The 57671-nt window shown below is 67.8% G+C and carries 55 protein-coding genes (1 of these 55 running past the window's edge); 28 read left to right on the top strand and 27 right to left on the bottom strand.

All coding sequences use genetic code 11. The features are described 5' to 3' along the window. A protein-coding gene (locus AC1DK4_RS27290; protein ID WP_441618401.1) for a Re/Si-specific NAD(P)(+) transhydrogenase subunit alpha crosses the window boundary here: on the bottom strand, positions 1–353 show its start. It extends 769 nt beyond the left edge of the window; 353 of the gene's 1122 nt are visible here — the first part of the coding sequence; the start codon lies at positions 351–353; its stop codon lies off the left edge, out of view. A gap of 506 nt (positions 354–859) precedes the next feature. Between AC1DK4_RS27290 and AC1DK4_RS27285 the strand changes: the two genes are divergently transcribed. The 5 genes from AC1DK4_RS27285 to mnmA all read left to right on the top strand — a co-directional run bounded on the left by AC1DK4_RS27285 (position 860) and on the right by mnmA (position 4816). Then, complete coding sequence (locus tag AC1DK4_RS27285) at positions 860–1654, top strand: TorF family putative porin (RefSeq protein ID WP_441618403.1); 795 nt, start codon at positions 860–862, stop codon at positions 1652–1654. A 265-nt stretch (positions 1655–1919) separates the two neighbouring features. Continuing rightward, positions 1920–2210 carry a hypothetical protein gene (locus AC1DK4_RS27280; protein ID WP_477115825.1) on the top strand — a complete coding sequence of 97 codons (291 nt, stop codon included), beginning with the start codon at positions 1920–1922 and terminating at the stop codon, positions 2208–2210. Beyond that, a complete protein-coding gene (dapA, locus tag AC1DK4_RS27275) occupies positions 2197–3129 on the top strand; it encodes a 4-hydroxy-tetrahydrodipicolinate synthase (protein WP_441618407.1) in 933 nt (310 codons plus the stop codon). The genes AC1DK4_RS27280 and dapA overlap by 14 nt, the downstream gene beginning before the upstream one ends. An 89-nt stretch (positions 3130–3218) precedes the next feature. Next, complete coding sequence (locus AC1DK4_RS27270) at positions 3219–3740, top strand: NUDIX hydrolase (RefSeq protein ID WP_441618409.1); 522 nt, start codon at positions 3219–3221, stop codon at positions 3738–3740. Beyond that, complete coding sequence (gene mnmA / locus AC1DK4_RS27265) at positions 3737–4816, top strand: tRNA 2-thiouridine(34) synthase MnmA (RefSeq protein ID WP_477131895.1); 1080 nt, start codon at positions 3737–3739, stop codon at positions 4814–4816. The genes AC1DK4_RS27270 and mnmA overlap by 4 nt, the downstream gene beginning before the upstream one ends. 42 nt (positions 4817–4858) lie before the next feature. On the opposite strand, the gene AC1DK4_RS27260 is transcribed toward mnmA, so the two are convergent. After that, positions 4859–5473, bottom strand: coding sequence for a glutathione S-transferase family protein (locus tag AC1DK4_RS27260; protein WP_441618413.1), 615 nt, complete (start codon positions 5471–5473; stop codon positions 4859–4861). A gap of 399 nt (positions 5474–5872) precedes the next feature. Here AC1DK4_RS27260 and purB point away from each other — a divergent pair, with 399 nt between their 5' ends. The 8 genes from purB to AC1DK4_RS27220 all read left to right on the top strand — a co-directional run bounded on the left by purB (position 5873) and on the right by AC1DK4_RS27220 (position 14801). Next, positions 5873–7258 carry an adenylosuccinate lyase gene (gene purB / locus AC1DK4_RS27255; protein WP_441618415.1) on the top strand — a complete coding sequence of 462 codons (1386 nt, stop codon included), beginning with the start codon at positions 5873–5875 and terminating at the stop codon, positions 7256–7258. 318 nt (positions 7259–7576) lie between these two features. Then, positions 7577–8164: a cytochrome b gene (locus AC1DK4_RS27250; protein ID WP_477131894.1), complete on the top strand. Its 588-nt coding sequence runs from the start codon at positions 7577–7579 to the stop codon at positions 8162–8164. Positions 8165–8253: 89 nt separating this feature from the next. Next, complete coding sequence (locus tag AC1DK4_RS27245) at positions 8254–8826, top strand: YceI family protein (protein ID WP_441618419.1); 573 nt, start codon at positions 8254–8256, stop codon at positions 8824–8826. Between the two features lie 67 nt (positions 8827–8893). Next, on the top strand, positions 8894–9484 hold the full coding sequence (locus tag AC1DK4_RS27240; RefSeq protein ID WP_441618421.1) for a YceI family protein: 591 nt from the start codon (positions 8894–8896) through the stop codon (positions 9482–9484). 401 nt (positions 9485–9885) lie between these two features. Beyond that, positions 9886–11277, top strand: a complete 1392-nt coding sequence (locus tag AC1DK4_RS27235; protein ID WP_441618423.1) for a class I SAM-dependent methyltransferase — start codon at positions 9886–9888, stop codon at positions 11275–11277. Between the two features lie 35 nt (positions 11278–11312). Further along, complete coding sequence (locus AC1DK4_RS27230; protein WP_441618426.1) at positions 11313–12644, top strand: sensor histidine kinase; 1332 nt, start codon at positions 11313–11315, stop codon at positions 12642–12644. A gap of 7 nt (positions 12645–12651) precedes the next feature. Next, positions 12652–13785, top strand: coding sequence for a hybrid sensor histidine kinase/response regulator (locus tag AC1DK4_RS27225; protein WP_477131893.1), 1134 nt, complete (start codon positions 12652–12654; stop codon positions 13783–13785). Then, positions 13782–14801: a response regulator gene (locus AC1DK4_RS27220; RefSeq protein WP_441618430.1), complete on the top strand. Its 1020-nt coding sequence runs from the start codon at positions 13782–13784 to the stop codon at positions 14799–14801. Before AC1DK4_RS27225 ends, AC1DK4_RS27220 begins: the two co-directional genes overlap by 4 nt. Positions 14802–14894: 93 nt before the next feature. Here AC1DK4_RS27220 and secF read toward each other — a convergent pair whose 3' ends face one another. The 5 genes from secF to queA all read right to left on the bottom strand — a co-directional run bounded on the left by secF (position 14895) and on the right by queA (position 20826). Next, entirely contained in the window at positions 14895–15866 is a 972-nt protein-coding gene (gene secF, locus AC1DK4_RS27215) for a protein translocase subunit SecF (protein WP_477131892.1), read from the bottom strand. A gap of 95 nt (positions 15867–15961) precedes the next feature. Further along, positions 15962–17833: a protein translocase subunit SecD gene (gene secD / locus AC1DK4_RS27210; protein WP_441618434.1), complete on the bottom strand. Its 1872-nt coding sequence runs from the start codon at positions 17831–17833 to the stop codon at positions 15962–15964. 251 nt (positions 17834–18084) lie between these two features. Continuing rightward, complete coding sequence (gene yajC / locus AC1DK4_RS27205; protein WP_006157582.1) at positions 18085–18414, bottom strand: preprotein translocase subunit YajC; 330 nt, start codon at positions 18412–18414, stop codon at positions 18085–18087. Positions 18415–18607: 193 nt separating this feature from the next. Further along, a complete protein-coding gene (tgt, locus tag AC1DK4_RS27200) occupies positions 18608–19738 on the bottom strand; it encodes a tRNA guanosine(34) transglycosylase Tgt (RefSeq protein ID WP_441618437.1) in 1131 nt (376 codons plus the stop codon). A 41-nt stretch (positions 19739–19779) separates the two neighbouring features. Continuing rightward, positions 19780–20826, bottom strand: a complete 1047-nt coding sequence (gene queA / locus AC1DK4_RS27195) for a tRNA preQ1(34) S-adenosylmethionine ribosyltransferase-isomerase QueA (RefSeq protein WP_441618718.1) — start codon at positions 20824–20826, stop codon at positions 19780–19782. Between the two features lie 228 nt (positions 20827–21054). Between queA and recG the strand changes: the two genes are divergently transcribed. From recG to ubiA, 6 genes are all read left to right on the top strand, one after another. Further along, positions 21055–23259 (top strand): ATP-dependent DNA helicase RecG, encoded by a 2205-nt coding sequence (recG, locus tag AC1DK4_RS27190; RefSeq protein WP_477131891.1) that lies wholly within the window; start codon positions 21055–21057, stop codon positions 23257–23259. A 137-nt stretch (positions 23260–23396) separates the two neighbouring features. After that, a complete protein-coding gene (locus AC1DK4_RS27185; RefSeq protein ID WP_441618441.1) occupies positions 23397–24350 on the top strand; it encodes a LysR substrate-binding domain-containing protein in 954 nt (317 codons plus the stop codon). A 421-nt stretch (positions 24351–24771) separates the two neighbouring features. Then, complete coding sequence (locus tag AC1DK4_RS27180; protein WP_441618720.1) at positions 24772–26217, top strand: catalase; 1446 nt, start codon at positions 24772–24774, stop codon at positions 26215–26217. 68 nt (positions 26218–26285) lie between these two features. Beyond that, complete coding sequence (locus AC1DK4_RS27175) at positions 26286–26492, top strand: hypothetical protein (protein WP_441618443.1); 207 nt, start codon at positions 26286–26288, stop codon at positions 26490–26492. 77 nt (positions 26493–26569) lie between these two features. After that, positions 26570–27055: a Dps family protein gene (locus tag AC1DK4_RS27170; RefSeq protein WP_441618445.1), complete on the top strand. Its 486-nt coding sequence runs from the start codon at positions 26570–26572 to the stop codon at positions 27053–27055. A 160-nt stretch (positions 27056–27215) separates the two neighbouring features. Next, on the top strand, positions 27216–28073 hold the full coding sequence (gene ubiA / locus AC1DK4_RS27165) for a 4-hydroxybenzoate octaprenyltransferase (RefSeq protein ID WP_441618447.1): 858 nt from the start codon (positions 27216–27218) through the stop codon (positions 28071–28073). A gap of 183 nt (positions 28074–28256) precedes the next feature. Here ubiA and proC read toward each other — a convergent pair whose 3' ends face one another. After that, a complete protein-coding gene (gene proC / locus AC1DK4_RS27160) occupies positions 28257–29081 on the bottom strand; it encodes a pyrroline-5-carboxylate reductase (protein WP_441618449.1) in 825 nt (274 codons plus the stop codon). Between the two features lie 46 nt (positions 29082–29127). After that, the gene (locus AC1DK4_RS27155) at positions 29128–29865 is read right to left on the bottom strand and encodes a YggS family pyridoxal phosphate-dependent enzyme (protein ID WP_441618451.1); all 738 of its coding nucleotides are present in this window, start codon (positions 29863–29865) and stop codon (positions 29128–29130) included. A 63-nt stretch (positions 29866–29928) separates the two neighbouring features. Between AC1DK4_RS27155 and AC1DK4_RS27150 the strand changes: the two genes are divergently transcribed. The 3 genes from AC1DK4_RS27150 to AC1DK4_RS27140 are packed head-to-tail and all read left to right on the top strand — an operon-like array spanning position 29929 to position 32689. Further along, complete coding sequence (locus AC1DK4_RS27150) at positions 29929–30972, top strand: type IV pilus twitching motility protein PilT (protein WP_441618453.1); 1044 nt, start codon at positions 29929–29931, stop codon at positions 30970–30972. 44 nt (positions 30973–31016) lie between these two features. Next, positions 31017–32156, top strand: coding sequence for a PilT/PilU family type 4a pilus ATPase (locus AC1DK4_RS27145; RefSeq protein ID WP_441618455.1), 1140 nt, complete (start codon positions 31017–31019; stop codon positions 32154–32156). 41 nt (positions 32157–32197) lie between these two features. Further along, a complete protein-coding gene (locus AC1DK4_RS27140) occupies positions 32198–32689 on the top strand; it encodes a glutathione peroxidase (protein ID WP_441618457.1) in 492 nt (163 codons plus the stop codon). 99 nt (positions 32690–32788) lie between these two features. Here AC1DK4_RS27140 and AC1DK4_RS27135 read toward each other — a convergent pair whose 3' ends face one another. From AC1DK4_RS27135 to AC1DK4_RS27095, 9 genes are all read right to left on the bottom strand, one after another. Continuing rightward, positions 32789–33475 (bottom strand): helix-turn-helix transcriptional regulator, encoded by a 687-nt coding sequence (locus AC1DK4_RS27135; protein WP_441618459.1) that lies wholly within the window; start codon positions 33473–33475, stop codon positions 32789–32791. Between the two features lie 76 nt (positions 33476–33551). Beyond that, a complete protein-coding gene (locus tag AC1DK4_RS27130; protein WP_441618461.1) occupies positions 33552–33917 on the bottom strand; it encodes a VOC family protein in 366 nt (121 codons plus the stop codon). 84 nt (positions 33918–34001) lie between these two features. Next, positions 34002–34727, bottom strand: a complete 726-nt coding sequence (locus tag AC1DK4_RS27125) for an LrgB family protein (RefSeq protein ID WP_441618463.1) — start codon at positions 34725–34727, stop codon at positions 34002–34004. Next, the gene (locus AC1DK4_RS27120; protein WP_441618465.1) at positions 34724–35107 is read right to left on the bottom strand and encodes a CidA/LrgA family protein; all 384 of its coding nucleotides are present in this window, start codon (positions 35105–35107) and stop codon (positions 34724–34726) included. Before AC1DK4_RS27120 ends, AC1DK4_RS27125 begins: the two co-directional genes overlap by 4 nt. 171 nt (positions 35108–35278) lie before the next feature. Next, the gene (glcF, locus tag AC1DK4_RS27115) at positions 35279–36526 is read right to left on the bottom strand and encodes a glycolate oxidase subunit GlcF (protein ID WP_441618467.1); all 1248 of its coding nucleotides are present in this window, start codon (positions 36524–36526) and stop codon (positions 35279–35281) included. A 54-nt stretch (positions 36527–36580) separates the two neighbouring features. Beyond that, positions 36581–37681, bottom strand: a complete 1101-nt coding sequence (glcE, locus tag AC1DK4_RS27110; protein WP_477131890.1) for a glycolate oxidase subunit GlcE — start codon at positions 37679–37681, stop codon at positions 36581–36583. 159 nt (positions 37682–37840) lie between these two features. Further along, the gene (locus tag AC1DK4_RS27105; protein ID WP_441618471.1) at positions 37841–39334 is read right to left on the bottom strand and encodes an FAD-linked oxidase C-terminal domain-containing protein; all 1494 of its coding nucleotides are present in this window, start codon (positions 39332–39334) and stop codon (positions 37841–37843) included. A 259-nt stretch (positions 39335–39593) separates the two neighbouring features. Then, positions 39594–40484 carry a LysR substrate-binding domain-containing protein gene (locus AC1DK4_RS27100; protein ID WP_441618473.1) on the bottom strand — a complete coding sequence of 297 codons (891 nt, stop codon included), beginning with the start codon at positions 40482–40484 and terminating at the stop codon, positions 39594–39596. A gap of 9 nt (positions 40485–40493) precedes the next feature. Next, positions 40494–41912 (bottom strand): FAD-binding oxidoreductase, encoded by a 1419-nt coding sequence (locus AC1DK4_RS27095; protein WP_441618475.1) that lies wholly within the window; start codon positions 41910–41912, stop codon positions 40494–40496. Between the two features lie 253 nt (positions 41913–42165). On the opposite strand from AC1DK4_RS27095, the gene AC1DK4_RS27090 reads away from it, so the two are divergent. From AC1DK4_RS27090 to AC1DK4_RS27075, 4 genes are all read left to right on the top strand, one after another. After that, positions 42166–42711, top strand: coding sequence for a cob(I)yrinic acid a,c-diamide adenosyltransferase (locus tag AC1DK4_RS27090; RefSeq protein WP_441618477.1), 546 nt, complete (start codon positions 42166–42168; stop codon positions 42709–42711). 241 nt (positions 42712–42952) lie between these two features. Next, positions 42953–44911, top strand: coding sequence for a molecular chaperone DnaK (dnaK, locus tag AC1DK4_RS27085; RefSeq protein WP_477131889.1), 1959 nt, complete (start codon positions 42953–42955; stop codon positions 44909–44911). Positions 44912–45104: 193 nt separating this feature from the next. Continuing rightward, positions 45105–46250, top strand: a complete 1146-nt coding sequence (dnaJ, locus tag AC1DK4_RS27080; RefSeq protein WP_477131888.1) for a molecular chaperone DnaJ — start codon at positions 45105–45107, stop codon at positions 46248–46250. A gap of 143 nt (positions 46251–46393) precedes the next feature. Continuing rightward, the gene (locus AC1DK4_RS27075) at positions 46394–48316 is read left to right on the top strand and encodes a chorismate-binding protein (RefSeq protein WP_441618483.1); all 1923 of its coding nucleotides are present in this window, start codon (positions 46394–46396) and stop codon (positions 48314–48316) included. Between the two features lie 61 nt (positions 48317–48377). Here AC1DK4_RS27075 and panB read toward each other — a convergent pair whose 3' ends face one another. The 6 genes from panB to hda form a co-directional block, all read right to left on the bottom strand. Further along, entirely contained in the window at positions 48378–49199 is an 822-nt protein-coding gene (panB, locus tag AC1DK4_RS27070; RefSeq protein WP_441618485.1) for a 3-methyl-2-oxobutanoate hydroxymethyltransferase, read from the bottom strand. A gap of 140 nt (positions 49200–49339) precedes the next feature. Beyond that, a complete protein-coding gene (locus AC1DK4_RS27065; RefSeq protein WP_441618487.1) occupies positions 49340–49981 on the bottom strand; it encodes a deoxynucleoside kinase in 642 nt (213 codons plus the stop codon). 95 nt (positions 49982–50076) lie between these two features. Then, positions 50077–50595 carry a 2-amino-4-hydroxy-6-hydroxymethyldihydropteridine diphosphokinase gene (gene folK, locus AC1DK4_RS27060; RefSeq protein WP_441618489.1) on the bottom strand — a complete coding sequence of 173 codons (519 nt, stop codon included), beginning with the start codon at positions 50593–50595 and terminating at the stop codon, positions 50077–50079. Further along, a complete protein-coding gene (gene pcnB / locus AC1DK4_RS27055) occupies positions 50595–52211 on the bottom strand; it encodes a polynucleotide adenylyltransferase PcnB (protein ID WP_477131887.1) in 1617 nt (538 codons plus the stop codon). Before pcnB ends, folK begins: the two co-directional genes overlap by 1 nt. A gap of 1 nt (position 52212) precedes the next feature. After that, complete coding sequence (locus AC1DK4_RS27050) at positions 52213–52887, bottom strand: histidinol-phosphatase (protein ID WP_441618493.1); 675 nt, start codon at positions 52885–52887, stop codon at positions 52213–52215. 115 nt (positions 52888–53002) lie between these two features. Beyond that, positions 53003–53710, bottom strand: a complete 708-nt coding sequence (hda, locus tag AC1DK4_RS27045; protein ID WP_441618495.1) for a DnaA regulatory inactivator Hda — start codon at positions 53708–53710, stop codon at positions 53003–53005. A gap of 19 nt (positions 53711–53729) precedes the next feature. Here hda and AC1DK4_RS27040 point away from each other — a divergent pair, with 19 nt between their 5' ends. Both AC1DK4_RS27040 and purM read left to right on the top strand, forming a co-directional pair. Further along, positions 53730–53945, top strand: a complete 216-nt coding sequence (locus AC1DK4_RS27040) for a hypothetical protein (protein ID WP_441618497.1) — start codon at positions 53730–53732, stop codon at positions 53943–53945. Positions 53946–53988: 43 nt separating this feature from the next. Then, on the top strand, positions 53989–55041 hold the full coding sequence (gene purM, locus AC1DK4_RS27035) for a phosphoribosylformylglycinamidine cyclo-ligase (RefSeq protein ID WP_477131886.1): 1053 nt from the start codon (positions 53989–53991) through the stop codon (positions 55039–55041). Between the two features lie 72 nt (positions 55042–55113). Here the strand turns inward: purM and AC1DK4_RS27030 are convergent, their stop codons facing one another. From AC1DK4_RS27030 to AC1DK4_RS27020, 3 genes are all read right to left on the bottom strand, one after another. Further along, complete coding sequence (locus AC1DK4_RS27030; protein WP_441618501.1) at positions 55114–55626, bottom strand: GNAT family N-acetyltransferase; 513 nt, start codon at positions 55624–55626, stop codon at positions 55114–55116. 118 nt (positions 55627–55744) lie between these two features. Further along, on the bottom strand, positions 55745–56713 hold the full coding sequence (gene miaA, locus AC1DK4_RS27025; protein ID WP_441618503.1) for a tRNA (adenosine(37)-N6)-dimethylallyltransferase MiaA: 969 nt from the start codon (positions 56711–56713) through the stop codon (positions 55745–55747). Between the two features lie 34 nt (positions 56714–56747). Next, the coding region (locus tag AC1DK4_RS27020) for a DNA mismatch repair MutL family protein (protein ID WP_477131885.1) at positions 56748–57671 on the bottom strand (924 nt) is incomplete at its 5' end.

The following is a 57671-nucleotide window of genomic DNA, read 5'->3' as shown; positions in this document are numbered from 1 at the left end:
GGCGCGGCTTCGAGCGCGAAGGCGGTCAGCGTGGCGCGCGCCATGCGTGCGTTGTTGTCGGCATCGAAGGGGTTGAGCATGCCGACCAGCGCGGAGCCGGGCTTCATCAGCGCGAGCTCGGCGTCGTCCGGTGCGCGCACCTTCAGGACGAGCTGCGCGCCCAGCGCCTGGGCCGCGGTGCCGATGGTGGCGCCGACCGCCTCGTAGGCTGAGTCGGGCTGGCTGGCGCGCACGCCAGCTCCCGATTGCACGATAACCTGATGGCCCTGCGCGACGTATTTCTTGACCGTCTCGGGGGTTGCGGCGACACGAGTCTCACCTGCCCGCGTCTCCTGCGGGATGCCGATGTGCATCGTCAATTTCTCCTTTTGCTGGCGTCTTCGAGGCGCTGTCAAAATGATTCTGGCGATGGGGCGCGCGTGCCTTGCGTACGTACGACATGTACGGGATGTACGACATGTACATCCAGTCGGAGCGCCCGACCAGAACCGCTTCGTTTCATTCTGACAATGCCGCTGCTCTGCATTTACGGGCGGACGTCCTGAGCCCTTTGTGTTTTCCCGCGCGCACAGCCGAAGCTGGGCGCAGCGCACAATTTTTTCGCAGCTTACAGGAATCTGACGATCCGTGGTGACCGGCCGTTCGGCTTTTGCGCAACAAGTCCGCATGGCGCATGGCGGCTATCCGGGTGGTGCATGACTGGCCCCCGTCTTTATGTGATCGCTTGGCGTGCCCCCGTTTTCTTGACACCGATTTGAGATGCGCTCCCGTACTGTTCGGGTCGCTGCGCGGCCCGTGCCGCGCCACCGCGCCGATGGCGCTATTCCGATCGACCTCCCTGTTTCCTGCCAAGCAATCCATGACTGTCTTCCGCCTTGCTGCTCCGCGCGCCTGCGCCGTCTTCCTGTCCGGCGCCGCCCTTTTCTGCGGCGTGTCCGGTGCCCATGCCCAGAGCACACCCGACGCCGAAGCCTCGCCGCACACGTTCACGGCCAACGTGACCGTCGCCAGCGAATACCGCTACCGCGGCCTGATGCAGACCAACCGTCGCCCGGCCATCCAGGGCGGCTTCGACTACGCGCATTCGAGCGGCTTCTACCTCGGCAACTGGAACTCGAGCATCAGCTGGCTCAGCGACAGCAACCCGCAGGTCTCGGCACCGATCGAGATGGATTTCTACGGCGGCTTCAAGAACACCGTGACGCTGGCAGGGCTGGAGTGGAACTACGACCTGGGCGTGCTGCAGTACTACTATCCGGGCGACTACCCGAACGGCTTCACGCGCCCCTACACCACGGAGCTATATATCGGCGCTGGTTACGGCCCCGTGTTCCTGAAGTACTCGCAGGCGCTGACCAACCTGTTCGGCTTCGCCAACAGCAAGTACAGCTCCTATATCGACCTCAGCGCCAACGTGCCGCTCAATGTGTGGGACCTGACGCTGAACGCGCACGTGGGCTACCAGGACGTGCGCAATGTCACCGATGCCTCGTACACCGACTGGAGGCTCGGGCTGACCAAGGACCTGGGCAAGGGCTTCGCGCTGGCGCTCGCCTATATCGACACCAACGCCCACCACTCGGTCTACACCAACACGTCCGGGCGCTATATCGGGCGGGCCGCCGCGTTCGCTTCGCTCACCAAGACATTCTGAGCGCGGCCTTTTGATGACTTCTTGATGACGCCGGCGGCAATCATTGCATCAACTTGAGGCCCGCCTGCCTAGCATGGTTCCATCTACAACAGACGACCCGTTTCACACGGGTCCAGCCCATATGCGACAGTCGAGCCTTGCCGTGGCCTTCGTTTCCGTGCCGCGCCGTCCTTCCCGCACGCAGTCCGCCCGCGCCGCATCGGCGCGCACCGAAGCCACGCGCACCGGGCGCGGCGCCGCGCGTCCCGCGCAACCCGTATCCGGCATCGACAACGCCGCGGCGAACGCCGCCGACACCGCATGCGCATGGATCCGCCTGCGCCTGGCAGTGGCCTCGGGCCAGGTCTTCGCGCTGCGCCAGTCGCTGCACGCGGCGATCGGCAAGCTGGCGCGCATCTATGTGGTCGAGGTGGACCACCGCCACGGCGAGACCACCGTGCATGTGGAGGTCGAGCGCGGTGGCCGCGATGCCGCCATGCACGCCATCATGATGGCGCTGCCTGCCGCCGAGTTCGGCGTGACCACTGTGCTGGGGCAAGACCATGCCGCGCACTGAGCAGGAAGCGGGCCGCCTGCGCAAGCCGGGCGGCACCGGGCTGTGGCTGCCGATGGTGACGCCGCTGCAAGGCGGCGAGCTGGACCTGCCCTGCGCGCAGCGCCTGGCCGCGCACTATGTGGCCAGCGGGGTGGACGGTCTCGTCATCCTCGGCACCACGGGGGAGGGCGCACTGCTCTCGCCAGCGGAGCGGCTGATGTTCACCGCCGCGGTGCTCGAAGCAGTCAATGGCGCGCTGCCGGTGATGGCCGGCGTGGGCGGCGTGGATACCCGCGGCGTGTGCGAGCAGGTGCGCCAGCTCGACGCCTTCGACCTGGCCGGCTACCTGGTGCCGCCGCCGTACTACCTGCGCCCGGGCGACGATGGCATTGCCTGGCATTTCGAGCGCGTGGCCGACGCTACCTGGCGGCCGCTGATGCTCTACAACGTACCGCGCCGCACCGGCTGCAGCCTGTCGCCCGCGCTGGTGCGGCGCCTGGCCGCGCATCCGCGCATCGTGGCGGTCAAGGAGTGCGATGCGGCGGGGCTGCGCGCGCTTGCCGGCTGCGAAGCGCTCTCGGTGTTCTGCGGCGAGGACGAGGCCATCCTCGGCCATCTGCTGGGTGGCGGCGACGGCGTGGTGCCGGCCAGCGCGCATATCCGCACCGACCTGTTCGTGCGCCTGGTGCAACTGGCCGCGGACGGCCGGCACGAGGCGGCGCGCGCCCTGTTCGCGCGCCTGGCGCCGCTGATCGCGCTGTTGTTTTCCGAGCCCAATCCCGCGCCGGTCAAGGCCGCGCTCGCCTTGTGCGGACTGGCCGGCGCGGAGGTCAGGCGGCCGCTGATGCCGGCCAGCGCGGCGCTGCGCGAACGGCTCGAGCATGCGATCGACCTGCTGCCTTCCGCGCGAGAAGTGGAGTGCACTTTGCAGCCTGCGTGACGGGCCGGGCGCCGCGGCGAGGCGGACGGCCTGGATGCGCGAAAGTGCGGCAACCGGTAGAATGCCGGATTGCCTAAATTTTGTGCATCATGTCACACGACTGGAAAGCCAGCGTCACCGTCGCCGCGGTCATCGAACGCGGCGGCCGTTTCCTGCTGGTGGAAGAAGAAACCCCCGACGGCCTGCGGCTGAACCAGCCTGCCGGCCACCTCGATCCCGGCGAGAGCCTGGTGCATGCGGTCATCCGCGAGACGCTGGAGGAAACCGCGCACACCTTCGAGCCGCGCGCGCTGCTGGGCTGCTATATGGCGCATTCCGGGTCGGCGGGCAGCACGGCGCGGCCGGGCGGCGACATCACTTATGTGCGCTTTGCCTTCACCGGCGAGCTGGGCGCGCTCGATGCCGGGCGCCAGCTCGACGTCGGCATCGTGCGCACGGTGTGGATGAGCGCGGATGAGATCCGCGCCTGCCCCGAGCGCCATCGCACGCCCTTGGTGCTGGCCTGCATGGAAGACTACCTGGCCGGCAAGCGCTTCGCGCTCGACGCGCTTTTCACCCACCCCTCGGTGACCGCGGCGACGCACGCACCGGCCGGCGGAGCCGCGTCATGAGCGGCAAGCGCGTGGTGGTGGGCATGTCGGGTGGCGTCGACTCCTCGGTGACCGCGTGGCTGCTCAAGCAGCAGGGCTACGAGGTGATCGGCCTGTTCATGAAGAACTGGGAGGACGACGACGACAGCGAATATTGCTCGACCCGGCAGGACTGGCTCGATGTCGTCTCGGTGGCCGACCTGATCGGCGTGGACGTGGAAGCCGTCAACTTCGCCGCCGAGTACAAGGACCGCGTGTTCGCCGATTTCCTGCGCGAATACTCGGCCGGCCGCACGCCCAATCCCGACGTGCTGTGCAACGCTGAGATCAAGTTCAAGGCCTTCCTCGACCACGCCATGTCGCTGGGCGCGGACACCATCGCCACGGGCCACTATGCGCGCGTGCGCCAGGCCGCGAACGGCCGCTTCGAACTGCTCAAGGCCTTCGATCACACCAAGGACCAGAGCTATTTCCTGCACCGCCTGAACCAGGCGCAGCTCTCGCGCACGTTGTTCCCGCTGGGCGAGATGCCCAAGACGCGCGTGCGCGAGATTGCCGCCGAGATCGGCCTGCCCAACGCGAAGAAGAAGGATTCGACCGGCATCTGCTTTATCGGCGAGCGGCCTTTCCGCGATTTCCTCAACCGCTACCTGCCCACCAGCCCCGGCCCGATGAAGACGCCGGACGGCAAGGAAGTCGGCCAGCACATCGGCCTGGCCTTCTATACGCTGGGCCAGCGCAAGGGCATCGGCCTGGGCGGCAGCCGCGAAGGCAGCGGCGACGCCTGGTACGTGGCGCGCAAGGATATGGCGAGCAATACGCTGTATGTGGTGCAGGGCCACGATCATCCGTGGCTGCTGACGCCGGCGCTCGATGCCGCGGACCTGTCGTGGGTGGCCGGCGAGGGCCCGCAGGTGGGCACCGCGCTATCGGCCAAGACACGCTACCGGCAGAGCGATGCGCCGTGCTCGGTGTCGGCGCTGGAGGGAGACGCGCTGCGGCTGGGGTTTGYCGAGGCGCAGTGGGCGGTGACGCCGGGCCAGTCGGCAGTGCTGTACCAGGGCGATGTCTGCCTCGGTGGCGGCATCATCCGGTAGCTGGGCGCGCCGGTCGCCCGGCGCGCTGATGCGCCCGCGTGCCTACGCGCGCGGCGGCTCGGTATCGATGAACGACTGGCGCTTGCCCAGCTTGTCCTGATACACGGCCAGGCGCGGATGACGCTCGCGCCAGGCGATGTCCGGGAAGCGGAAGTCCAGGTACGAGAGCGCGCAGCCAACCGCCACGTCGGCCAGCGAGTAGTGGTTGTCGCAGCACCACGGGCGGTCGGCCAGGCCGTCGGCGATGGCCGCCACCGCCGAGTCGATCTTGCCGAGCTGGCGCTTGACCCAGCGCTCGCTGCGCTGCTCGGGTTCGCGCTGGGTATGCTCCAGGCGCGCCAGCAGGGCGGCGTCGAGCAGGCCGTCGGCCAGCGCTTCCCAGCAGCGTACTTCCACGCGTTCGCGGGCGCCTTGCGGGATCATCCGGCTGACCGGCGTCAGCGTATCGACGTATTCGACGATCACGCGCGAATCGAAGATCGCGCCGCCGTCTTCCATCACCAGGCAAGGCACCTTGCCGAGCGGGTTGAACTGGCCGATGGTGGTGTCGGGCGACCACACGTCCACCTCGACCATCTGGTAATCGATCTTCTTCTCTGCCATCACCACGCGCACCTTGCGCGCGTAGGGACTGGTTTGCGATGCGTACAGCTTCATGGACTCCCCTCGAGCTTGTTATGAAGTGCATCGGCGCCCTCTGGCACGACGGACCGCGCTGGAGGCGTCCGGCCGGCATGCCCGATGCACTTCATAACAGGCTAGCGGATCGGCGAGCGCGAGTATACCCGTGCCCGGTGCCATACATATGATGGCCGCGCACCATCTCCGTGCGGGTGTCGTGGTGCCGATACGCGCCACCGCGCCACCGCCATGCCGGCGGCCACAGAACGGCGGCCGCGATGGTAAAATGCCCGCTTTCCGCCGCGCCGCCGGTCGGCCGGCGCGCCTGATTGGTCTCTTTTGCGGCTTGTCGCGGGTCTTCGCGGCGCGTGCCGGCCATTTTTGCGCCGGTTTGCGCCAGACCACCGTCTTTTCCCTTCCTTCCGGTCTTCCAGCATGTCTTCCTCCTCGCTCTCCCCGCTCACCGCCCTGTCCCCCATCGACGGCCGCTATGCCTCCAAGGCCGATGCGCTGCGCGAGTGGCTTTCGGAAGCGGCCTTCATGCGCAACCGCGTCAAGGTGGAAGTGCACTGGCTGATCGCGCTGTCGCAGGCCGGCCTGCCCGACATGCCGAAGTTCTCGCCGGCATCCGAGGCCGCGCTGCTGGCCCTGGTGGACAACTTCTCCGAAGCGCACGCCGCGCGCATCAAGGAGATCGAGGCCGTCACCAACCACGACGTCAAGGCGGTCGAGTACTGGCTCAAGGAGCAGGTCAAGGGCAATGCCGAGCTGGAAGCCGCGAGCGAGTTCATCCATTTCGCCTGCACCTCGGAAGACATCAACAACACCTCGCACGGCATGATGCTCAAGGGCGCGCGCGATGGCGTGGTGGTGCCGGCGCTGCAGCGCGTGCACGCGCGCCTGGTCGAACTGGCACATGCCAACGCCCGCCAGCCGATGCTGTCGCGCACCCATGGCCAGCCGGCCAGCCCGACCACGCTGGGCAAGGAAATGGCCAATGTGGCCGCTCGCCTGGGCCGTGCCATCGAGCGCATCCAGCGCGTGGAGCTGCTGGGCAAGATGAACGGCGCGGTGGGCAACTACAACGCGCACCTGTCGGCCTATCCGTCGTTCGACTGGGAGGCGTTCTCGAAACAGGTGATCGAAGCGCGCCTGGGCCTGACCTTCAACCCGTACACCATCCAGATCGAGCCGCACGACTACATGGCCGAGCTGTTCGACGCCGTCGCCCGCGCCAACACCATCCTGATCGACCTGAACCGCGACGTCTGGGGCTATATCTCGCTGGGCTACTTCAAGCAGAGGACCAAGGCCGGCGAGATCGGCTCGTCGACCATGCCGCACAAGGTCAACCCGATCGATTTCGAGAACTCGGAAGGCAACCTGGGCCTGGGCAACGCGGTGCTGCGCCACCTGTCGGAAAAACTGCCGCTGTCGCGCTGGCAGCGCGACCTGACCGACTCCACCGTGCTGCGCAACATGGGCGTGGCCCTTGGCTACAGCCTGCTGGCCTACGAGGCCTGCCTGCGCGGCCTGGGCAAGCTGGAAACCAACCCGGAGCGCCTGAACGAAGACCTCGACAATTGCTGGGAAGTGCTGGCCGAGCCGGTGCAGACCGTGATGCGCCGCTTCGGCGTGCCCAATCCGTATGAGCAGCTCAAGGAGCTCACGCGCGGCAAGGGCATTTCGCGCGAGGCGCTGCAGACCTTCATCGGCGGCCTGGCGATTCCCGAGGACGCCAGGAAGCTGCTGCTGGAGATGACGCCGGCCAGCTACATCGGGCGCGCCGTGAGCCTTGCCGAAGGCATTTCGGCCGCCTGATCTCGCGCGCTGTCCGGCCCGCCGGCCGGCACCGGGACAACAAAAGAAGCCACCCTGCGGGGTGGTTTTTTCGTCTGGCGACCGCCGCGGCGAAATGTCACTTCAAATGGTTTGAATGATTCCATGAATTTCGGACCGCTCGGCCTCATGCGTACGGCACAATAATGCGAGAATCCAGAGGCTGATGGTCATCTGCATGCCGTCGCCTTTTTGCATGCGCCGATAAAACGCTCGACACAAACGCTCCACACAAACGCGCCATACGAACGCGCCATACGAACGCGCCATACGAACGCCCGTGACGGGCAGGGGTTTTACATGCATTCTCAAATCAAGACCGGCGCCCGCGCCGGGGCCTCACCACAGTTGTCCGCATCCGCCTACGGGGCAACCGCGATCGGTCTGCACTGGATCATCGCCTTGCTGATCTTCGCCGCCTTCGGGCTTGGCCTGTACATGACCAGCATTCCGGGGCTGTCGATGCTCAAGCTCAAGCTGTTCTCGTGGCACAAGTGGCTGGGCGTGACGGTGTTCGCCATCGCCGTGCTGCGCGTGCTGTGGCGCGCCMCCCMCCGGGCGCCGGCGCCCGCCGCGGGTACCCCCGCCTGGCAGGCCGCCGCGGCGCACGGCGCGCATATGCTGCTGTACGTGCTGATCGTGGTGGTGCCCATCACCGGCTACCTGTACAGCTGCGCGGCCGGCGTGCCGGTGGTCTACCTGGGTGTCCTGCCGCTGCCGTCGCTGATCGAGCCGAACGACGCACTCAAGGAAATCCTCAAGCAGGCCCATATCTGGCTGAACTACCTGATGGCAGCCATCGTCGTGATCCACGCGGCCGCGGCGATCAAGCACCAGTTCATCGAACGCGACGGCACGCTGGCGCGCATGCTGCCGTTCCTGAAGTAAAGCGGCGCGCAACGTAGCAACGCAGCAACCCGAAACACCATCTGAAAAACTGACCGAGGGCATTGCCCTCCTAGCGACAGGAGTCTTTGATGAAACGCATTCCCCGCCCGAGCGCGCTCCTGATGGCCGCCACCCTGGCTGTCGCCGGCATCGGCGCCAATCTCGCCTGGGCCCAGGTCGATGCCGCCAAGAGCACSGTGACCGCGACCGCCCGCCAGATCGGCGTGCCGATGGAAGGCAAGTTCAAGAAATTCGATGCGACGGTGACCTTCGATCCCGCGCAGCTGGCTGCCTCCTCGGCCAAGATCGAGATCGACGTGTCGAGCTTCGAGATCGGCGACGCCGAAACCACCAAGGAGGTCAAGGGCGCAGACTGGTTCAACGCGGCCAAATTCCCCAAGGCGGTGTTCCAGTCGACCAGCATCAAGACCGGCGCCGCCGGCAAGTACGAGGTGGCGGGCAAGCTCACCATCAAGGGCAAGACCCTGGACGTGGTGGTGCCGGCGAGCTATCGCCAGGACGGCGGCGGCCAGGTGTTCGACGGTGTGCTGCCGATCAAGCGTACCGTGTTCAATATCGGCGACGGCGAATGGAAGGATACTTCCGTTGTCGCCGACGATGTCCAGATCAAGTTCCATATCGTGACGGCGGCCAGGAAGTAAGCGCTTCGCGCTTGCCTTCGCTGCTATCGCTTTGCTGTTCATCCCCAACTTTTTGCCGGGAGCTCTCATGAAACTGCGTACCATCCTCGCCGCCGCCGCGGCCATTTCCGCCAGCGCCGCCTTCGGCGTGGCTTCGGCCAACACGGTGACCTACAACCTGGATCCCACCCACACCTACCCGAGCTTCGAAGCCGACCACCTGGGCGGCCTGTCCGTCTGGCGCGGCAAGTTCGAAAAGTCCAGCGGCACCGTGACGCTGGATCGCGCGGCCAAGACCGGCTCGCTCGACGTCAAGATCGATCCGGCTTCGGTCGACTTCGGCAACGCCAAGCTGAACCAGCACGTGAAGGGCCCGGACATGTTCAACGTCGAGGCCTTCCCGGAAGCCACCTACAAGGGCAAGTTCTCCAAGTTCAACGGCGACGTCCCGACCGAAGTCGACGGCGTGCTGACGCTGCACGGCGTGTCCAAGCCGGTCAAGCTGGAAATCCGTGAATTCAAGTGCATCCAGCACCCGATGCTCAAGCGCGAAGCCTGCGGCGCCGACGCCGTCGGCACCATCAACCGCGCCGACTTCGGCATCGACTATGGCGTGAAGATGGGCTTCAAGCCCGACGTCAAGCTGGCCATCCAGGTCGAAGGCGTGAAGGCGGAATAAGCGCGCGCTCACGCCCGGGACATGGTCCCGGCGCGCAGCACGAGAGAGGCCGGGGAGCGATCCCCGGCCTTTTTCGTTTGCCGGCCGGTGCGTGCCAGGTTATGTTGTCCGCACCTGATGCCCACAGTACAATGATTCGACAGGAATCAGTTACAGTCTCATCCAGTCAACAATCTCAGCCACTTCCTCGCTCACAGTTACCAGGGTGTAGTCGCGTGCGTGCCTGCCAGTCGAGGACGCCAATGCCCGCAACCGATTACCGACATGTATCCCAGCAGTACCCCTTGATGCCGGCCTAGCGTAGCGATCGTAGCGATCCCCTTGCCCTACGAGCTGTACCCGGCCAGTCGACAAGGACTGGACGGCCGGCAGCGTTTCTCGGATTTCTCTGGCGCAATACCGTGTACTCCCAAACGCAAATCGATCCGGTGGTCAGTTTCCGCAACTCGCAGGGCGAGCAGGTGCGGGGCACAATTATCAATCTCCAGAGAAAAGCTCTGGTGATGGAAATCTACAATCCATACTCGATCGTCCAGGTCAGCGAGGTGCTGAGCGAGCTGAGTGTGCGCATGGGAAGCAAGAACGCCTACCTGGGCAAGGCGGTGGTGATGAGCCTGGTGAATACCGGCCTCACCGCGGTGGTGTCGCTGACGCTCATCGACGAGTGGCGCGAGCTGAGCGACCTGCCCAACGAGCCCAAGTCGGTGGGGCGGGAAGCCGAACTGTTCATCAACGACTGGGACGCGCGCTTCAACATCCGGCGCGACTACCAGATCGTGGTCAACGAAATGCGCGCCTTCCTCTCCGAAGTCTCGCGCTGGGTCGAGCAGGTGGACCTGACCGAGAACCTGCCGAAGGTCGACGGGCGGCTGCGCGAGGACGTGTTCTACGAGCTGGCCACGCCGATCATGCTCAAGACCAAGACCTACCTGGACCGGCTCGAGGGCGAGGCCGAACAGGTCGACGCGGAGATCGCGCCGGTGCACCGCACTTACGCGCAGTCTGCGCTGCACCCGCTGCTGCTGCGCGCGCCGTTCGTCTACCGCACCTTCACCAAGCCGCTCGGCTATGCCGGCGACTACGAGATGGTGAACCAGATCCTGAGCGATCCGCAGCAGGGCCCGACCACCTACTTCCAGATCGTCAATACGGCCTTCCTCAAGGCCGCCGTGGCGACCGCCCACCGCAACCGCATCGACCTGCTGGTCGATTTCCTCTCGCGCCAGGCCGATGCCGCGCGCGCGGCCGGGCGGCCGTTCCGCGTGCTCAACGTGGGCTGCGGCCCGGCCTTCGAGATCCAGCGCTTCGCGCGCGAGTATGCGCAGCCCGAGATGCTGTCGTTCCAGCTGGTCGATTTCAGCGAAGAGACCCTGGCCTACACCAAGGCCTCGATCGAGCGCTCGGCCGGCGAGGCAGGGCACAAGGTGTCGGTGGAGATGGTGCACCAGTCGGTGCACGAACTGCTCAAGCGCAAGATTTCGCCGGACGACGCCAGCCTGCGCGAGTTCGATGCGGTGTACTGCGCGGGCCTGTTCGACTACCTGTCGGACAAGGTCTGCGCCCGCTTGCTCAGCTACTTCGCCGCGCGCACGCGCCCCGGCGGGCAGTTGCTGGTGACCAACGTCCACTCGGCCAATCCAGAGAAATTCGGCATGGAACACCTGCTTGAGTGGTACCTGATCTACCGCGACGAGGCGAGGATGAGTATGCTGCTGCCCGAGCAATCCCGTGCACACAAGCTCTACGTCGACCAGACCGGCGTCAACGTGTTCGCGGAAGCGAACATTCTCTGAAACACCGTTCTGAAAACCGAGCAGCCTGCCCAGACATGAGCACGAATCAACTTTATGCGGGTTACCAGACAGAGCTGGCGGACTTCCGCCTCGCCTTCAGCCGTGGCGGGGCCTATACCGCCATCGTGCTGGTGCTGCTCGGCGTGGGACTGGACTACGGCCAGTACCCGCAATTGCAGGCACCGTTCGCGGTGGCGCGGGTGCTGGTGTCGCTGCTGATCGCCGGCATCGTGATGATGCTGTACAGCTCGGCGGGCCGCCGCTTCGCGCCGTGGCTGACCTTGTCCTGGCTGCTGCTGCCGCAGATCATGATCTCGTGGATGATCTGGCACACCGACGGCGTGGAGTCGCCATACTACGTGGGCCTGAACCTGGCCATCTTCGCGTCCGGCATCGCGCTGCCGTTCGGCCTGTGGCAGAACCTGGTGTTCGGGCTGCTCTCCTACCTGTTCTACCTGCTGGCCTGCCTGTTCCATCCCGGCGGGGTCGAGCCGGCCGGCACCTTCATCGTCAATTCGCTGTTCCTGCTGTTCGCCGCCGCGGCCAGTGCGGTCTACACCTTCTTCAACGAGCGCGCGCGCTTCATGCTGTTCCGCCTCAAGGCCGAGGTTGCGGAAAAAAACGGCGAGCTCGAGGTGATCAACCGCAAGCTGGTCGACATCAAGGGCCAGATGCTGCAGCAGGAAAAGATGGCCGCCATCGGTACGCTGGCCGCAGGCCTGCTGCACGAGGTCAACAACCCGGTGAACTTCTGCCTGATGGCGATCGAGGTCGCGATGGAGGAGCCGGTGGCCAAGAACGAGCCGATGCTGCAGGAGTGCCTGGTCGACGCCAAGCAGGGCATGCAGCGTATCCAGCATATCGTGTCGGACCTGAAGACCTTCGCTTATCGCAAGCCGGGCGCCGAGGCCGAGGGCACGCCGTTCCTGTTCGAAAAGGCGCTCGATTCCTCGATCCGGCTCACCGCGCATGAACTGCGCGGCGTGGCCGTCACGCGCGAGCTGCCGGCCGACACGCTGGTGCTGGGCGACGAGGCCGCCGTGATCGGCGTGCTGATCAACCTGTTTTCAAACGCTGCGCTAGCGATGCGCAAGGCCGGCACGCAAAGCCCGGCGATCCACACCACGGTGAAGTGGGTCGAGCGCCGCCTGCACGTGACCGTGAAGGACAACGGACCGGGCATCGCCGCCGAACACCTGGCGCGCGTGTTCGAGCCGTTCTTCACCACGCGCGAAGTGGGTCAGGGCCTTGGCCTTGGCCTGTCCATCAGCTATGCGGTGGTCGAACGCCACGGCGGGGTCCTGTTCGCCGAGAGCGAACTGGGCAAGTGGGCCTCGTTCAGCTTCGACCTGCCGCGCGCCGACTGAGAATGCCATGAGCGACGCCAGGCAACCCCGGCTTACCGTGCTCTACGTCGATGACGAAGAGATGGCATGCAAGTATTTTGCCCGCGCGGTCGGTGCGGAGTACGAGGTGCTGGTCGCCAGCGGCGCGGACGAGGCGATCGGCATCCTGCGCCGCGAGGGCGCGCGCGTGGCGGTGCTGGTGACGGACTTCCGCATGCCCGGGCGCGACGGCGGCGACCTGCTGCGCCAGATCGCGCTCGAATATCCGCAGATCGTGCGCATGCTGGTGACGGCCTATGYCGACAAGGACATGCTGCTGCAGACGGTCAATACCGGCGAGGTCTTCCGAATCCTGGAGAAGCCGCTCGGGCTCAGCCAGGTGCGCGACGCGCTGCGCATGGCGGCGGAGCGCTATCGCGAACGCTCGATGCGCCACCAGCGCCTGATGGCCATCGACGAGACGCTGGCCTTCCTGGCGCACGAACTCAACACGCCGCTGGCGGCGATCGCAAATTTTGCGCGCGGTATCGAAAGCCGGATCGTGGCGGAATACAATCCGCAGCGCCAGACCGAGATCGGCCAGGCGGCCAGCGCGATGCACGACAACGCACAGTATTGCCTGGCGGTGATCTCGTCGTTCCTGCAGTCGGTGCGCAGCAGCGGCAGCCGGCCGAGCACGCAGGCCACCGCCAGCCGTGAAGTGACCGCCGGCGGGCTGATCGCCGCGTTGCTCGATACCTACCCGTTTGCGGGAGCGCAGCGGGAGTGGGTGCAGGTTGAACTGCAAGAAGATTTTGCCGTGCGCACGTTGCCCAACWGCGTGGCGCTGGTGCTGTCGTCGCTGCTGTCCAATGCGCTGCGTGCGCTCGACGGCATCGACGGGCCTTCGCTGCGTTTCGTGGTGACGGCCGAGCCCGAGGCCGCGATCCGTATTTGCGACAACGGCCCGGGCATCCCGCCGGAGGTGATGGGGCGCCTTCTGGTGGACCCGGTTACTACCCACGCGAGCACCGGTGGCAATGGCCTGGGCATGATTTTCTGCAACCGTGTGATGCAGTCTTTCGGTGGCGGTATCCGGATCGAATCGATGGCCGGGGCCGGTACCACCGTAACGCTGGATTTCCCCAATACAAAGAGTCGAATGCATAGGAGTGATCGATGAACGAACCGAATGCCACGCAGGCACCATCACCGGCGATTCTGTTCGTCGATGACGAAGCCACGGCGGTCAAGTATTTCCAGCGTGCCATCGGCGCCCTGGCGCCAGTCGTGACCGGCGGCTCGGTTGAAGAAGGCAAGGCGCTGCTGGATGCGCACGCCGACAGCCTGGCGGTGCTGGTTTCCGACCAGCGCATGCCGGGCGAATACGGCAACGAGCTGCTGCGCTACGCGCGCGAGCGCTACCCGCATATCGTGCGTATCCTGACCACTGCCTATTCGGAGATCGAGCATACCGTCGCGGCCGTCAACGAAGGCCAGATCCATCGCTACATCAAGAAGCCGTGGGACATCACCGCACTGCGCATGGAGCTCAAGCAGGCGCTCGAGATGGCGGGCCTGCGCAAGGAGCGCGACCAGCTCGTGCGCGAGAAGCTGAGCGTGCTGCAGAAGCAGACCGTCGCCACGCGCGTGGGGCTGGTGCGCGCACTGGTGGCCAGCCTGATCGGCACGGATCGCTTCCAGCCGGTCGAGACCTACCTGGCATCGGCCGCATTGGCCGGCGTGCAGAACCCCGAGCCGGACTGGCTGCTGATGGACTACGCTGATCTGGTGGCGGCGGAAAGCCGGCGCAGCGGTGGCTTCGGCTTCGCGGTGGCGGCGCAGCTCGCCGCGCTGCGCACGCGCTTTGCCGGGCGCGGCGCAGGCGACGCAGTCACGGTGCTGGCCGACGTGCTGGCTGAAGTACCGTCCACGGGCGAAGGCGCCGCGGCGGTGCGCCGCGATGGCGATGCGCTGGTCTGGACCCGGCCTGCTGCGCTGGCCGAATACCTCGGCGAGCCGGTCAAGAAGGAAGTCTCGGCGCAGCACGCCGTCTGGCTTGCCGGGCTGCTATGGCTGGAAGAGGCGGGCGGCGCGCTCAAGGCCGCGCGCGAGGGCGATGTCATCGTCTGCCGCGTTGCCGCGCGCACGACGGAATTCTCGACGGACCGCCTTGCGGTGTGGATCGAGCAGTTCTGATCCGGGCAGTGCCGCGCCGCGCAGGCGGCAGGGCAAGAAAATGGGCACCCGGAGGTGCCCATTTTTCATGGTCGCGAGCCAGGCCCGGGGCCGTCAGGCCTGCGCGCCGTAGTTCGGGTCGTCGCGGTCGATTTCGCCCGGCTTCTTCTCGCCCTTGACCAGGTCCTCGCGCTTGACGCCGAACCACATGGCCAGCGCCGCGGCGACGAACACCGAGGAGTAGATGCCGAACAGGATACCSACSGTCAGSGCCAGCGCGAAGTARTGSAGSGTSGGRCCGCCGAAGAAGAACATCGACAACACCATCATTTCGGTCGAGCCGTGGGTGATGATGGTCCGCGAGATGGTACTGGTGATCGCGTTGTCGATGATCTCGTGCGTGCTCATCTTGCGGTACTTGCGGAAGTTCTCGCGGATCCGGTCGAAGATCACCACCGACTCGTTGACCGAGTAGCCCAGCACCKCCAGGATCRCCGCCAGCACCGACAGCGAGAACTCCCACTGGAAGAAGGCGAAGAAGCCGAGGATGATCACCACGTCGTGCAGGTTGGCGATGATGCCCGCCACCGCGAACTTCCATTCGAAGCGGAACGACAGGTAGATCACGATGCCGGCCACCACGCACAGCAGCGCCAGCAGGCCGTCGGTGGCCAGTTCCTTGCCCACCTGCGGGCCGACGAATTCCACGCGCTGCAGCTTGACTTCAGGCGTGGCGGCCTGCAGCGCGCCCATGACCTGCTCGCTCTGCTGGGCCGAGGTGACGGGCTTGCCGTCCGGGCCCTTCTGCAGCGGCAGGCGGATCATCACGTCGCGCGAGGTGCCGAAGTTCTGCACCTGCACGTCGGTATAGCCGAGCTTGCCGACCTGGCCACGGATCTTCTCGAGATCGGCGGTCTGCTGGTAGTTGACCTCCATCACCGTGCCGCCGGTGAACTCGATCGACAGGTGCAGGCCCTTGTGCCAGAGGAAGAACACGGCCGCGGCAAACGTCAGGAAGGAAATCACGTTGAAGACCAACGCGTGCTTCATGAACGGAATGTCGCGCCGGATGCGGAAGAATTCCATGTTGAATCCTGTTCTGTACGGCAGCCCTTGCTGCCGTTCTTGTGCTGTTTGGCGGCCGCGCGCCTGGCGCGGCCGCCTTGATGCTGTCCCGATGCTTACTTGGTGACGGTGCCCTGGCTGTCCGAGCCCGGCTTCCAGATCTGGCCGATCGCCACGCTCTGCAGCTTCTTCTTGCGGCCGTACCAGAGGTTGACCAGGCCGCGGTTGAAGAACACCGCCGAGAACATCGAGGTCAGGATGCCCAGGCAGTGGACCACGGCAAAGCCGCGCACCGGGCCCGAACCGAAGGCCAGCAGCGCCAGGCCGGCGATCAGCGTGGTCACGTTCGAGTCAAGGATGGTGGCCCAGGCGCGGTCGAAGCCGGTGGCGATGGCGACCTGCGGCGAAGCGCCCGCGCGCAGCTCTTCGCGGATGCGCTCGTTGATCAGCACGTTGGCGTCGATGGCCATGCCCAGCACCAGCGCGATAGCGGCGATGCCCGGCAGGGTCAGCGTGGCCTGCAGCATCGACAGCACCGCCACCAGCAGCAGCAGGTTGATGGCCAGCGCGGCCACCGAGAACACGCCGAACAGCATGTAGTACAGCACCATGAAGATGGCGATGGCGCTGAAGCCGTAGGCCACCGAGTCAAAGCCCTTCTTGATGTTGTCCGCGCCCAGCGAYGGGCCGATGGTGCGCTCTTCGATGATTTCCATCGGCGCGGCCAGCGAGCCGGCGCGCAGCAGCAGGGCCAGGTCGTTGGCGGCTTCGGTGGAGTACGAGCCGGTGATCTGGAAGCTCGAGCCCAGTTCGGACTGGATCGTCGCCACCGTCAGCACTTCGCCCTTGCCCTTCTCGAACAGCACGATGCCCATCGGCTTGCCGATGTTCTCGCGCGATACGTCGCGCAGCACGCGCCCGCCCTGGGCATCGAGCTTGATATTGACCGAGGGGCGCTGGTTGTGGTCGAAGCCCGCCGAGGCGCTCTCGATGCGGTCGCCGGTGAAGATGACCTGCTTCTTGAGCACCACCGGGGCGCCGTTGCCTTGCGTGAACAGCTCGCTGCCGAACGGGATCGGGTCGCCCGGGCGCGGCGCGCGCGGCGCGTCGGGATCGGCCAGGCGGGCTTCCAGCGTGGCGGTGCGGCCGATGATGTCCTTGGCCTTGGCGGTGTCCTGCACGCCAGGCAGCTGCACCACGATGCGGTCGGCGCCTTGCTGCTGGATCACCGGTTCGGCCACGCCGAGTTCGTTGACCCGGTTGTGCAGGGTGGTGATGTTCTGCTTGACCGCCGAGTCCTGCACGGCCTTGCGCGCGGCGTCGGTGAACACGCCGGAGATATTGTTGCCGTCCGGCGCGAAGGCCAGTTCGCGCAGGTTGTCGGCAAGGATGCCACGCGCCTTGGCAGCGTCGTCGGCATTGTTGAAGCGCACCGTCAGGCGCTCGCCGTCGCGGTCGATGCCGCCGTGGCGGATGCCCTTGTCGCGCAGCAGGGTGCGCGCGTCGCCGGCCAGGCTGTCGAGTTTCTTGTCGACCGCGCCCTTCATGTCCACCTGCAGCAGGAAGTGCACGCCGCCGCGCAGGTCCAGGCCCAGGTACATCGGCAGCGCGTGCATGGCGGTCAGCCAGCGCGGCGAGCCCGACAGCAGGTTCAGCGCCACCACATAGGTGGCGTCATTGGCATCCGGGTTGAGCGCGCGCGTCAGGACGTCCTTGGCCTTGAGCTGCTCGTCGGGCGTGCGAAAGCGTGCCTTGACCGAGCCGGACTGGCCGTTGACGTCGAAGAACATGCCGTCGGGCTGCAGGCTGTTCTGCGCCAGGATCTGCTCGATCTGCTTCTGCGTGGCCAGGTCGACCTTGACCGTGGCCTTGGCGGAGGAAACCTGCACGGCAGGCGCCTCGCCGAAGAAGTTCGGCAGCGTATAGGTGATGCCGATGGCCAGCGCCACCAGGATCACGAGGTATTTCCAAAGCGGATAACGATTCATCTTTGGCCAGTCGTTCTGCGGTTGGCGGGGCCGAGCGTACCGTTCGACGGTATCGTCAGCGGGAGATCGGCACCGCCGCACCGGTTGGCAAACAGCCGCCTGGCATCCACGGGCAACCCCGGGCTGGATCAGGCGGCTGCGGGGGCACGCGCGCTAAAGGCGTGCCGGGAAGGGCGAAATAAGCCGGCGAGAAGGCAGCGAAGCGGCAGCAGGGCGGCAGCGCAAAGGGCGCGCTGCCTGCGGCGCGATGCTCAGAGCGACTTCAGCGAGCCCTTGGGCAGCACGGTGGTCACGGCGCTCTTCTGCACGGTGATTTCGGTGCCGGCTGCGATCTCGACGGTCACGTACTGCTCGTTCACCTTGGTCACGCGGCCAAGGATGCCGCCGGCGGTGACGACTTCATCGTTCTTGGCCAGGGCTTCCAGCATTGCCTTCGATTCCTTCTGGCGCTTCATCTGCGGGCGGATCATGATGAACCACAGCACCGCGAACATCAGGATGATGGGCAGGAAACTCATCAGGCCACCCGCCGCGCCACCGGTTACACCGGCAGTCTGGGCAAATGCGTTAGAAATCAGCACGTCGCTTCTCCGTCACAAAGTCAATCAGTTAGTCGATCATTCTACCACCCGCTTGCAACCGCATTGCACGCCCGATCGGGGCATTTGCAGGGGTTTACGGGTTTGTTCGGGGCGCCTTGCGAGCCGCCTGGACACGCCGGACCCCGCTGTTCGACCGCCGCCCGGCGGAAAGTTCACGGGACCCGGGTGGCCTCTACTGCGCTCCGCGCGCGCGGTCCGCGGCAAAGCGCGCCCGGAAGGCTTCGAAGCGGTGCTGCTCGATGGCCTCGCGCATCTCTGCCATCAGCTGCAGGTAGTAGTGCAGGTTGTGGATGGTGTTCAGGCGCGCGCCCAGGATCTCGCCGACGCGGTGCAGGTGATGCAGGTAGGCGCGCGAGAAATTGCGGCAGGTATAGCAGCCGCAGCTTTCGTCCAGCGGGCGGGTGTCGCTGCGGTGGACCGCGTTCTTGATCTTGACGTCGCCGAAGCGCGTGAACAGCCAGCCGTTGCGGGCATTGCGGGTCGGCATCACGCAGTCGAACATGTCGACGCCGGCGGCCACGCCCGCCACCAGGTCCTCGGGCGTGCCCACGCCCATCAGGTAATGCGGCTTGTGCGCCGGCAGGCGCGGCGCCACGTGCTCCAGCACCCGCATCATGTCTTCCTTGGGCTCGCCCACCGACAGCCCGCCGATGGCGTAGCCGTGGAAGTCCAGCTCGGACAGGCCGGCGAGCGACTCGTCGCGCAGGTCCTCGAACATGCCGCCCTGGACGATGCCGAACAGCGCGTTGGGGTTGGCCAGGCGGTTGAATTCGTCGATCGAGCGCTTGGCCCAGCGCAGGCTCATGCGCATCGAGGTGGCCGCCTCGGCGTGCGTGGCCGGGCGGTTGTCGATCTCGTACGGCGTGCACTCGTCGAACTGCATGACGATGTCGGAATTCAGCGTGCGCTGGATCTGCATCGAGATCTCGGGCGAGAGGAACAGCTTGTCGCCGTTGACGGGCGAGGCGAAGGTCACGCCATCCTCGGTGATCTTGCGCAGCGCGCCCAGCGAGAACACTTGGAAGCCGCCCGAATCGGTCAGGATCGGCTTGTCCCAGCCCATGAAGCGGTGCAGGCCGCCGTGGCTCTCGACCACTTCCAGGCCGGGGCGCAGCCACAGGTGGAAGGTGTTGCCCAGGATGATCTGCGAGCCGATCTCGTTGAGCTCGAGCGGCGACATCGCCTTGACCGAGCCGTAGGTGCCGACCGGCATGAAGATCGGGGTCTCGACCACGCCGTGGTTGAGGGTGACGCGGCCGCGGCGGGCGTTGCCGTCGGTGGTGAGCAGTTCGAAGTCGAGCATGGCGGGTATCTTGGAAGCGGTTTCTGGCTGGCGCGGCGCGCTCAGGGCTGCGGCTGGCGCGTGAGCAGCATGGCGTCGCCGTAGCTGAAGAAGCGGTAGCGCTGTTCCACCGCATGGCGGTAGGCGGCGCGGATGGGCTCCACGCCGGCCAGCGCCGATACCAGCATCAGCAGGGTCGACTTGGGCAGGTGGAAGTTGGTGATGAGCGCGTCGACCACGCGGAAGCGGTAGCCGGGCGTGATGAAGATGTCGGTATCGCCGCGGCCGGCGGCCAGCGTGCCGTCGGCCGCGCCGGCCGATTCCAGCGCGCGCAGCGAGGTGGTGCCGACCGCGATCACCCGGCCGCCGGCGGCGCGCGTGTCGCGCACGGCCTGGGCCAGTTCCCCGGAGATCTCGTACCACTCGGCGTGCATCTTGTGCTCGGCCAGGTTCTCGGTGCGCACCGGCTGGAAGGTGCCGGCGCCCACGTGCAAGGTCAGGAAGCCGCGCCGCACGCCGAGCGCATCGAGCCGCGCGAACAGGGCGTCGTCGAAATGCAGGCCGGCGGTGGGCGCGGCCACGGCGCCGGGATTGCGCGCGTAGACGGTCTGGTAGCGGGTTTCGTCGTAGGCGTCGGGGTCGTGGGTGATATAGGGCGGCAGCGGCAGGCGGCCGTACTGCTCGATCAGGTCCAGCGCCGGCGCGGGGAAGCGCAGCGTGAAGAACTGGTCCACGCGCGGGCCCACGGTGACCTCGAAGGCATCCGCCAGGCGGATCCGGCTGCCCTCGGGCGGCGTCTTGGACGCGCGCACCTGGGCCAGCACGGTATCGGTGTCCAGCACGCGCTCGACCAGCACCTCGACCTTGCCGCCGCTGCCCTTCTGGCCGAAAAAGCGTGCCTTGATCACGCGCGTGTCGTTGAACACCAGCAGGTCGGACGGGCGCAGGTAGTCCGCCACATCGGCAAAGACGCGGTCCGCCATGCGCGTGACACCCGTCTGCGCCTCGGTCTCCACCACCAGCAGCCGGCTGGCGGCGCGCTCGGGCAGGGCGGTCTGCGCGATCAGTTCTGGCGGGAGCGGGAAATCGAAATCGGACAACGTCAGCATCATGGGGGGCAAAAACGGCAGCGGGCCGCGCAGTGGCGCGGCCGGCATAGGTACAATCGGCGAATCCGGTATTGTAAGGCTTGGGGCGGCAGCGCCGCCCGGGCGCGCATGATATCGCCTATTTGCCGGTCCTTCGCGGCCCCTCGCGGCCCCTGGCGACCGCTTGCGTCACCCTGCCGCGGCAGGTATCCGACACCACACGCTTACTCGCCACAACACTGCCGCCCGATGCCAGGAACCGCTCCCGACCCGATCCAGGAAACCGCCGACAGCCCGGCGCCGGCCGCGGGCAAGCCGGCGCGCCCCGGCAAGGCCGCGGCGGCCAAGGGCGGCGCGGCGGGCAAGCCATCCTCGGCCATGGCGCGCCTGCACAAGCTCGGCCTCAAGCGCGATGTCGACCTGGTGCTGCACCTGCCCATGCGCTACGAGGACGAGACCTCGCTGCAGCCGATCGCCGAGGCGATCCGGCGCGCCGGGCTGGGCCTGACGGCGCAGGTCGAGGGCGTGGTCGCCTCCAACGAGGTCACCTTCCGCCCGCGCCGCCAGATGGTGGTGAAGATCGCCGACGACAGCGGCGAGCTGACGCTGCGCTTCCTGAATTTCTACGGCAACCAGGCCCAGCAGATGGCCGAGGGCGCCAGCCTGCGCGTGCGCGGCGAGGTGCGCGGCGGCTTCTTCGGCGCGGAGATGGTGCACCCCACGGTGCGCACGGTAGCGCCCGGCGAGCCGCTGCCGGACCGCCTCACGCCGGTCTATCCGAGCACCGCCGGCATTCCGCAGACCTACCTGCGCAAAGCCATCGGCGGCGCGCTGGGGCGCACGCCGCTGCCCGAGACCCTGCCGCACCCGGTGCTGCAAGGACCCCTGGCCCAGCTCAAGCTGCGGCCGCTGCCGGAGTGCCTGCGCCTGCTGCACGCGCCGCCGCAGGAGGTGGACGAAGCCGCGCTGACCGAGCGTTCGCACCCCGCCTGGCAGCGCATCAAGTTCGACGAGCTGCTGGCCCAGCAGCTTTCGCTCAAGCGTTCGCAGGCCGCGCGGCGCGACAAGAGCGCGCCGCCCATGCCGCGCCGCGCCGGCGGGCTGCTGACGGGCTTCCTGGCCGCGCTGCCGTTCAAGCTCACCGGCGCGCAGCAGCGCGTGGTCGAGGAAATCGCCACCGACATGGGCGCGCCGCACCCGATGCACCGCCTGCTGCAGGGCGACGTCGGCAGCGGCAAGACCATCGTCGCCGCACTGGCGGCCTGCCAGGCCATCGATGCCGGCTACCAGGCCGCGCTGATGGCGCCTACCGAAATCCTGGCCGAGCAGCACTTCCGCAAGCTCTCCGCCTGGCTGGAGCCGCTCGGCGTGACGGTGGTATGGCTGGCCGGCAGCCTCAAGGCGCGCGCCAAGCGCGAGGCCGCGGCGCGGGTCGAATCGGGCGAGGCCAGGCTGGTCATCGGCACCCACGCCCTGATCCAGGACAGCGTGAAATTCGCGCGGCTGGGCTTGTCGGTGGTGGACGAGCAGCACCGCTTCGGCGTGGCGCAGCGGCTGGCGCTGCGCGGCAAGGCCGACGCCGATGGCGGCGAGGCCGTGCCGGCCGCACGCGGCGGCGCGCCCGCCGAAACCGTGCCGCACCAGCTGATGATGTCGGCCACGCCGATCCCGCGCACGCTGGCCATGACCTACTACGCCGATCTCGACGTTTCGGTGATCGATGAACTGCCGCCCGGGCGCAGCCCGGTGGTCACGCGGCTGGTCAACGATGYGCGCCGCGACGAGGTGATCGAGCGCGTGCATCATGCCGCCGCCGACGGCCGCCAGATCTACTGGGTCTGCCCGCTGATCGAGGAGAGCGAGGCGCTGCAGCTGCAGACTGCCGTGGAGACCTACGAAACCCTGGTCGCGGCGCTGCCCGAGCTCAAGGTGGGGCTGGTGCATGGCCGGCTGCCGCCGGCGGAGAAGGCCGCGGTGATGGGCGATTTCATCGCCAACCGGCTGCAAGTGCTGGTCGCCACCACGGTGATCGAGGTCGGGGTGGACGTGCCCAACGCCTCGCTGATGGTGATCGAGCATGCCGAGCGCTTCGGCCTGGCGCAGCTGCACCAGTTGCGCGGCCGGGTCGGGCGGGGGAGTGCGGAATCGGTCTGCCTGCTGATGTACCAGGCGCCGCTGTCGCCCACGGCGAAGGAGCGCCTGGCCACCATGCGCGAGACCACGGATGGCTTCGAGATCGCCCGGCGCGACCTGCAGATCCGCGGCCCCGGCGAGTTCCTCGGCGCGCGCCAGTCCGGCGAGGCGATGCTGCGCTTCGCCGACCTGGAAACCGATGCCTGGCTGGTCGACTACGCGCAGGAGGCTGCCGAACTGATGCTGGCGCGCTACCCCGAAGCCGTGGAGGCGCACCTGCTGCGCTGGCTCGGCGGGCGCGAGCATTTCCTCAAGGCTTGAGGCCTCCGGCGGCGACAAGTGCCGCAGCCTGCACGTCATGTTCCGGGCCGGGGTATCGTGCGCGCCGCATTGATCCTGGCTCTGACAGAACCGTGAATCGAAGGTAAAATCTATCGCCTAACGGGAATTGATAAGTCATGACGCTCACCGAACTCAAGTACATCGTCGCCGTGGCGCGTGAGCGCCATTTCGGCCGGGCCGCGGAAGCCTGCTTCGTATCGCAGCCGACCTTGTCGGTCGCCATCAAGAAGCTGGAAGACGAGCTCAATGTGCAGATTTTCGAGCGCGGGACCTCCGAGGTCTCGGTGACGCCCATCGGCGAGCAGATCGTGGCGCAGGCCCAGCGCGTGCTGGAGCAGACCATGGCCATCCGCGAGATCGCCAAGCAGGGCAAGGACCCGCTGGCCGGGCCGCTGCGCCTGGGGGTGATCTACACGATCGGGCCCTACCTGCTGCCTTCGCTGGTCAAGGAAATGATCCAGACCGTGCCGCAGATGCCGCTGATGCTGCAGGAGAACTACACGGTCAAGCTGATCGAGCTGCTCAAGCAGGGCGAGATCGACTGCGCCATCATGGCCGAGCCGTTCGCCGATTCCGGCCTGACCGTGCAGCCCCTGTACGACGAACCCTTCGTGGTGGCGGTGCCGCGCGGGCACCAGCTGGAATCGGCCGGCAAGGTCGATCCCGACGAGCTCAAGCAGCAGACCATGCTGCTGCTGGGTAGCGGCCATTGCTTCCGCGACCAGGTGCTGGGCGTATGCCCGGAGCTGTCGCGCTTCTCGCAGGCGGCCGACGGCATCCAGAAGACCTTCGAGGGCTCCTCGCTGGAAACCATCCGTCACATGGTGGCCAGCGGTGTCGGCATCACCGTGCTGCCGCGCACCTCGGTCGCCGACCTGAGGCCGGGCAAGAACGACCTGCTGGCCTATGTGCCGTTCACCGACCCCGTGCCCGACCGGCGCGTGGTGCTGGCCTGGCGCAAGAGCTTTACGCGCCTTCCCGCCATGGAGGCGCTGCGCCGCGCCGTGGCCGCGTGCGCGCTGCCTGGCGTCAGCATGCTGGCCGCCAAGGAGCTGGCCGAGGCCGCCTGAGCGGCCTGTCCTTCCGGGCGGGTGGTCCTGCCCGCCTGTCCTGCCCCTCCTGCCCCTCCTTTCCCTCCCTCCATCCCCCTTCTATTTCCCGCGCATTCCCTGCGTGCGCTGGCCGAACCTGCCGGCCGACATAGGTGACGTCTATTTCATAGTTAGAAATTATTAAATTCCAAACTTGATAGATCGACCTTAGACTTCCTGCATCGACACATTACGTGCCGGTCACTCAGAGGAGTCCTGGATGGAAGGCATCCGATCCACCACAACGGGCAGCATCCTGCGCGCGCTGGCAGGCTGCGTGGCCGATTGCCTTGCCTGTTGCGCCGCGGTGTACTGAAATTAGCCAGCGGCCATGCAGAGCCCGCCCCAGCCAGGATTCCAGATCACCCAATCACCCGATCACCCACAAGAAGAKGGCATGATGAGCAAGGACAAGGATGTTCTCACCACTGGCGCGGGCGCGCCGGTTGCCGACAACCAGAACTCGTTGACCGCGGGCCCGCGCGGTCCCATGTTGCTGCAGGATGTGTGGTTCCTCGAGAAACTCGCGCACTTCGACCGCGAGGTCATTCCCGAGCGGCGCGTGCACGCCAAGGGCTCCGGTGCCCACGGTACCTTCACCGTCACGCACGACATCAGCAAGTACAGCAAGGCCTCGGTATTCGCCCAGACAGGCAAGCAGACGCCGATCTTCATCCGCTTTTCCACCGTGGCCGGCGAGCGCGGCGCGGCCGACGCCGAGCGCGACGTGCGCGGCTTCTCGATCAAGTTCTACACGGACGAAGGCAACTGGGACGTGGTGGGCAACAACACGCCGGTGTTCTTCGTGCGCGACCCGCTCAAGTTCCCCGACTTCATCCATACGCAGAAACGCAACCCGCGCACCAACCTGCGCGACCCGATCGCCGTGTGGGACTTCTGGTCGCGCCATCCGGAGTCGCTGCACCAGGTCACCATCCTGATGAGCGACCGCGGCCTGCCGCAGAACTATCGCCAGATCCACGGCTTCGGCTCGCACACGTATTCGTTCATCAACGCCGCGAACGAGCGCTTCTGGGTCAAGTTCCACTTCAAGTCGGCGCAGGGCATCGCCAACTGGACCAATGAAGAGGCGGCCAAGGTAGTCGCGGGCGATCGCGAGAGCGCGCAGCGCGACCTGTTCGAGAACATCGAGCGCGGCAACTTCCCGCGCTGGAACGTGCGCGTGCAGGTCATGCCGGAGGCCGACGCCGCCAAGTACCACCTCAACCCGTTCGATCTCACCAAGGTGTGGCCGCACAAGGACTACCCGCTGATCGACGTCGGCGTGCTGGAGCTCAACCGCAACCCGGACAACTACTTCGCCGAAGTGGAGCAGGTGGCGATGAATCCCGCCAACGTGGTGCCCGGCATCAGCTTCTCGCCCGACAAGATGCTGCAGGGCCGGCTGTTCTCGTACGGTGACACGCAGCGCTATCGCCTGGGCGTGAACCACAACCAGATCCCGGTCAACGCGCCGCGCAACCCGTCGGTCAACAGCTTCCACCGCGACGGCGCGATGCGGGTGGACGGCAACCAGGGCGCCAAGATCAACTACGAGCCGAACCGCCAGGGCGCCTATGCCGCCAGCGAGCGCGCGGCCGAGCCGCCGCTGGCCGTGGGCGGGGACGCGGACCGCTTCGACCACCGCGAGGACAGCGACTACTACAGCCAGCCAGGTGCCCTGTTCCGCCTGTTCGACGAGGCGCAGCGCCAGCGCCTGTATTCGAATATCGCGGCCGCGATGCGGGGCGTGCCCGAAGAGATCGTGCGCGTGCAGCTGGAGCACTTCGCCAAGGCCGATCCGGCCTACGCGGAAGGCGTCAGGCGCGCACTCGACCTGAAGTAAACCGCGTCCGCGCCGGCGCCCCGGATGGCGCCGGCGCAGCGCGGCAACCCAAGGCAAGGAGGACCATCATGGCCATGATCGATATGTTCGTCAGCGAGCTGCAGCAACTGCGGCATGATGCGCACGACCGCGCCGGCCACGCCGATGCCGCGCGCCTGCAACGCAAGCTGTGGCGCAAGGAAATCGGCATGGCGGTGATCGCGCTGGGCGCGGCCGCGGTGCTCTTCAATGCCGCGCGGGGTTTGCTGGCCGGTTTGTCGGCCTTCGGCGGGTGATGCGATAATGTGCGGGTTGTGCCGCGTTGCATGGCGCGGCAGTTATCGTGGCCACCCCAGATTGGAGCGTACCTATCATGGCAAAGAAGAATGAGATGAGCGTGAACATCGGCATTTCCGACAAAGAGCGCAAGAAAATCGCGGAAGGCCTCTCGAAGCTGCTGGCGGATACCTACACGCTCTATCTCAAGACCCATAACTTTCACTGGAACGTGACGGGTCCGATGTTCAACACGCTGCACCTGATGTTCGAGGCGCAGTACACCGAGCTGGCGCTGGCCGTGGACTCCATCGCGGAGCGCATCCGCGCGCTGGGCTACCCGGCACCGGGCACCTACAAGGAGTACGCCCGCCTGTCGTCGATCGCCGAGGAAGAGGGCGTGCCCGAAGCCACCGACATGATCCGCAAGCTGGTCGAAGGCCAGGAAGCCGTGGTGCGCACCGCGCGCTCGCTGTTCCCGGTGATCGACGCGGCCGGCGACGAACCCTCGGCCGACCTGCTGACCCAGCGCATGCAGACGCACGAAAAGACCGCATGGATGCTGCGCTCGATGCTGGCCTGAGCGCCGTCCCGGTGTCGTGCGCGCGCCCCTCCGGCGCCAGCTGACGGCACCGTGCCCCGCGCGCCGCGCCCTGACCGGGTCGCGGCGCGTTTCCGTTTCATGTCCCGCTGTCCGGGACCCCGCATTCCCCTGTCCGCAGTCCGCATCGCGGGCCTCTGCCATGTTCGAACGCCTCGCCCTGTACGCGCGCCTCGTGCGCATCGACAAGCCCATCGGCACGCTGCTGCTGCTCTGGCCCACGCTATGGGCGCTCTGGATGGCCGCGGGCGGCCCGCCGGCGTGGAGCCTGTTCTGGATCTTTTTCGCCGGCACCTTCCTGATGCGCTCCGCCGGCTGCGCCATGAACGACTGGGCCGACCGCGACTTCGACAAGCACGTCAAGCGCACCAGGGAGCGTCCGCTCACGGCCGGCAAGATCAAGGCGTGGGAAGCCATCGCGGTGGCGGTGGTGCTGGCCTTGCTGGCTTTCATGCTGATCCTGCCGCTCAATGCGCTGACCAAGTGGCTGGCGGTGGCGGCCGCCTTTATCGCGGCCACCTATCCCTTCTTCAAGCGCTTCTTCGCCATCCCGCAGGCCTATCTCGGCATTGCCTTCGGCTTCGGCATCCCGATGGCGTTCGCCGCCGTGCAGGGCGAGGTGCCCGCGGCGGCGTGGATCATGCTGCTGGCCAATGTGTTCTGGGCCGTCGCCTACGACACCGCGTATGCGATGGTGGACCGCGACGATGACCTGCTGCTCGGCATGAAGACCTCGGCGATCACCTTCGGCCGCTACGACGTGGCTGCCATCATGCTGTGCTACGCGGCCTTTCTCGGCCTGATGGGATGGGCGGGCGCGCGGTTCGGGCTCGGCTGGCCCTACTGGGCGGGCCTGGCGGCCGCGGCCGGCTGCGCGGTCTATCACTACACGCTGATCCGCGGCCGGGACCGCATGCAGTGCTTTGCCGCGTTCCGGCACAACAACTGGCTGGGCGCGTGCGTGTTCGCCGGGACGGCGGTGGCCTACGCGATTCGTTGAAGGCGTGGCCTGGCCGGGCCTTCGAGCGGCGCATATCCCGATGGTTTGCTCCCCTCTCCCGCCTGCGGGAGAGGGCGCCAGGGCAGCGGGTGCCAGGACGGCGGGCACCAGGACAGCGGGCAGCGCCGCCGGTGCGGGCGCATCTCGCCGGCTTCGTTTCGGCTCCGGGGGCTATGCTCCCGTTCAGTCCTTGCCGAACTCCGCGCCCATTTCGGTGGCGCGTGCCGCCGCCGCATGCATGGCCTTCACGAAGGACTCGCCGATGCCGGCGTCCTGCATTGCGGTGAGCGCCGCGTAGGTCGTGCCGCCCTTCGATGTCACGCGCTCGCGCAGCAGGCTGACCGGCTCGTCCGACTGCGCCGCCAGCGCGGCGGCGCCGCGGAAGGTCTCCACCGCCAGCGCACGCCCCTGCTCGGGCGTCAGGCCGAGTTCGGCGGCCGCCTTTTCCATCGCCTCGATGAAATAGAAGACATAGGCCGGGCCGCTGCCGGAAATCGCCGTGACGGCGTCGATCCGGGCGTCGTCCGCCACCCATTCGCATTTGCCCACCGCACTGGCCAGCGCGCCGGCGATCTCGCGGTCGCGTTCGCCCAGCCCGGGTGCCGCGGCCAGGCCGGTCATGCCCATGCCGGCCAGCGCCGGGGTGTTCGGCATGGCGCGCACCAGGCGCTGGTGGCCGCCGAACCAGCGCTGCATGTCGGACAGGCGGATGCCGGCGGCCACGCTGACGATCAGGTTGTCGGCGAGATGCGGCGCCAGCGATGCCGCCGCTGCGTGGAACTGCTGCGGCTTGACCGCGAGCACCAGTACGTCGCTGGCGCCGAAGGCGGCGTCGGGCGTGCCGGACGCATGCACGCCGTGGTCGCGCCGCAGGCGCGCCTGGGCATCCTCGAAGGGATCGACCACGCGGATCGAGCTGGCGGGTACGCCGCGGGCGATCAGGCCGCCGATCAGGGCAGTCGCCATATTGCCGCCGCCGAGGAAGCCGAAGGTGAGGGTGTCGAGCATGGGTTTTCTTTGTCTCTTGCTGGAGTTCGTTTTGGGGAGCGCGCGGTCAGCCGTGCGCGACGGGGGCCGCATGGCCGGTTCCGGCCGCCGCGCCATAGTCGCGCGCGCCGAAGATGGCGGTACCGATGCGCACGATGGTGGCCCCTTCGGCGATGGCGGCGTCCATGTCGGCGGACATGCCCATCGACAGGGTGTCCAGGTCCAGGCCCTGCGCGCGCAACTCGCCCAGCAGCGCGCGCATGGCGGCGAACGGACGGCGCTGCGCGGCCATGTCGCCGGCCGGTTCGGGAATTGCCATCAGCCCGCGCAGCCGCAGCCCGGGCAGTGCGGCCACGGCGTGCGCCAGCGCGGGCGCTTCTGCCGGCGTCACGCCGCTTTTGCTGGCTTCGCCGCTGATATTGACCTGCAGGCAGACCTGCAGCGGCGGCAGCGCGGCCGGACGCTGCGCCGACAGGCGCTCGGCGATGCGCAGGCGGTCGATGGCATGGACCCAGTCGAAATGCTCGGCCACGATGCGTGTCTTGTTGCTTTGCAGGGGGCCGATGAAGTGCCAGCAGATGGCGTCGCGCAGGGCGGCCAGCCGGGCGATCTTGTCCACGCCTTCCTGCACGTAGTTCTCGCCGAAGGCGCGCTGGCCGGCGTCGAAGGCGTCCTGCACGGCGGCGGCGGGGAAGGTCTTGGAAACCGCCAGGAGGCTGACGTCACCGTCCGCCCGTCCGGCCTGTTGTGCGGCTGCCGCGACGCGCCGGTGCACGGCTTGCAAGTTGGCGGCGATTACAGACATAATCCGGCGAACATATCAAGAAGTACAACAAAGTACGACAAAAATAGGGTGGGGTCATTATAGATGGACATCGCGCAGCTATTGGCTTTCGCCGTCAAGAACAAGGCGTCCGATCTCCATCTCTCGGCAGACATGCCGCCGATGGTACGTATCCACGGCGACATGCGCCGCATCAACGTGGCCGCAATGGCGCACAAGGATGTCCACGCCATGGTGTACGACATCATGGGCGACACCCAGCGCAAGCAATATGAAGAACGCCTGGAGATCGACTTCTCGTTCGAGATTTCCGGCCTTTCCCGCTTCCGGGTCAACGCGTACAACACGCAGCGCGGCGCGGCCGCGGTGTTCCGGACCATTCCTTCCAAGGTACTGACGCTCGAGGACCTCAAGACGCCGGCGGTGTTCGCCGACCTGTGCATGAAGCCGCGCGGCCTGGTGCTGGTGACCGGGCCCACCGGCTCGGGCAAGTCCACCACGCTGGCGGCGATGGTGGACCACCGCAACGATCACGACATGGGCCACATCCTCACGGTGGAAGACCCGATCGAATTCGTGCACACCTCGAAGAAGAGCCTGATCAACCAGCGCGAACTGGGGCCGCACACGCACTCGTTCGCCAACGCGCTGCGCTCGGCCCTGCGCGAAGACCCGGACGTGGTGCTGGTGGGTGAGTTGCGCGACCTGGAAACCATTCGCCTGGCGCTGACCGCCGCGGAAACCGGACACCTGGTGTTCGCCACGCTGCACACSAGCTCCGCSGCCAAGACCATCGACCGKGTSGTSGACGTGTTCCCGCCSGAGGAAAAGGACATGGTGCGCACCATGTTGTCCGAATCGCTCGAGGCGGTGATTTCGCAGACGCTGCTCAAGACGCGCGACGGCAACGGCCGTACCGCCGCGCATGAGATCATGATCGCCACGCCGGCCATCCGCCACCTGATCCGCGAGAACAAGATCGCGCAGATGTACTCGATGATGCAGACCAGCAGCGGGCTGGGCATGCAGACGCTGGACCAGTGCCTGTCGGACCTGATCAAGCGCGGCGTGATCGGCTACAACGACGCGCGCGCCATCGCCAAGAATCCCGACTCCTTCGCGGGCTGAGGCCCACCGCGGAACCAACACCGCACCCGAACCAGGTGACCGCCATGCTCGACCGCGAATCCGCTGCCAAGTACATCAATGACCTGCTCGAGCTGATGGTGAACAACCGCGGCTCGGACCTCTTCATCACCGCCGATTTCCCGCCGGCCATCAAGGTCGACGGCAAGATCACGCCGGTTTCGCAGCAGCCGCTGATCCCGGCCCAGGCCCTGGGCCTGGTGCGCTCGATCATGAACGAGCGCCAGACCACCGAGTTCGACGGCAGCCGCGAATGCAATTTCGCCATCTCGGTGCCCAACGCCGGGCGCTTCCGCGTCTCCGCCTTCATCCAGCAGGGCAAGGCCGGCATGGTGGTACGGACCATCAACACGCGCATCCCGTCGGTGGGCGATCTCGACCTGCCGCAGACACTGCACGAAATCGTGATGGCCAAGCGCGGCCTGGTGATCGTCACCGGCGCCACCGGCTCGGGCAAGTCGACCTCGCTGGCGGCCATGCTCGATCACCGCAACGCGCATTCGTACGGGCATATCATTACCATCGAGGACCCGATCGAATACGTGCACGCGCACCAGAACTGCATCGTCACGCAGCGCGAGGTGGGCATCGATACGGATTCCTGGCACATTGCGCTGAAGAACACGCTGCGCCAGGCGCCCGACGTGATCCTGATCGGCGAGATCCGCGACCGCGAGACCATGGAGTACGCCATGCAGTACGCCGAGACCGGCCACCTGTGCCTGGCCACGCTGCACGCCAACAACGCCAACCAGGCCATCGACCGTATCGTCAACTTCTTCCCCGAGGAAAAGCGCCAGCAGTTGCTGATCGACCTGTCGCTCAACCTGAAGGCGATGATCTCGCAGCGCCTGCTGCCGCGCCAGGGCCAGAAGGGCCGGGTGCCGGCGGTGGAAATCATGATCGGCACGCCGCTGGTGGCCGACCTGATCTTCAAGGGCGAGATCCATGCGCTCAAGGAGGTCATCAAGAAATCGCGCGAGCAAGGCATGGTTTCGTTCGACCAGGCGCTGTTCGATCTCTACGAGTCCGGCAAGATCAGCTACGAAGATGCGCTGAAGAATGCCGACTCGCTCAACGACCTGCGGCTGATGATCAAGCTGCACGGCAGCCGGGCCCGCGAGAGCGACCTTGGCGCCGGCACCGAACATCTCAACGTGATCTGACCTGCCGCGCCAGGCCAAGCAAGTCAACCAAGGAAGCCGCCATGAGCAACGTCTATCAGTTCGAAGCCAGCTCGCTTGCCGGACAGCCGGTGCCGCTGTCCCGGTTCAGCGGCAAGGTGCTGCTGATCGTCAATACCGCCAGCGAGTGCGGTTTCACGCCGCAGTACGCCGGCCTGCAGGCGCTGCAGGAGCAGTACGCGCAGGGCGGCCTGGAAGTGCTGGGCTTTCCGTGCAACCAGTTCGGCAAGCAGGAGCCGGGCGACGCCACGCAGATCGGCCAGTTCTGCGAAGCGCGTTTCCACGTCACCTTCCCGATGTTCGCCAAGATCGACGTCAACGGCGCCAACGCGCATCCGCTGTATCGCTGGCTGACCTCCGAGAAGCCCGGCGTGCTGGGCCTGGAAGCCATCAAGTGGAACTTCACCAAGTTCCTGCTGCGCCGCGACGGCACGGTGTTCAAGCGCTACGCGCCCACCACCAAGCCGGAGGACATCAAGGGCGACATCGATAAGCTGCTGGCCGAGGCGGCCTGAGGCAGGCACCGGGCCAGCGCTGGCCCGGCCGGACATGACAAGGGCGCAGCCGCGGCTGCGCCCTTGTCGCTTGCGGCATCGGCCGACCCGCGCGCCGGCTCAGCCGCCGGCCTGCACGGCCCGCAGGAAGCCGTTGAGCGAGCGGTCGGGAGTTTCATGGAAGCGCTCGTCGAGCATGACGATGCTGCGGCAACGGTCCAGGCGGAAGCTGCGGTAATCCGTGCGCGTGGTGCACCATGCCGCCAGCAGCCAGCTATTGCCCCAGAAGAACAATCCCAGCGGCTGCACCACGCGGTCGGTGGCGCGCTGCTGCGCGTCGGTGTAGTCCAGGTGCAGCAGGCGCTGCGCGTTCATGGCGCCGTGCACCACGTCGAAGGCACTGCGCACCTGCGGGTGGTTGACGAATTCGGGCGCGAACACGCGGCTTTGCTGCGCCGCGAGGCGCCGCGCCGGCGGCAGCGCCGCCACCAGTTTCTCGAGCGCCGGATCGGCCGCGGCGGCGAGCGCGCCACCGCCCCAGGCCTTGAGCAGACGCAGTCCGGCCACCAGCGCCTCGACTTCCATGGCGGTGAACATCAGCGGGGGAACGTCGTAGTCCGCGCGCAGCCGGTAGCCGATGCCCGCCTCGCCCTCGACCGGCACGCCCGACAGCGACAGCGCCTGGATGTCCCGGTACACCGTGCGCTCGGACACGCCGAGCCGCTGCGCCAGCAGCGCCGCCGTGGTGAGGCGGCGCCCCCGCAGGACCTGGACGATCTGGAAAAGGCGGTCGGCGCGGCGGCTCATCGGGCTTGGTTCATGTCTCGGGCGGCGGGTGGGTTGGCTACGGTCAGGCTGCCTGCGGATCTTCCGGCAAGCCTGCTCAGGCCGCCAGCGGCTGGTGCAGGCCGATCCGGTTGCCTTCGCTGTCGATGATATGCGCGATATGGCCGATATCGCCAGGCAGCTGCAGCGGGCCGAACACGGTCTTGCCGCCCGCGGCCTGCACGCGCGCCAGCAGCCCGGCGAGCCCCGGGGCGTGCAGGTAAGGCACGCAGCCGTCGGCCGAGGGGCGGTATGACTCGCCCGCCACCAGCGCGCCGCCGGGTTCCATCTCGCCGAACACCGCCATGTCGACCTGCTGCATGGCCTCGCGCTTCAGGCTGGTCTGGAACACCTGCTCGTAGAAGCGGATGGCACGGTTCATGTCGGCGACGGGGATTTCAAGCCAGTTGATCAGTCCACTCATGATGACCTCTGCGGTTGGGGTTGGAGAGGCCGATCATGCGCGGGGGCTCCTGACAACGTCCTGTCAGCAGCGATGCGCGGGAATTCAGCGCGGCATCCAGGTCGCCAGCACCGGCACCATCACCGCCGTCAGCACGCCGTTCAGGCCCATGCCCAGCGCGGCGAAGGCGCCGGCCTCCTGGTTGACCTGGAACGCGCGCGCGGTGCCGATGCCGTGCGCCGCCAGCCCGGTGGCGAAGCCGCGCACGGTGTAGTCGGTGATGCGCAGCAGGTTGAGCAGCTTGGTGGCGCTGACCGCGCCGATGATGCCGGTCACCATCACCAGCACGGCGGTGAGCGAAGGCAGGCCGCCGATCTTTTCCGCCACGCCCATGGCGATGGGGATGGTGACCGACTTCGGCGCGAGCGAGCGCACGGTTTCCGGCGAAGCGCCCAGCAGCCAGGCGATGCCCACCGCCGAGACCACCGCCACCAGCGAGCCCGCCAGCAGCCCGCCCAGCAACGGCAGCACGTGCCGGCGCAGCTTGGGCAGTTGCAGGTAGAGCGGCACCGCCAGCGCCACCGTGGCCGGGCCGAGCAGGAAGTGGACGAACTGCGCGCCGTCGAAATACGTCTTGTAGGGCGTGCCGGTCACCGTCAGCAGCGTGACCAGGATGGCCACCGCGATCATCACCGGGTTGGCCAGCGGCGAGAAGCGCGCGCGCTCGTAGATGCGAAAAGCGAACACGTACGCCAGCAGCGTGGCGGTCAGGCCCAGCAGCGGGCTGGCGGCCAGGTAGACCCAGATCTCGTTCAGGCGCGGCGTCATCATGCGCGCTCTCCCTTGCCGGCCGGTGCATCGGCCGCGGGCGGCCGCGCGCGGCCCATCAGCGCGCGTGCCACCAGCGCCGTGGTGGCGATGGCCAGCCAGGTCGACAGCACCAGCGCGACCACGATCGGCAGCCACTCGCCGCCGATGCGGTGCGCATGGACCATGATGCCCACGCCGGCCGGCACGAACAGCAGCGACAGGTGCTTGAGCAACTCGGAGGTGGTGCCCTGGATCACCGGCAGGATCCGGTCGTCGATGGCGAGCCAGCAGAACAGCAGGATCATGCCGATCACCGGGCCGGGCACCGGCAGGCGCAGGGAGTAGCTGAGCGCCTCCCCGACGGATTGGAAAACCAGCAGGATGGCGAAGGTCTGGAGCATTGCGGAGGGCGCGGGAGAAAGCGGTTCTGGAGCCACCGCATGGTAACCCGCAGCGGACCGGTTTGGCAGCGGGATGCGCCAGCGCCGCCCGCGGTGCCCGATATTTTTTCACTCCCTCTCCCCTCATGGCCCGAGGGGAGCAAACCTGCGCGTCGCCGCCCGACGGCCGCTTCAGCCGACCAGCCGGTCCACCAGCTCGACCCAGTGCAGCACCGGCGTCTGCGTGCCGCTCTGCAGGTGTGTGATGCAGCCGATATTGGCCGAGACGATCGCGTCCGGCTTCGAGGCATGGAGGTTGGCGAGCTTGTCGTCGCGCAGGCGGTAGGACAGTTCAGGCTGCAGCACCGAGTAGGTGCCCGCCGAGCCGCAGCACAGGTGGCTGTCGGCGCAGAGTTTCACGTCCACGCCGAGCGAGGTCAGCAGCGCTTCCACCTTGCCGCGGATCTGCTGGCCGTGCTGCAGCGTGCAGGGCGGATGGTAGGCCACGCGCTTGGCGTCGCCGCCGGTACGCTGCCCGGCCATGTCCTTCAGGTTGTCGGCAAAGTCCGGCAGCAGCTCGGACAGGTCGCGCGTCAGCGCCGAGATCCGGCGCGCGCGCTCCGCATAGCGCGCATCGTTGCGCAGCAGGTGGCCGTATTCCTTGACCATCACGCCGCAGCCCGAGGCCGTCATCACGATGGCTTCCGCGCCGGCTTCCACCAGCGGCCACCAGGCGTCGATATTGCGGCGCGCATTGTCGAGGCCGCCGTCGTGGTCGCCGGTGTGGTACCGCACCGCGCCGCAGCAGCCGGCCTCGCGCGCCACCAGCAACTGCACGCCGAGGCGGTCGAACACGCGCGCGGTGGCGGCATTGATGTTGGGCGACATCGACGGCTGCACGCAACCGTCGAGCAACACCATCTTGCGCGCGTGCGTGTTGCGCGGCCACGCGCCGGCGGCGGCCGGCTTCGGCACCTTGTTGCGCAGCGCCTGCGGCAGCAGCGGGCGCACGCGCTGGCCCAGGCGCATGGCGGTGCCGAACAGCGCCGGGCGCGTCATGCTTTCGCGCAGGGCCCAGCGTGCGAGACGTTCTCCAGCCGGGCGGTGCACCCCCTGGGCTGCAAGGCGGTCATCCACCACCTTGCGGCCGATATCCACCAGCCGGCCGTAGCGCACGCCGGAAGGGCAGGTCGATTCGCAGTTGCGGCAGGTCAGGCAGCGGTCCAGGTGCAGGCGCGTGCTTTCCGTGACGGGGTGGCCTTCSAGCACCTGCTTCATCAGGTAGATSCGSCCRCGCGGGCCGTCCAGCTCGTCGCCGAGCAGCTGGTAGGTGGGGCAGGTGGCGGTGCAGAAGCCGCAGTGCACGCATTTGCCGACGATCGACTTGGCTTCTTCGCCTTCGGGTGTGTCGCGCAGGAATTCGGCCAGGGTGGTTTGCATGGTCGGGGACTCTCCGGTGCCTTTGCTGGATGTGGGTGGGGCCTGGCTCGCGGCTCAGAGGCCAGCGTACATGCGATGCGGATTGAAGATGCCGGCGGGATCGAAGCTGGCCTTGAGGCGCTGGTGGATCGCGGCCAGCGGCGCCGCCAGCGGCGTGAACACGCCCGCTGCCTTGTCGCCGTTGCGGAACAGCGTGGCGTGGCCGCCGGCCGCGCTGGCCACGGCACGCACGACGGCGGCATCGGCCGCGCTGTCGGCGCCGCCCAGCCACCAGCGCTGGCCCCCGCCCCATTCGATCAGCTGGCTGCCCGGCAGCGCCAGCGGCGCGGCGGTGGTGGGCACGGCGATGCGCCACAGCGCGCGCCCGGCCTGTACCGGCGCAAAGAAGGGATGTTGCTGGTCGCGCAGCGCGCGCCACAGCGCATCGGCTTGGTCCGGCGCCACGGCCTCGCCGCCCAGGCGCTCGCGCGCGGCGCGCAAGGCCGCCGCCGCGCCCGACAGGCGCAGGTGCAGCACGCCGTCGTGCCAGGCCGAGGCCGCGATGGGCAGCGGCTGGCCGCCCCACTCGTTGAGGTGGTCGAGCGCATCCGGCTCGCTCAGTGCAAAGCGCAGCGTTGCGTCGTCGAAGGGCACGGGCAGCACCTTGAGCGAGACCTCGAGAATCAGCCCGAGCGTGCCCAGCGATCCGGCCATCAGGCGCGACACGTCATAGCCGGCCACGTTCTTCATCACCTGGCCGCCGAAGTTCAGGATGTCGCCGCGGCCGTCCATCACTTGCGTGCCCAGCACGAAGTCGCGCAGCGCGCCCACCGCCTGCCGGCGCGGGCCGGACAGGCCGGCCGCTACCGCGCCGCCGATGGTGGTGGCGCCGTCGCCGAAATACGGCGGCTCGAAGGCCAGCATCTGGCGGCGCTCCGCCAGCGCTGCCTCGATCTGCGCCAGCGGCGTGCCGCAGCGCGCGGTGATCACCAGCTCGGGCGGGTCGTAGTCGACGATGCCGCTGTAGGCGCGCGTATCGAGCACCTCGCCCTGCAGTTGCTGGCCATAGAAATCCTTGCTGCCGCCGCCGCGCAGGCGCAGTGGCGYGCGCGTGTCGGTGGCGCGCCGGATGGTGTCGCGAAAGGCGTCGAGGGTGGCTTGCTGGTCGGCTGGCATGGGTGCTGGCTCGTTCTGGTTTGTGTGGGCCCGGGTCGCCCCGGGTCGGCTTGAGCCGGCCCGGGCGCGGTAGGGGTCAGGCCGGCGCGGGCTTGCCCAGGCGCCGGCGCGTCCGTGCGTTCTGCCGGGCGCGCGGCGCGGCGTCGTGGCCTGCCATGCTCAGAAGCGCGGCAGGTCGGGGTGCGGCAGCACGCCGCGCTTGACATGCATGCGGCCGTATTCCGCGCAGCGTGCCAGCGTGGGAATGGCCTTGTCGGGATTGAGCAGGCGCGCCGGGTCGAAGGCCGCCTTGACGCCGAAGAACATCTCGCGCTCCTCCGGCGCGAACTGCACGCACATGGAATTGAGCTTCTCCACGCCCACGCCGTGCTCGCCGGTGACGGTGCCGCCCAGCTCCACGCAGCTCTCCAGGATGTCGGAGCCGAACAGCTCGGCACGGTGCCATTCGTCCTGATCGGCACCGTCGAACAGGATCAGCGGATGCATATTGCCGTCGCCGGCGTGGAACACGTTCATGCAGCGCAGGCCGTACTTGCGCTCCATCTCCTCGATGCGCTTGAGCAGCGTGCCGATATGCTTGCGCGGGATGGTGCCGTCCATGCAGTAGTAGTCCGGCGAGATGCGGCCAGCGGCGGGGAAGGCATTCTTGCGCCCGCTCCAGAAGCGCAGCCGCTCGGCCTCGCTCTGCGACACGGCGATGCGCGTGGCGCCCGAGGCGCGCAGCACCTCGCTCATGCGCTCGATCTCCTCGGCCACTTCTTCGGTCGTGCCGTCGGATTCGCACAGCAGGATGGCGGCGGCGTCGAGGTCGTAGCCGGCGCGCACGAATTCCTCCACGGCGACGGTGGCGGGCTTGTCCATCATCTCCAGCCCGGCCGGGATGATGCCGGCGCCGATCACGTCGGCCACGGCGTCGCCGCCCTTGGCCACGTCGTCGAAGCTGGCCATGATCACCTGCGCCAGCTGCGGCTTCGGGATCAGCTTGACCGTCACCTCGGTCACCACCGCCAGCATGCCTTCGGAGCCGATCAGCACGGCCAGCAGGTCCAGCCCCGGCGCGTCGGGCGCCTCCGAGCCGAACTCCACCACCTCGCCTTCCATGGTGACGGCGCGCACGCGCAGCACGTTGTGCACCGTGAGGCCGTATTTCAGGCAATGCACGCCGCCCGAGTTCTCGCTGACGTTGCCGCCGATGGTGCAGGCGATCTGCGAGGACGGGTCGGGCGCGTAATAGAGATTGAACGGCGCGGCGGCCTCGGAGATGGCCAGGTTGCGCACGCCCGGCTGGACGATCGCGGTGCGCGAGCGCGCATCCACGCTGACGATGCGCTTGAACTTGGCCAGCGACAGCACCAGCCCGGTGGCGATCGGCATGGCGCCGCCCGACAGGCTGGTGCCCGCGCCGCGCGGCACCACCGGCACCTGCAGCGCGTGGCACAGGCGCAGGATGGCGCAGACCTGTTCTTCCTTGTCGGGCAGCGCCACCGCCATGGGCAGCTGGCGGTAGGCGGCCAGGCCGTCGCATTCGTACGGCGCGGTGTCTTCGGGTTTCCACAACAGGGCCGCATCGGGCAGGATTTTCGCCAGGCCTTCGAGCAGCGCCGCGCGGCGGCTGTCGTCGGTGACCTGGGAGACTTCGTGCGGGGCGTTCATGGCAACTCCTGTAGTGGCCGCAAGCAGGCGCCATGGCGGCGCGCAAGCGGGTGGGGAGCAAGGACTATAGCGCAGCGCGGTCGCCGCGCAGCCATGCGGCGACGTGAATTCCGCATGGCAGGCCGATCAAAATCGCTCATGTCGGCGGCGGGCCGGAACATGGCAGGCGCGGGGCAGGTGCGCGATTCCAGCTTAGCACCGGCGGCCGGCGCCGGACGTCACCGCCGCGGTACGCCGGCGCCACATGCCTGCCGCGCCGCTACCACTCCAGGCCCAGCAGCCAGTCGACGAAATAGCGCGCCTCGGGCTTGAGCGGCGCCTGCTCGCGCTCGACGATGTAGTAGCCGTGCGGCGAAACCGACTCGATATCGAGCAGGCGCACCATCTGGCCCAGCGCCAGCCACTGGCGGGCCATGCGCTGGCGCACCAGCGCCACGCCCTGGTTGGAGGCGATGGCCTCCAGCATCAGGCCGATGTCGTTGAACTGCGGGCCGGTCTGCGGCTCGGGCCAGTCCAGCCCGGCGGTCTCGAACCACGGCTTCCACGGCTCCAGCGGGCTGCGCAGCAGCACCAGGTTGTGCAGGTGTTCGGGCCTGGTAATGGAGCGGCCATCGATGCGCTCGTAGTATTCGCGCCCGCAGGCCGGGAACACCGGCTCGACCAGCAGTTTCGTCGTCTTCAGGTCCGGGTAGCGCCCGGTGCCGTAGCGGATCTCGACGTCGGTGTCCTCCGCCTTCACGTCGAGGAAGGGGATGGCCAGGTGCAGCTCGGTGTCGATATGCGGGTACAGCGCGGTGAACTCGGGCAGGCGCGGCACCAGGTGCTGGCGGCCGAAGGTGGGCGGGATCGCCACGCGCAGGCGCGTGCGCTGCTTGTTGTACTCGGGCCGCGCCAGCTCGTTGAGGGACTTGAGCGCGTCCTGCACGTTACGCAGGTAGCGCGTGCCGGCGGAGGTCAGGCGCAGCGCGGCATTGGAGCGCACGAACAGGTCCTCGCCCCACAGTTCCTCGAGGTTCTTGATGCGGTGCGATACGGCGCTGGGCGTGACCGACAACTCCTCCGCCGCGCGCGCGAAGCTGCCCAGGCGGGCGGCGGCCTCGAACGCGATCAGCAGGTGCAGCGGCGGTACGCGGTTGAACACGGCGGCCATGGACGGCCTTTAGCGCGAGGCGCGGAAGATCTTGCCCGGGTTGAGGATGTGGTTGGGATCGAGCGCGTTCTTGATGGCGCGCATCAGGTCCAGCGCGTCCTCGCCGTGCTCGCTGACCAGGAAGTCCATCTTGTGCAGGCCCACGCCGTGCTCGCCGGTGCAGGTGCCGCCCATGGCCAGCGCGCGCTCCACGATGCGCCGGTTGATGGTCTCGGCCTCGGCCAGTTCCTCGGGCCGGGCCGGATCGGTCAGGATCGCGACGTGGAAATTGCCGTCGCCCACGTGGCCCACGATGGGGCAGGGCAGGCTGGAGGCGTTGAGGTCGTGCTCGGTCTCGGTCACGCAGTCAGCCAGGCGCGAGATCGGCACGCACACGTCGGTGGTGACGGCGCGGCAGCCCGGCTTGAGCTGCAGCATGGCGAAGTAGGCGGTATGGCGGGCGTTCCACAGGCGGCTGCGGTCTTCCGGCCGGGTGGCCCATTCGAAGCCCTGGCCGCCATGCTCGGCGGCGATCTGCTGGACGGTCTCGGCTTGCTCCTTGACGCCGGCCTCGGTGCCGTGGAACTCGAAGAACAGGTGCGGCATCTCCGGCATGGCGAGGCTGTCGTGCCGGTTGATGGCGCGGATGGCCAGCGCGTCGACGAACTCCGCGCGCGCGACCGGCACGCCGAGCTGGATGGTGTCGATCACCGCCTGCACCGCGCTGCCCATGCTGGGGAAGGCGCAGATGGCGGCGGAGACGGCCTCCGGCTGCGGGTAGAGCCGCACCGTGACCTCGGTGATGATGCCGAGCGTGCCTTCGCTGCCGATCATCAGGCGGGTCAGGTCGTAGCCGGCGGAAGACTTGCGCGCGTGGGTGCCGGTCTTGACGACGCGGCCGTCGGCCATGACCACGGTCAGCGCCAGCACGTTCTCGCGCATGGTGCCGTAGCGCACCGCGTTGGTCCCGGAGGCGCGCGTGGCGCACATGCCGCCCAGCGACGCATCGGCGCCCGGGTCGATCGGGAAGAACAGGCCGGTGTCCTTGATTTCCAGGTTGAGCTGCTTGCGGGTGACGCCCGGCTGCACCGTCACGTTCAGGTCCTCGGCCTGCACCGACAGCACGCGGTTCATCTGTGACAGGTCCAGGCTGATGCCGCCGGCCACCGCCAGCAGGTGGCCTTCGAGCGAGGAGCCGGCGCCGTAGGGAATCAGCGGCACGCGGTATTCATTGCACAGCCGGGCCACCTCGGCCACTTCCTCGGTGGTGTGGGCGAAGACCACGCCGTCCGGCGCGGCAGGCGGGAATGGCGATTCGTCGCGCCCGTGGTGCTCGCACACGCCCGAAGAGGTGGAAAAACGTTCGCCGAAACGGGCCTGCAAGGCATCGCGCACGGCTGCCGGCAGCGGCTGGCGCACCAGCGCCGTAAGGGGGGTGGGATGGTTCATGGTGTCTCCGGCGGGACTGCGGCGGCGGGCTGCCGTGCGGCGCCCGCCATCGGGGGAGGCGCGCGCGACGGTGCCGGCACTGGCGCCCGACAGCGTATTGGGCGAATCCCGTATTCTACGCCGCGCCTGTGCCGTCCAGCGCATCAGGCGCCGCAACGCGCACCCCGGGCCGGATGGCGGGCAGGCCGGCGCCGGCCGCCGCCGCGGCCCCCGATGGGCGCCATAATGCTGGATTGCCAACGAGGAGACCCCCATGGGCAACCGCCTGACCAAGATCGCCACCCGCACCGGGGACGGCGGCACCACCGGCCTCGGTGACGGCAGCCGCACCGGCAAGGACAGCCTGCGCATCGCCGCCATCGGCGATGTCGACGAACTCAATTCGAATATCGGCGTGCTGCTGACCGAGACGCTGCCCGACGAGGTACGCGCGGCGCTGCTGCATATCCAGCACGACCTGTTCGACCTCGGCGGCGAGCTGTCCATCCCCGGCTACGTGCTCGTCAAGCCGGAACAGGTGCTGCAGCTCGACGAATGGCTGGCGCACTACAACGCCGCCTTGCCGCGGCTGGCCGAGTTCATCCTGCCCGGCGGCAGCCGCGCGGCGGCCGTGGCCCATGTCTGCCGCACGGTCTGCCGGCGTGCCGAGCGGGCCCTGGTGGCGCTGGGCGCGCAGGAAGCGCTCAACGAAGCGCCGCGCCAGTACCTGAACCGGCTCTCGGACCTGCTGTTCGTGCTGGCGCGGGTGCTCAACCGCGCCGCTGGCGGCAGCGATGTCCTGTGGCAGCGCGGGCGCTGAGGCAGCCCCGGTCTTGCGTCTCAAATAAAGTATGGCAAGGCGCACAAAATGCGGCTTGCCGGCGGGTTTGGCGTGGCGGTGCTCAAGTCATCGCGCCGGCTTGCCGTTGAACACCCGGAAAAACCGAGAAATTTACTCGGAATTGCGCCTGCGGCACTTGAAATGGCCCCGGACGGCCACATTTCGGCTTCAGGACGAATTGCAGCGCCCACGGATAGTGGGGCTCAAGAGGAGAGAATAAATGGGTAAGATCATCGGTATCGACCTCGGTACCACCAATAGCTGTGTCGCGATCATGGAAGGCAATACGCCGAAGGTGATCGAAAACGCCGAAGGTACGCGTACCACCCCGTCGATCATCGCCTACATGGAAGACGGCGAGATCCTGGTGGGTGCGCCGGCCAAGCGCCAGGCGGTGACCAATCCGCGCAACACCCTGTATGCGGTGAAGCGCCTGATCGGCCGCAAGTTCGAAGAAAAGGAAGTACAGAAGGACATCGGCCTGATGCCGTATTCCATCGTCAAGGCCGACAACGGCGACGCATGGGTGTCGGTGCGCGACCAGAAGCTGGCGCCGCCGCAGGTGTCGGCCGAAGTGCTGCGCAAGATGAAGAAGACCGCGGAGGACTACCTCGGCGAGCCGGTGACCGAAGCCGTGATCACGGTGCCSGCYTACTTCAACGACTSSCAGCGCCAGGCCACCAAKGACGCCGGSCGCATCGCCGGYCTSGAMGTCAAGCGCATCATCAACGAGCCGACCGCGGCCGCGCTGGCGTTCGGCCTGGACAAGAACGAGAAGGGCGACCGCAAGATCGCCGTGTATGACCTCGGCGGCGGCACCTTCGACATCTCGATCATCGAGATCGCGGACGTGGACGGCGAGAAGCAGTTCGAAGTGCTGTCGACCAACGGCGACACCTTCCTGGGCGGCGAAGACTTCGACCAGCGCATCATCGACTACATCATCGGCGAGTTCAAGAAGGACCAGGGCGTCGACCTGTCCAAGGACGTGCTCGCGCTGCAGCGCCTGAAGGAAGCGGCCGAAAAGGCCAAGATCGAACTGTCGAGCTCGCAGCAGACCGAAATCAACCTGCCGTACATCACGGCGGATGCCTCGGGTCCGAAGCACTTGAACCTGAAGATGACGCGCGCCAAGCTCGAAGCGCTGGTGGAAGAACTGATCACCCGCACCATCGAGCCGTGCCGCATCGCGATCAAGGACGCCGGCGTCAAGGTCAGCGAGATCGACGACGTGATCCTGGTCGGCGGCATGACCCGCATGCCCAAGGTGCAGGAACAGGTCAAGGAATTCTTCGGCAAGGAAGCGCGCAAGGACGTGAACCCTGATGAAGCCGTGGCCGTGGGTGCCGCGATCCAGGGCTCGGTGCTGTCGGGCGACCGCAAGGACGTGCTGCTGCTGGACGTGACGCCGCTGTCGCTGGGTATCGAAACCCTGGGTGGCGTGATGACCAAGATGATCACCAAGAACACCACCATCCCGACCAAGCATGCGCAGGTGTTCTCGACCGCCGACGACAACCAGCCGGCCGTGACCATCAAGGTGTTCCAGGGCGAGCGTGAAATGGCCACCGGCAACAAGCTGCTGGGCGAGTTCAACCTCGAAGGCATCGCACCGGCGCCGCGCGGCCTGCCGCAGATCGAAGTCTCGTTCGACATCGACGCCAACGGCATCCTGCACGTGGGCGCCAAGGACAAGGCGACCGGCAAGGAAAACCGCATCACCATCAAGGCGAACTCGGGCCTGTCGGAAGACGAGATCCAGCGCATGGTGAAGGACGCCGAGGCCAACGCCGAGGAAGACAAGAAAGCCCGCGAGCTGGCTGACGCCCGCAACCAGGCCGACGCGCTGATCCACTCGACCAAGAAGGCGGTCACCGAATACGGCGACAAGCTCGAAGCGGGCGAGAAGGAAAAGATCGAAGCCGCGATCAAGGAACTGGAAGACGCCGCGCGCGGCGGTGACAAGGCCGAGATCGACGCCAAGGTCAGCGCGCTGTCCGACGCCAGCCAGAAGCTGGGCGAGCGTGTCTATGCCGACATGCAGGCCAAGGCCGGCGAGGCAGGCGGCGCGGGCGCGGCCGGTGCCGCCGGTGCTGCAGGCGCGGGCCAGCAGCAGGCCCATCCGCAGGACGACAATGTCGTGGACGCCGAGTTCAAGGAAGTCAACGACAAGAAGTAATGGATGAGCGGGGGAGGGGCGCGCAGCACAGGACCGCCGCCAACCCCTGTCCCGACGCCGGGCGACGGACATCTGACAAAGCGGGGAACCGCCGTCGGATGCCGCGCTCGGCTTTTTTGCTATCTTCTTTGCTATTTATTTGCCCCGGGCGGGTCTCGCACGCGCCACAGGGCCAATCAGGTAACCAGCCACCATGGCAAAACGTGACTACTACGAAGTGCTCGGGGTGGGCAAGAACGCCAGCGACGACGATATCAAGAAGGCGTATCGCAAGCTGGCGATGAAGCACCACCCGGACCGCAATYCGGACAGCAAGGATTCGGAAGAGAAGTTCAAGGAGGTCAAAGAGGCCTACGAGATGCTCTCCGACTCCGAGAAGAAGGCGGCCTACGACCAGTACGGCCACGCCGGCGTCGACCCCAACATGGCGGGCGGCTTCGGCGGCGGCGGCCAGGGCTACGGCGGCTTCGCCGAAGCCTTCGGCGACATCTTCGGCGATATCTTCGGCCAGCAGGGCCAGGCCGGCGGACGCCGCGCCGGCGGCGGCCCGCAGGTGTACCGCGGGGCCGACCTGCGCTACAGCATGGAGATCTCGCTCGAGCAGGCCGCGCACGGCCACGAGGCGCAGATCCGCGTGCCGCACTGGGACGAGTGCGAACACTGCCACGGCAACGGCGCCGAGCCCGGCAGCAATGTCGAGACCTGCCCGACCTGCCACGGCGCGGGCCAGGTGCGCGTCTCGCAGGGCTTCTTCTCGATGCAGCAGACTTGCCCGAAGTGCCACGGCACCGGCAAGCATATTCCCAAGCCATGCACCAAGTGCCACGGCCAGGGCAAGATCAAGTCGCAGAAGACGCTGGAGGTGAAGATTCCCGCCGGCATCGACGAGGGCATGCGCATCCGTTCGTCGGGCAACGGCGAGCCGGGCATCAACGGCGGCCCCCCGGGCGACCTGTACGTCGAAGTCCACATCAAGCAGCACGCGGTGTTCGAGCGCGACGGCGACGACCTGCACTGCCAGATGCCGATCTCCTTCGCCACGGCGGCGCTGGGCGGCGACCTGGAAGTGCCCACGCTGGGCGGCAAGGCCAGCTTCCCGGTGCCCGAAGGCACCCAGCCCGGCAAGACCTTCCGCCTGCGCGGCAAGGGCATCAAGGGCGTGCGCTCGGGCTATCCCGGCGACCTCTACGTGCATGTGAACGTGGAAACGCCGGTCAAGCTGACCGAGTCGCAGAAGGACATCCTGCGCCAGTTCGACCGCTCGGTGCATGAAGGCGGCTCGCGCCACAGCCCGCAGGAGCAATCCTGGCTGGACAAGGTGAAGAGCTTCTTCAGCTGATCCGGCTCGCGGCATGCGGCCGGCCACGCGTGAATGCGTGGCCGGCCTTTTTGTTTTGTGGCGCGCGATAATGACAAGTCGCCCGCCTGCAGGCGGCGCCAACCGACGCTGGTGATTTTCCCGTGGCAGTTTCCCCATTTCCCATGCCTTCCCTTTCCGGCCAGGCACCCGGCACGCTTCGCAGGCCCGCCGCCGGCAACGATCCCTTCGTCCTGCTCGACGATGCCACCGCCGCCCCCGGCGAGGCGGTATCGCGCCTGTACACCGGATTCGTCCGCGAGGATGTGCTGCCCGATGCCACCGCGCTCGACGCGCTCGATGCCATGCTGGCCGAAGGCTGGCGTCAGGGCTGGCACGCCACGCTGTTCGCGCCCTATGAATTCGGCGGGCCGCTGGTCGGCGTCGCCGTGCATCCAGGCCAGGCCCTGCCGTTCCACGACGGCGCGCTGCGGCTGCTGTGGTTCCGGGCGCTGCAGAAGCTGGACAGCGAGGCCGTCGCGCAATGGCTGGCGGGCCGGCAAGCCGGGCAAACCGAACAAGGCGGGCAACCGGCCGGCGTGCTGGACGTCGCGGCCGATACGCCGGAGCCAGCCTTCCATGCGGCGATCGCCCGCATCCACGCTTGGATCGAGGCCGGCGACACTTACCAGGTCAACTTCACCCAGCGCCTGCGCTTCGGTGCCTTCGGCGAGCCGCCCGCGCTCTATGCGGCGCTGCGCGCGGCGCAACCCGTGCCCTACGCCGTGCTGGCGCGGCTGCCCGGCGATGGCTGGGTGCTGTCGCTGTCGCCCGAACTGTTCGTGCGCCATGACGGGCAGGGCCATCTGCTGACGCGGCCGATGAAAGGCACCGCGCCGCGCAGCGGCGACCGGGCACGGGATGCCGAGGCTGCCGCCGGGCTGGCCGCCGACGCCAAGAACCGCGCCGAGAACGTGATGATCGTGGACCTGCTGCGCAACGACCTCGGGCGGGTGGCGGTGCCGGGCACGGTGGCCGTGCCGGAGCGCTTCGTGGTGGAGCCGTTCGGCCAGGTGCTGCAGATGACGTCGACCGTGACCGCCACCGCGCGTGCGGGCACGAACGTGGCCGGGCTGCTGCGCGCGCTGTTTCCGTGCGGCTCGATCACCGGCGCGCCCAAGCGCCGCACCATGGAGATCATCGCCGAACTGGAGTCCTCGCCGCGCGGCCTCTACACCGGCTCGATCGGCTGGATCGACGCGCCGGCGGCACCGGCACAAGCCTTTCCCGGCGCATTCGCGCTATCCGTGGCGATCCGCACGCTGGTGCTGGGCGCGCCGGGTGCCGACGGCCTGCGGGCAGGCGAGATGGGCGTGGGCGGCGGCATCGTCCACGACAGCGACGCCGCCGGCGAGTACGCGGAATGCGGCTGGAAGGCCCGCTTCCTGACCGCGCACGACCCGGGCTTCACACTGTTCGAGACGATGCGCGTGGAGGATGGCGCATGCCAGCGGCTGGACCAGCATCTGGCACGGCTCGGCGCATCGGCGGCCTGTCTTGGCTTTCGTTTCGAATCCGCCAGCGCGCGGGCGGCGGTGCGCGAAGCGGTGGCCGGGCTCGCTGCCGGCTGCTGGCGCCTGCGCCTGGCGCTGGACAAGACCGGCGGCCTGGCCGTGACCCATGGCGCGCTGGCGCCCCTGGCCGCGCAGCCCGCCTCGTTGCTGCTGGCCGCGCAGGCACTTCCCGATGCGGATGTGCTGCGTTGCCACAAGACCAGCGCGCGCGCAATCTACGACGCGGGCTGGCAGGCGGCCGAACGTGCCGGCGCCTTCGACAGCCTGTTCTTCAACACGCGCGGCGAACTGCTCGAAGGCGGGCGCAGCTCGGTGTTCGTCAAGGTGGATGGCGAGTGGCTGACGCCGCCGCTGGCGGCGCATATCCTGCCCGGCGTGATGCGCGCCGCCGTGCTGGCCGATGGCAGGCGCTACCTGGGCGGGCCGGTGCGCGAGGCGGTGGTCACGCGCGCCATGCTGCGGCGCTGCGAGGCGCTGGCGGTTGCCAACTCGCTGCGCGGCGTGCTGCCCGCGGCGCTCTCTGCCGGCGGGTAAGGTCAGGAAAGCACAGGCAGGGACCCGCAGCCGGCCGGCGCCGCGGGTCCGCGGCGGCGGATCAGGCGGAGAAGGTGTGCTCGGCAGCCGGGAAGCTGCCGTCCTTGACGGCCGCCACATAGGCCCGCACGGCGGCCTCGATCGAGCCCGCGCCGTCCATGAAATTGCGCACGAACTTGGCCTTGCGGCCCGGGTAGACGTTGATCATGTCCTGCAGCACGAGCACTTGCCCGGAGCAATCCGCGCCCGCGCCGATGCCGATGGTCGGAATGGCCAGCAGGCCGGTCACCACGCCCGCCACCGCCGCCGGCACGGCTTCCATCACGATCAGCTGGGCGCCGGCGGCCTGCAGCGCGAGCGCGTCGCGCTTGAGTTGCGCGGCGCTTTCGTCAGTCTTGCCCTGCACCTTGAAACCGCCCAGCGCGTGCACCGACTGCGGGGTCAGGCCGATATGCGCGCACACCGGGATGCTGCGCTCGACCAGGAACTTGACGGTGGGCGCGAGCCAGTCGCCGCCTTCGAGCTTGACCATGTGCGCGCCCGCGCGCATGAGCGCGGCGGCGCTGGCGAAGGCCGTCTCGGGCGTGGGGTAGGTGCCGAACGGCAGGTCCGCCACCAGCAGTGCGCTCTGGTTGCCGCGCGCCACGCATTCGGTGTGGTAGATCACCTGCTCCAGCGTCACGGGCAGCGTGGTCTGCTGGCCCTGCATGACGTTGCCTAGGGAATCGCCGACCAGCAGCACCTCGACGCCGCAGTAGTCGAGCAGCGCGGCGAAGCTGGAGTCGTAGGCGGTCAGCATGGCGATTTTCTCGCCGGTGGCGCGCATCGCCTGCAGCTTGGGGATGGTGACGGTCTTGCGGGAGGGGTCGAGGAGGTAGCTCATGACGTTGGGCCGGTAGAGAGACGGGAGGCGGGCCGGCCGCCATCGGGCGTGCGGCGTTGCGCGGTCCCCTGCAATCCGCTTTGCCGCGGTGCGCGGCAGCGGCTGCTGTCGTTATGGTCAGGCTGGCAGGCGGGTACCTGTCAGGGCGCAGCGAGATTGAGAAAGGCCTTGCGGCCGCGCATGTTTTCGATGCGCGACATTAGTGTACGGAAATCACCGTCATTGTCCACCGGACTGAAGTGGGCGGTGTCGACGATCATCACCGGCGCTTCGTCATAGCGGTGGAACAGCTCGCCGTAGGCGTCGCACAGACGATCGAGATAGGCCTCGTCGATGCTGGACTCGCCGGGCGCGTTGCGGCGCGCGATGCGCTCGCGCAACAGCGCGGGCGAGGCCTGCAGCACGATCACCAGGTCCACGCGCTGGCTTTGCGCAGGCAGGCGCGCGGCGAGGGCATCGTACAGCGCCAGTTCGTCCTCGGGCAGCGTGAGCCCGGCGTAGAGGCGGTCCCTCGCGTAGAGGAAGTTGCCCACCATGCGCTGGCCGGCCAGCAGGGCCGCCTGCCATGCCGCCAGCTGCTGCGCGCGCCGGTTCATCAGCGACAGTTGCAGGGGCAGGGCGTAGCGCGCCGGCTCGCGGTAGTAGCGTTCGAGGAAGGGGTTGTCGCGCGCGGTGTCGAGCAGTTCGCCGGTGCGCAGGGTTTGCGCCAGGCGCTGCGCCAGCGCCGTCTTGCCGGCGCCGATGGGGCCTTCCACCACGATTCTGCGCAAGTGTTCGAGCATGGGCGGATCCGGTGGCTAGAGAAGCGGGTCAGGGGAGTGGTGCAGGGGGGCGCGGGGCAGACAGCGGCGTGCCCGTTCGCTGCGCTGGCGCGGCGTCAGGAAGCGCCGCGCGCCTCGGCTTGCCGCGTGCACTGGCAGAACGAGATCTTTTCCACGCGCTGCGCATTGACCGCGGGCAGGAAACCGGCGGCGGGGCCCAGCCCCGGGATCACCAGCGCGGCGTCCAGCTCGAGCAGCGGCACCAGCGTGAAGGCGCGCTCGGCCACGCGCGGGTGCGGCACCGAGAGATGCTCGCCGCGATGGATCTCGTCGCCGAACAGCAGCAGGTCCAGGTCGAGCGTGCGCGGCGCGTTGTGGAACGGCCGTTCGCGGCCGAACTGGTCTTCGATGTGGTGGCAGATGCGCAATAGCTGGGCGGCGGTGAACGAGGCTTCCACCTTGACCACCGCATTGAAGTAGTCGTCGCCGCCCGCATCGACCGGGGCCGTGCGGTACAGCGACGATCGCGCCAGCACCGTGATGCCGACCTGCTGGGCCAGGCACACGATGGCATCCTTGAGGGCCTGCCGGGCATCGCCCAGGTTGGCCCCGATGCCGATAAAGGCAACTGTCATTACGATTCCTCCGGCTGGACGCGCACCTTGCCGGTTTTCCGGTCTTCACTGGAGCCGGCTTCCTGGCTCGCATCCATATCGCTCCGGGAGGAAACTTTATCCGATTTCCGCGGACTGCGCCGGCGGCGCTTCTTGCGTGCCGGGCCGCCGCCTTCGCCGCTGTCACCGCCGCCTTCCCAGTCGGTGGGCTGATCGCCGCTGTCGGTGCTGCCGCCGCCGCCACCGCCACCCTGCTTGCCGCCGCGCGCCGGGCGCACAGCGTCGATCAGGGCTTCGCGGCCCTCGCCGTCGGCGTTCTGGAAGTCCTGCCACCAGCGCGCCAGCTCGGCCRGCTGCTCGCCGGAATCGCAGCGCAGCTGGAGGAAGTCGAAGCCGGCGCGGAAACGCGGCGACTCGATCAGGCGGAACGGCATGCGGCCCACGCGCTTCTCGAAGCGCGGCTGCATGCCCCAGATATCGCGCATGTCGGTGACGAAGCGGCGCTGGATGGCAAGCTGGCCGGTCTGGCGTTCCAGCACGTCGTCCATCGCGATATTGAGCGCGGCGATGGCGTGCTCGCCTTCCTCGCGCAGCGCGGTCCAGCGCTGCAGCACGTGGTGCCACAGCAGCGCGGCGAACAGGAAGCCCGGCGAGACCGGCTTGCCGACCTGCACGCGCTGGTCGGTGTTGTCCAGCGCCAGCTGCACGAAGCGCTGGCCCATCGGCTGCTCGATCGCCACGTCCAGCAGAGGCAGCAGGCCCTTGTGCAGGCCGGCCTTGCGCAGCTCCTGCAGCGAGGCCCAGGCATGGCCGGACATCAGCAGCTTGAGCATCTCGTCGAACAGGCGCGCGCTCGGCACGTTGTGGATCAGCGAGGCCAGGTCGGCGATCGGCTGGCGCGTGTCCTCGTCGATGCCGAAGCCGGTCTTGGCAGCGAAGCGCACCACGCGCAGCATGCGGATCGGGTCCTCGCGGTAGCGCGTGACCGGGTCGCCGATCATGCGCAGGGTGCGCGCGCGGATGTCTTCCATGCCGTGGTGGTAGTCATACACCGTCTGCTCGGCCGGGTCGTAGTACATCGCGTTGATGGTGAAGTCGCGGCGTTCCGCGTCTTCGGCCTGCGAGCCCCACACGTTGTCGCGCAGCACGCGGCCSSAGGCGTCGATCGCATGGGTCTTGCTGTCGAGCTCGGCGCGCTTGAGGCGACGCCCTTCGGGAAGCGTCTCGCTGGCGATGGCGTCGACCAGCGCGCGGAAGGTGGAGACCTCGATGATCTCCTGCTCGCGCCCGCCGTAGAAGGTCACGTGCACGATCTGGAAGCGCCGCCCGATGATGCGCGAGCGGCGGAACAGCGCCTGCACCTGGTCGGGCGTGGCGTTGGTGGCGACGTCGAAGTCCTTGGGCTTGATGCCGAGCAGCAGGTCGCGCACCGCGCCGCCGACGATGAAGGCCTGGTAGCCGGCCTGCTGCAGCGTGGAGGTGACCTTGATGGCGTTGCGCGAGATCAGCGTCTGGTCGATCTGGTGCTCGTCATGCGCCACGATGCGCGGCGTATGGGCACGCTGGCCACGGCGCTTGGCCGGGCGCTGCTGGGGGCCCGGCTTGCCGAGCAGCCGGTTGATTAGCTTCTTGATCACGTCAGAACAGATCCATGATGCGCCAGCCGGCCGCGGCGGCGTGGTGACGCAGGCGATCGTCCGGGTTGGCGGCGATCGGTTCGCTGACCTTTTCCAGTAGCGGCAGGTCGTTGGCCGAATCGCTGTAGAAGGTGGTGGTTTCGAAGGCATCCCACTGGGTGCCCATGCTCTTTAGCCAGGCCTCGACGCGGGCGATCTTGCCCTCGCGGAAGCTGGGGATGCCCGCCACTTCGCCGGTGAAGGCGCCGTCCGGCTGCCCGTTGGCGGTGGCCGGCTCGGTGGCGATCAGGTGCTTGATGCCGAAGGCGGCCGTGATCGGCGCGGTGACGAAGCTGTTGGTGGCGGTGACCACCGCGCACAGGTCGCCGGCGTCGAGGTGCTTGTACACCAGCGCGCGCGCCTGGGGCGTGATGACCGGATCGATCACTTCGCGCATGAATTGCTTGCGCCATGCTTCCAGGCGGTCGCGCGGATTGGCGGCCAGCGGCGCCAGCGCAAAACGCAGGAAGGCCTGGATATCCAGGGTGCCTGCCTTGTACTGCCCGTAGAACTCGTCGTTCTTGCGGCGGTAGGCTTCCTCGTCGACAACGCCGAGGCGCACCAGGAAGCGCCCCCATTCGTGGTCGCTGTCGGTCGGGAGCAGGGTGTGGTCGAGGTCGAACAATGCCAGATTCATGGGCGGCGATTTTACATTAACGTGATTGTTGCCGGTTTCTTGGCGTCACTGCACCGCGGTACATGCAAGCACGGGGCATGCCAGTGGCCGCGGGCACCGTGCCGGTAGCCTGCGCTCACTCGCGCAGCTCCGCAAACATTTCCCGCAGCAGCGGCAGGGTGACGGCGCGCTTGCGCTCGAGCGAATAGGTGTCGAGCGCGTCCAGCAAGGCCATCAGGCTGGGCATGTCGCGGTAGTGGCGCGTGACCAGCCAGTGCGGGATTTCGGGCGAAAGCTGCAGGCCGCGCTCGCGCGCCGCCTGCACCAGCGCCGTCATCTTGTCTTCGTCCGACAGCGGTGCAAGCTGGTAGACCAGGCCCCAGCCCAGGCGCGTGCGCAGGTCCTCGCGCACCGGCATGGCCAGCGGCGCCACGCTGCCGGCCACCACGATGGCGGTGCGCACGTGGGCGCGCACCTCGTTGTAGAGCGAGAACACCGCGATCTGGCGCGCTTCGTCAAGCAGTTCCACGTCGTCGACGGTGTAGAGTTGGCAACTGGGATCGAAGATGAAGTCCGACAGGGCATGGTGCGGGCTCAGGTAGCGGCAGCCGATGCCGGCCTGGTAGCCGCTTTCGCAGATCGCGTGCAGCAGGTGGGTGCGGCCCGAGCCCGTTTCACCCCACAGGTAGATCAGGCGGTCGGACGCGCGCTCCTGCGCGACGGCCGTGGCCAGGTCGCTCAGGCGCTGCACCGGCTCGCGGTTGGCGGCCACGAAGAAATTCTCGAAGGTCGACGGCGGCGGACTGCCAAGTTCAAGCGAAAGCTGCTTGGGACGCGGATACATGACGTTTCGGTTACTTGGGATGAAAGCCAGCTACCGGGTAAACGCGTCGCGGCATGCTTGCGCCGACCGCCCGCAGGGCGCATGCGCGCTGGCCGGGGGCCGCCTGATTGATGTGCATCGGCATGGTGTGGGGGCAAGACTTCATGACGCGGGAAACCGGAAACTGGAAGCCGGAAGCCTGTATCCGTTAAAATTGCGATTCTACTGGACTCGCGGCCGCAAATCGCCGTCGTGAGCGCCGCATTCCTCACTTCACACCCCCAGGACGAGCAGGTTCTATGAGCGCATCCCCCACTTCCGGCCAGGCAGGCCTTTCCTACCGCGATGCCGGCGTCGATATCGATGCGGGCGACGCGCTCGTAGACCGCATCAAGCCGTTCGCCAAGCGCACCATGCGCGAAGGCGTGATGGCCGGCATCGGGGGCTTCGGCGCGCTGTTCGAGCTGTCGAAGAAATACAAGGAGCCGGTGCTGGTTTCCGGCACCGACGGCGTGGGCACCAAGCTCAAGCTGGCGTTCCAGCTCAACCGCCACGACACCGTGGGCCAGGATCTGGTCGCGATGAGCGTCAACGACATCCTGGTGCAGGGCGCCGAGCCGCTGTTCTTCCTCGACTACTTCGCCTGCGGCAAGCTCGACGTGGAAACCGCGGCCACCGTGATCCAGGGCATCGCCCACGGCTGCGAGCTGTCCGGCTGCGCGCTGATCGGCGGCGAGACCGCCGAAATGCCGAGCATGTACCCCGACGGCGAATACGACCTGGCCGGCTTCGCCGTCGGCGCGGTCGAGAAAAGCCGCATCATCGACGGCAGCACCATCGTCCCGGGCGACGTGGTGCTGGGCCTGGCCTCGTCGGGCGCGCACTCCAACGGCTACTCGCTGGTGCGCAAGATCATCGAGGTGGCCAAGCCGGACCTGAACGCCGATTTCCACGGCCAGCGCCTGCAGGACGCCATCATGGCGCCGACCCGCATCTACGTGAAGCCGCTGCTGTCGCTGATCGAGACCCTGCCGGTCAAGGGCATGGCCCACATCACCGGCGGCGGCCTGACCGAGAACGTGCCGCGCGTGCTGGCGCAGAACGTGACCGCCGTGCTGCAGCGCGATGCGTGGACCCTGCCGCCGCTGTTCCAGTGGCTGCAGGCGCAAGGCAACGTGGCCGACGACGAAATGCACCGCGTGTTCAATTGCGGCATCGGCATGGTGGTGATCGTGGCCAAGGAAGACGCCGAGCGCGCCATCCGCCATCTGCAGGCAGCCGGCGAAGCTGTGTGGCAGATCGGCGARATCMGSGAGCGCGMGGAAGGCCAGGCGCAGACCGTGGTGGTCTGAGCGTCAGCGCCCCGGCAGCAAAAACGGCACATGCGAGCATGTGCCGTTTTTTTTTTGCGCGCGCCAATCCGCCTATTCAGCCCCACCCATCTTGGTCAGTGCCTCTCCCGTCACCCGGCAGATGCGCCAGTCCGGCAGCACGTCCGCGCCCATGGCCCGGTAGAAATCGATCGACGGCGTGTTCCAGTCGAGCACGGTCCACTCGAAGCGGCCGCAGCCCCGCTCGACCGCCAGCGCCGCCAGGTGCTTGAGCAGCGCCTTGCCCATGCCGTGGCCGCGCCAGGCCGGTTCCACGTAGAGGTCTTCCAGGTAGAGGCCGCGCCTGGACAGGAACGTCGAGAAGTTGTGGAAGAACAGCGCGAAGCCGACCGCCTGCGGCCCTTGCGCACCGGGCACCTCCACCAGTACCGCCTCGGCCAGCGGGCGCGGGCTGAACAGCGCCTCATGCAGCTTCTGCGGGGTGGCTTCGAGGAGGTGGGTCAGCTTTTCGTACTCCGCCAGCGCCGAGATCAGCTGGAGCAGCGTGTCGCAGTCGGCGGCGGTGGCGGGGCGCAGGACAAAACGGGGAGCGGCGGCGGTGGTCATGGCAGTGCGCGGGGCGAGTCGAGAAACGCGGATTATCGCCCAGGCATCACTTTGGCCGGCGCTTCTGGTGCAATTGTTGCGAATGCCTGCGCCGGTCCAGGCGCGGCTGCCGGGCCGCTCAGGCCTGCCCGATGCGGGCCAGCTCCGCCACCCGCGCCACATAGCCGGGCGCGAGGCAGTCCACCACCTCGCGCTCGGGCGTGCTGCGCAGCCACGTGAGCTGGCGCTTGCAGAGCTGGCGCGTGGCGGCCAGTCCGCGCTCGCGCATGGTGGCGAAGTCGGTCTCGCCGTCGAGGTATTCCCACACTTGCCGGTAGCCCACGCAGCGGATCGAGGGTAGCGTGGGCTGCAGGTCGCCGCGCGCGCGCAGGCGTTCCACTTCCTCGATGAAGCCACCGGCCAGCATGGCGTCGTAGCGGGATTCGATGCGCGCATGCAGCGCCGCGCGGTCCGATGGCTCCAGCGCGATCACGCGAAAGCGGCGATCGGCCGTGCCGGCAAACGTGCGCTCGTCCGCCTGCCGCGCCAGCAGCGTGGACATCGGCTGGCCGCTGAGCCGGTGGATTTCCAGCGCGCGCTGGATGCGCTGCGCGTCGTTGGGCGCCAGCCGCGCGGCGGTGACCGGGTCGACCTCGGCCAGCATCGCGTGCAGGGCCGGCCAGCCGCGCTCGGCGGCCAGCGCGTCGAGTTCCGCGCGCACTGCGGGGTCGGCCTGCGGCAGGTCGTTCAGGCCCTGCGTCAACGCTTTGTAGTAGAGCATGGTGCCGCCGACGATCAGCGGCTCGCGGCCGCGCGCGCGGATCTCGCCGGTCAGGCGTTCGGCGTCCGCCACGAACTGCGCGGCCGAATAGCTCTCGGCCGGGTCGATGATGTCGATCAGGTGGTGCGGCACCGAGGCGAGCTCGGCCGCGGACGGCTTGGCGGTGCCGATATCCATCCCGCGATAGACCAGGGCCGAATCGAGGCTGATGATCTCGACAGGTGTCTGCGCCGCCAGCGCGAGCGCGGCGGCGGTCTTGCCCGATGCGGTGGGGCCGAGCAGGCAGACGACGGGCGCGGCGTGGCCGGGGGGAGCGGAGGCTGTCAAGGCGATGCGATGCTATGCGATGCGATCGGCCGGCTTACTGGCCGCGCAGGAACAACCGGTCCAGTTCCGCCACCGACAGCTGCACCCAGGTGGGCCGGCCGTGATTGCACTGGTCGGCGCGCTCGGTCTGCTCCATCTGGCGCAGCAGCGCGTTCATTTCTTCCACGGTGAGCTTGCGGTTGGCGCGCACCGCGTTGTGGCAGGCCAGCGTGGCGAGCAGCTCGTTTTGCCGCTCGGCCAGCACGCGCGAGCCGCCGAACGATTGCAGGTCGCGCAGGACGTCGCGCGCCAGCGCCTCGGTGTCGGCCTGCTTGAGCAGCGCGGGGATGGCGCGCACCGCAAGCGTGGTGGGCGAGACCGGCGCGATATCGAAGCCCAGCAGCGCGAGCGTTTCCTGGTGTTCCTCGGCGGCGCCGATCTCCATCGGGCTGGCGGTCAGCGTGACCGGGATCAGCAGCGGCTGCACCGCCAGCTCGCGCGTCTCGAGGGCGGTCTTGATCTGCTCGTAGAGGATGCGTTCGTGGGCGGCGTGCATGTCCACCAGCACCAGGCCGCGCGCGTTCTGCGCGAGCACGTAGATGCCGTGCAGTTGCGCGATGGCGAAGCCAAGCGGGTTGGCGTCGCCGGCTGCCGGTTCCTGCCGCACGGGGGCGTCGAGCAGTCCGGGCGGGTCGTTTTCGCGCGCGGCCTGGGCGTCGGCCAGCCAGGCCGGAGGCGTGGACGAGCCGCCCGCGTAGCCGGCCGATGCCGGCGCGGCGGGGCGCGGGAAGCCGCCGCCGGGCTGGATCGCGTCGCGCACCATGCCGAGGTAGGCCTGGCGCGGCTGGGCGATGCCGAGCTCGGTCTGGCGCGCGGCGGCGGTGTAGTCGACCCAGGGGCGCGCGCCGGCGCCGCCGCCCATGCCACCGCCCGTGCCGCCACCCATGCCGCCACCCGGCGCGCTGCCTCGTGCTCGTGC

The sequence above is a fragment of the Cupriavidus sp. 05N38 genome (assembly GCF_056397345.1).
The sequence above is the reverse complement of the archived record's forward strand: the minus strand, read 5'-3'. Positions and strand labels throughout refer to the sequence as shown.

Bases quoted from the DNA above. Each gene is read 5' to 3' on its own strand.
- AC1DK4_RS27285 (WP_441618403.1), top strand. From the start codon at position 860: ATGACTGTCTTCCGCCTTGCTGCTCCGCGCGCCTGCGCCGTCTTCCTG.
- AC1DK4_RS27030 (WP_441618501.1), bottom strand. From the start codon at position 55,626: ATGACCACCGCCGCCGCTCCCCGTTTTGTCCTGCGCCCCGCCACCGCC.
- AC1DK4_RS27040 (WP_441618497.1), top strand. From the start codon at position 53,730: ATGAAAGCCAGCTACCGGGTAAACGCGTCGCGGCATGCTTGCGCCGAC.
- purB (WP_441618415.1), top strand. From the start codon at position 5,873: ATGTCTTCCTCCTCGCTCTCCCCGCTCACCGCCCTGTCCCCCATCGAC.
- AC1DK4_RS27135 (WP_441618459.1), bottom strand. From the start codon at position 33,475: ATGAGCCGCCGCGCCGACCGCCTTTTCCAGATCGTCCAGGTCCTGCGG.
- AC1DK4_RS27120 (WP_441618465.1), bottom strand. From the start codon at position 35,107: ATGCTCCAGACCTTCGCCATCCTGCTGGTTTTCCAATCCGTCGGGGAG.
- AC1DK4_RS27155 (WP_441618451.1), bottom strand. From the start codon at position 29,865: ATGTCTGTAATCGCCGCCAACTTGCAAGCCGTGCACCGGCGCGTCGCG.
- AC1DK4_RS27105 (WP_441618471.1), bottom strand. From the start codon at position 39,334: ATGAACGCCCCGCACGAAGTCTCCCAGGTCACCGACGACAGCCGCCGC.
- dapA (WP_441618407.1), top strand. From the start codon at position 2,197: ATGCCGCGCACTGAGCAGGAAGCGGGCCGCCTGCGCAAGCCGGGCGGC.
- AC1DK4_RS27260 (WP_441618413.1), bottom strand. From the start codon at position 5,473: ATGAAGCTGTACGCATCGCAAACCAGTCCCTACGCGCGCAAGGTGCGC.
- hda (WP_441618495.1), bottom strand. From the start codon at position 53,710: ATGTATCCGCGTCCCAAGCAGCTTTCGCTTGAACTTGGCAGTCCGCCG.
- AC1DK4_RS27270 (WP_441618409.1), top strand. From the start codon at position 3,219: ATGTCACACGACTGGAAAGCCAGCGTCACCGTCGCCGCGGTCATCGAA.
- AC1DK4_RS27240 (WP_441618421.1), top strand. From the start codon at position 8,894: ATGAAACTGCGTACCATCCTCGCCGCCGCCGCGGCCATTTCCGCCAGC.
- AC1DK4_RS27230 (WP_441618426.1), top strand. From the start codon at position 11,313: ATGAGCACGAATCAACTTTATGCGGGTTACCAGACAGAGCTGGCGGAC.
- tgt (WP_441618437.1), bottom strand. From the start codon at position 19,738: ATGCTCGACTTCGAACTGCTCACCACCGACGGCAACGCCCGCCGCGGC.
- AC1DK4_RS27180 (WP_441618720.1), top strand. From the start codon at position 24,772: ATGAGCAAGGACAAGGATGTTCTCACCACTGGCGCGGGCGCGCCGGTT.
- proC (WP_441618449.1), bottom strand. From the start codon at position 29,081: ATGCTCGACACCCTCACCTTCGGCTTCCTCGGCGGCGGCAATATGGCG.
- AC1DK4_RS27125 (WP_441618463.1), bottom strand. From the start codon at position 34,727: ATGATGACGCCGCGCCTGAACGAGATCTGGGTCTACCTGGCCGCCAGC.
- AC1DK4_RS27185 (WP_441618441.1), top strand. From the start codon at position 23,397: ATGACGCTCACCGAACTCAAGTACATCGTCGCCGTGGCGCGTGAGCGC.
- AC1DK4_RS27075 (WP_441618483.1), top strand. From the start codon at position 46,394: ATGCCTTCCCTTTCCGGCCAGGCACCCGGCACGCTTCGCAGGCCCGCC.
- AC1DK4_RS27175 (WP_441618443.1), top strand. From the start codon at position 26,286: ATGGCCATGATCGATATGTTCGTCAGCGAGCTGCAGCAACTGCGGCAT.
- AC1DK4_RS27100 (WP_441618473.1), bottom strand. From the start codon at position 40,484: ATGGCCGCCGTGTTCAACCGCGTACCGCCGCTGCACCTGCTGATCGCG.
- AC1DK4_RS27130 (WP_441618461.1), bottom strand. From the start codon at position 33,917: ATGAGTGGACTGATCAACTGGCTTGAAATCCCCGTCGCCGACATGAAC.
- ubiA (WP_441618447.1), top strand. From the start codon at position 27,216: ATGTTCGAACGCCTCGCCCTGTACGCGCGCCTCGTGCGCATCGACAAG.
- AC1DK4_RS27065 (WP_441618487.1), bottom strand. From the start codon at position 49,981: ATGCTCGAACACTTGCGCAGAATCGTGGTGGAAGGCCCCATCGGCGCC.
- AC1DK4_RS27090 (WP_441618477.1), top strand. From the start codon at position 42,166: ATGGGCAACCGCCTGACCAAGATCGCCACCCGCACCGGGGACGGCGGC.
- panB (WP_441618485.1), bottom strand. From the start codon at position 49,199: ATGAGCTACCTCCTCGACCCCTCCCGCAAGACCGTCACCATCCCCAAG.
- AC1DK4_RS27050 (WP_441618493.1), bottom strand. From the start codon at position 52,887: ATGAATCTGGCATTGTTCGACCTCGACCACACCCTGCTCCCGACCGAC.
- folK (WP_441618489.1), bottom strand. From the start codon at position 50,595: ATGACAGTTGCCTTTATCGGCATCGGGGCCAACCTGGGCGATGCCCGG.
- AC1DK4_RS27170 (WP_441618445.1), top strand. From the start codon at position 26,570: ATGGCAAAGAAGAATGAGATGAGCGTGAACATCGGCATTTCCGACAAA.
- queA (WP_441618718.1), bottom strand. From the start codon at position 20,826: ATGCTGACGTTGTCCGATTTCGATTTCCCGCTCCCGCCAGAACTGATC.
- AC1DK4_RS27095 (WP_441618475.1), bottom strand. From the start codon at position 41,912: ATGAACCATCCCACCCCCCTTACGGCGCTGGTGCGCCAGCCGCTGCCG.
- AC1DK4_RS27140 (WP_441618457.1), top strand. From the start codon at position 32,198: ATGAGCAACGTCTATCAGTTCGAAGCCAGCTCGCTTGCCGGACAGCCG.
- AC1DK4_RS27220 (WP_441618430.1), top strand. From the start codon at position 13,782: ATGAACGAACCGAATGCCACGCAGGCACCATCACCGGCGATTCTGTTC.
- AC1DK4_RS27145 (WP_441618455.1), top strand. From the start codon at position 31,017: ATGCTCGACCGCGAATCCGCTGCCAAGTACATCAATGACCTGCTCGAG.